The organism is Oceanobacter sp. ABM4_470 (assembly GCF_056158645.1).
In genome coordinates, this window is sequence record NZ_JBSWTR010000001.1 from 497,645 (window position 1) to 555,315 (window position 57,671).

The 57,671-nt window shown below is 52.0% G+C and carries 44 protein-coding genes and 1 riboswitch (2 of these 45 running past the window's edge); of the genes, 22 read left to right on the top strand and 22 right to left on the bottom strand.

The genetic code is table 11. The features are described 5' to 3' along the window. The 7 genes from ACXADJ_RS02230 to prmA all read right to left on the bottom strand — a co-directional run. Positions 1-1,600, bottom strand: the 5' portion of a protein-coding gene (locus ACXADJ_RS02230; protein ID WP_475062585.1) for a response regulator. Its footprint begins 818 nt before the window's first position; the window shows 1,600 of its 2,418 coding nt (coding positions 1-1,600); the start codon lies at positions 1,598-1,600; its stop codon lies off the left edge, out of view. 152 nt (positions 1,601-1,752) lie between these two features. Further along, on the bottom strand, positions 1,753-3,054 hold the full coding sequence (gene purD / locus ACXADJ_RS02235) for a phosphoribosylamine--glycine ligase (RefSeq protein WP_475062588.1): 1,302 nt from the start codon (positions 3,052-3,054) through the stop codon (positions 1,753-1,755). 91 nt (positions 3,055-3,145) lie between these two features. Beyond that, complete coding sequence (gene purH, locus ACXADJ_RS02240; protein WP_475062590.1) at positions 3,146-4,777, bottom strand: bifunctional phosphoribosylaminoimidazolecarboxamide formyltransferase/IMP cyclohydrolase; 1,632 nt, start codon at positions 4,775-4,777, stop codon at positions 3,146-3,148. Positions 4,778-4,861: 84 nt separating this feature from the next. Next, on the bottom strand, positions 4,862-5,176 hold the full coding sequence (fis, locus tag ACXADJ_RS02245; RefSeq protein WP_036535542.1) for a DNA-binding transcriptional regulator Fis: 315 nt from the start codon (positions 5,174-5,176) through the stop codon (positions 4,862-4,864). Next, complete coding sequence (gene dusB / locus ACXADJ_RS02250; RefSeq protein ID WP_475062592.1) at positions 5,173-6,111, bottom strand: tRNA dihydrouridine synthase DusB; 939 nt, start codon at positions 6,109-6,111, stop codon at positions 5,173-5,175. Before dusB ends, fis begins: the two co-directional genes overlap by 4 nt. 329 nt (positions 6,112-6,440) lie before the next feature. After that, a complete protein-coding gene (locus ACXADJ_RS02255) occupies positions 6,441-8,018 on the bottom strand; it encodes a DUF3426 domain-containing protein (RefSeq protein WP_475062594.1) in 1,578 nt (525 codons plus the stop codon). A gap of 80 nt (positions 8,019-8,098) precedes the next feature. Then, entirely contained in the window at positions 8,099-8,992 is an 894-nt protein-coding gene (gene prmA / locus ACXADJ_RS02260; RefSeq protein WP_475062596.1) for a 50S ribosomal protein L11 methyltransferase, read from the bottom strand. Positions 8,993-9,252: 260 nt separating this feature from the next. On the opposite strand from prmA, the gene ACXADJ_RS02265 reads away from it, so the two are divergent. Then, positions 9,253-9,807 carry a copper chaperone PCu(A)C gene (locus tag ACXADJ_RS02265; RefSeq protein ID WP_475062598.1) on the top strand — a complete coding sequence of 185 codons (555 nt, stop codon included), beginning with the start codon at positions 9,253-9,255 and terminating at the stop codon, positions 9,805-9,807. A gap of 95 nt (positions 9,808-9,902) precedes the next feature. Here the strand turns inward: ACXADJ_RS02265 and yacG are convergent, their stop codons facing one another. The 12 genes from yacG to ACXADJ_RS02325 form a co-directional block, all read right to left on the bottom strand. Continuing rightward, the gene (gene yacG, locus ACXADJ_RS02270; protein ID WP_051219178.1) at positions 9,903-10,121 is read right to left on the bottom strand and encodes a DNA gyrase inhibitor YacG; all 219 of its coding nucleotides are present in this window, start codon (positions 10,119-10,121) and stop codon (positions 9,903-9,905) included. Between the two features lie 54 nt (positions 10,122-10,175). After that, complete coding sequence (gene coaE, locus ACXADJ_RS02275; protein ID WP_475062600.1) at positions 10,176-10,778, bottom strand: dephospho-CoA kinase; 603 nt, start codon at positions 10,776-10,778, stop codon at positions 10,176-10,178. A gap of 2 nt (positions 10,779-10,780) precedes the next feature. Next, the gene (locus ACXADJ_RS02280; protein ID WP_475062602.1) at positions 10,781-11,677 is read right to left on the bottom strand and encodes a prepilin peptidase; all 897 of its coding nucleotides are present in this window, start codon (positions 11,675-11,677) and stop codon (positions 10,781-10,783) included. Beyond that, positions 11,677-12,030 carry a type II secretion system F family protein gene (locus tag ACXADJ_RS02285; RefSeq protein ID WP_475068102.1) on the bottom strand — a complete coding sequence of 118 codons (354 nt, stop codon included), beginning with the start codon at positions 12,028-12,030 and terminating at the stop codon, positions 11,677-11,679. The genes ACXADJ_RS02280 and ACXADJ_RS02285 overlap by 1 nt, the downstream gene beginning before the upstream one ends. Next, the gene (locus ACXADJ_RS02290) at positions 12,024-12,908 is read right to left on the bottom strand and encodes a type II secretion system F family protein (protein ID WP_475062604.1); all 885 of its coding nucleotides are present in this window, start codon (positions 12,906-12,908) and stop codon (positions 12,024-12,026) included. Before ACXADJ_RS02290 ends, ACXADJ_RS02285 begins: the two co-directional genes overlap by 7 nt. Positions 12,909-13,014: 106 nt before the next feature. After that, positions 13,015-14,712, bottom strand: a complete 1,698-nt coding sequence (pilB, locus tag ACXADJ_RS02295; RefSeq protein WP_475062606.1) for a type IV-A pilus assembly ATPase PilB — start codon at positions 14,710-14,712, stop codon at positions 13,015-13,017. Positions 14,713-14,832: 120 nt separating this feature from the next. Next, on the bottom strand, positions 14,833-15,369 hold the full coding sequence (locus ACXADJ_RS02300) for a pilin (RefSeq protein ID WP_475062608.1): 537 nt from the start codon (positions 15,367-15,369) through the stop codon (positions 14,833-14,835). A gap of 726 nt (positions 15,370-16,095) precedes the next feature. Next, complete coding sequence (locus tag ACXADJ_RS02305; RefSeq protein WP_475062612.1) at positions 16,096-17,367, bottom strand: hypothetical protein; 1,272 nt, start codon at positions 17,365-17,367, stop codon at positions 16,096-16,098. A gap of 15 nt (positions 17,368-17,382) precedes the next feature. Then, positions 17,383-19,569, bottom strand: a complete 2,187-nt coding sequence (locus ACXADJ_RS02310; RefSeq protein ID WP_475062614.1) for a TonB-dependent receptor plug domain-containing protein — start codon at positions 19,567-19,569, stop codon at positions 17,383-17,385. A gap of 115 nt (positions 19,570-19,684) precedes the next feature. After that, positions 19,685-19,932: riboswitch (cobalamin riboswitch) on the bottom strand. A gap of 360 nt (positions 19,933-20,292) precedes the next feature. Next, on the bottom strand, positions 20,293-22,377 hold the full coding sequence (locus ACXADJ_RS02315) for a sensor histidine kinase (protein ID WP_475062616.1): 2,085 nt from the start codon (positions 22,375-22,377) through the stop codon (positions 20,293-20,295). Positions 22,378-22,517: 140 nt separating this feature from the next. Further along, positions 22,518-23,306, bottom strand: a complete 789-nt coding sequence (locus tag ACXADJ_RS02320; RefSeq protein ID WP_475062620.1) for a ketopantoate reductase family protein — start codon at positions 23,304-23,306, stop codon at positions 22,518-22,520. 338 nt (positions 23,307-23,644) lie between these two features. After that, positions 23,645-24,760: a hypothetical protein gene (locus tag ACXADJ_RS02325; RefSeq protein WP_475062622.1), complete on the bottom strand. Its 1,116-nt coding sequence runs from the start codon at positions 24,758-24,760 to the stop codon at positions 23,645-23,647. Positions 24,761-25,091: 331 nt separating this feature from the next. Here ACXADJ_RS02325 and ACXADJ_RS02330 point away from each other — a divergent pair, with 331 nt between their 5' ends. The 5 genes from ACXADJ_RS02330 to ACXADJ_RS02350 all read left to right on the top strand — a co-directional run bounded on the left by ACXADJ_RS02330 (position 25,092) and on the right by ACXADJ_RS02350 (position 31,100). Then, positions 25,092-25,577 (top strand): YajQ family cyclic di-GMP-binding protein, encoded by a 486-nt coding sequence (locus ACXADJ_RS02330; RefSeq protein ID WP_028293450.1) that lies wholly within the window; start codon positions 25,092-25,094, stop codon positions 25,575-25,577. Further along, positions 25,577-26,971, top strand: coding sequence for an AmpG family muropeptide MFS transporter (locus ACXADJ_RS02335; RefSeq protein WP_475062626.1), 1,395 nt, complete (start codon positions 25,577-25,579; stop codon positions 26,969-26,971). The genes ACXADJ_RS02330 and ACXADJ_RS02335 overlap by 1 nt, the downstream gene beginning before the upstream one ends. Positions 26,972-27,517: 546 nt before the next feature. Next, positions 27,518-28,225 (top strand): transglutaminase-like cysteine peptidase, encoded by a 708-nt coding sequence (locus ACXADJ_RS02340; protein ID WP_475062629.1) that lies wholly within the window; start codon positions 27,518-27,520, stop codon positions 28,223-28,225. Between the two features lie 78 nt (positions 28,226-28,303). Next, positions 28,304-30,292, top strand: a complete 1,989-nt coding sequence (locus ACXADJ_RS02345) for a bifunctional diguanylate cyclase/phosphodiesterase (protein ID WP_475062632.1) — start codon at positions 28,304-28,306, stop codon at positions 30,290-30,292. Between the two features lie 346 nt (positions 30,293-30,638). Beyond that, the gene (locus ACXADJ_RS02350; protein WP_475062634.1) at positions 30,639-31,100 is read left to right on the top strand and encodes a transposase; all 462 of its coding nucleotides are present in this window, start codon (positions 30,639-30,641) and stop codon (positions 31,098-31,100) included. Positions 31,101-32,079: 979 nt separating this feature from the next. Here the strand turns inward: ACXADJ_RS02350 and ACXADJ_RS02355 are convergent. The 3 genes from ACXADJ_RS02355 to ACXADJ_RS02365 all read right to left on the bottom strand — a co-directional run bounded on the left by ACXADJ_RS02355 (position 32,080) and on the right by ACXADJ_RS02365 (position 34,800). Beyond that, complete coding sequence (locus ACXADJ_RS02355; protein ID WP_475062636.1) at positions 32,080-32,745, bottom strand: metallophosphoesterase; 666 nt, start codon at positions 32,743-32,745, stop codon at positions 32,080-32,082. Positions 32,746-32,766: 21 nt separating this feature from the next. Beyond that, positions 32,767-33,783 (bottom strand): O-antigen ligase family protein, encoded by a 1,017-nt coding sequence (locus ACXADJ_RS02360; protein ID WP_475062638.1) that lies wholly within the window; start codon positions 33,781-33,783, stop codon positions 32,767-32,769. Positions 33,784-34,221: 438 nt separating this feature from the next. After that, the gene (locus ACXADJ_RS02365; RefSeq protein ID WP_475062639.1) at positions 34,222-34,800 is read right to left on the bottom strand and encodes a hypothetical protein; all 579 of its coding nucleotides are present in this window, start codon (positions 34,798-34,800) and stop codon (positions 34,222-34,224) included. 1,523 nt (positions 34,801-36,323) lie between these two features. Between ACXADJ_RS02365 and ACXADJ_RS02370 the strand changes: the two genes are divergently transcribed. From ACXADJ_RS02370 to ACXADJ_RS02445, 16 genes are all read left to right on the top strand, one after another. Further along, entirely contained in the window at positions 36,324-38,111 is a 1,788-nt protein-coding gene (locus ACXADJ_RS02370; protein ID WP_475062641.1) for a sodium:proton antiporter, read from the top strand. A 17-nt stretch (positions 38,112-38,128) separates the two neighbouring features. Then, positions 38,129-38,761 (top strand): adenylyl-sulfate kinase, encoded by a 633-nt coding sequence (gene cysC / locus ACXADJ_RS02375; protein WP_475062645.1) that lies wholly within the window; start codon positions 38,129-38,131, stop codon positions 38,759-38,761. After that, positions 38,745-39,566 carry a 3'(2'),5'-bisphosphate nucleotidase CysQ gene (cysQ, locus tag ACXADJ_RS02380; protein ID WP_475062647.1) on the top strand — a complete coding sequence of 274 codons (822 nt, stop codon included), beginning with the start codon at positions 38,745-38,747 and terminating at the stop codon, positions 39,564-39,566. Before cysC ends, cysQ begins: the two co-directional genes overlap by 17 nt. Before the next feature lie 986 nt (positions 39,567-40,552). Continuing rightward, positions 40,553-41,467, top strand: a complete 915-nt coding sequence (cysD, locus tag ACXADJ_RS02385; RefSeq protein WP_475062649.1) for a sulfate adenylyltransferase subunit CysD — start codon at positions 40,553-40,555, stop codon at positions 41,465-41,467. Positions 41,468-42,254: 787 nt separating this feature from the next. Beyond that, complete coding sequence (cysN, locus tag ACXADJ_RS02390; RefSeq protein ID WP_475062651.1) at positions 42,255-43,661, top strand: sulfate adenylyltransferase subunit CysN; 1,407 nt, start codon at positions 42,255-42,257, stop codon at positions 43,659-43,661. Continuing rightward, positions 43,661-44,443 carry a sulfotransferase family protein gene (locus ACXADJ_RS02395; protein ID WP_475062653.1) on the top strand — a complete coding sequence of 261 codons (783 nt, stop codon included), beginning with the start codon at positions 43,661-43,663 and terminating at the stop codon, positions 44,441-44,443. The genes cysN and ACXADJ_RS02395 overlap by 1 nt, the downstream gene beginning before the upstream one ends. After that, positions 44,430-45,680 carry a hypothetical protein gene (locus tag ACXADJ_RS02400; RefSeq protein ID WP_475062655.1) on the top strand — a complete coding sequence of 417 codons (1,251 nt, stop codon included), beginning with the start codon at positions 44,430-44,432 and terminating at the stop codon, positions 45,678-45,680. The genes ACXADJ_RS02395 and ACXADJ_RS02400 overlap by 14 nt, the downstream gene beginning before the upstream one ends. Further along, positions 45,661-46,776: a glycosyltransferase family 4 protein gene (locus tag ACXADJ_RS02405; protein WP_475062657.1), complete on the top strand. Its 1,116-nt coding sequence runs from the start codon at positions 45,661-45,663 to the stop codon at positions 46,774-46,776. The genes ACXADJ_RS02400 and ACXADJ_RS02405 overlap by 20 nt, the downstream gene beginning before the upstream one ends. Beyond that, a complete protein-coding gene (locus ACXADJ_RS02410; RefSeq protein WP_475062659.1) occupies positions 46,769-47,779 on the top strand; it encodes a glycosyltransferase in 1,011 nt (336 codons plus the stop codon). The genes ACXADJ_RS02405 and ACXADJ_RS02410 overlap by 8 nt, the downstream gene beginning before the upstream one ends. Then, on the top strand, positions 47,766-48,512 hold the full coding sequence (locus ACXADJ_RS02415; protein ID WP_475062661.1) for a polysaccharide lyase: 747 nt from the start codon (positions 47,766-47,768) through the stop codon (positions 48,510-48,512). The genes ACXADJ_RS02410 and ACXADJ_RS02415 overlap by 14 nt, the downstream gene beginning before the upstream one ends. Positions 48,513-48,551: 39 nt before the next feature. Then, a complete protein-coding gene (locus ACXADJ_RS02420; RefSeq protein WP_475062663.1) occupies positions 48,552-49,820 on the top strand; it encodes an oligosaccharide flippase family protein in 1,269 nt (422 codons plus the stop codon). Positions 49,821-49,934: 114 nt separating this feature from the next. Continuing rightward, positions 49,935-51,374: a mannose-1-phosphate guanylyltransferase/mannose-6-phosphate isomerase gene (locus ACXADJ_RS02425; RefSeq protein WP_475062665.1), complete on the top strand. Its 1,440-nt coding sequence runs from the start codon at positions 49,935-49,937 to the stop codon at positions 51,372-51,374. A 119-nt stretch (positions 51,375-51,493) separates the two neighbouring features. Further along, positions 51,494-52,915, top strand: a complete 1,422-nt coding sequence (locus ACXADJ_RS02430) for a phosphomannomutase (protein ID WP_475062667.1) — start codon at positions 51,494-51,496, stop codon at positions 52,913-52,915. 212 nt (positions 52,916-53,127) lie between these two features. Then, positions 53,128-54,294, top strand: a complete 1,167-nt coding sequence (locus ACXADJ_RS02435; RefSeq protein ID WP_475062669.1) for a nucleotide sugar dehydrogenase — start codon at positions 53,128-53,130, stop codon at positions 54,292-54,294. A 744-nt stretch (positions 54,295-55,038) separates the two neighbouring features. After that, entirely contained in the window at positions 55,039-56,514 is a 1,476-nt protein-coding gene (locus ACXADJ_RS02440; protein WP_475062671.1) for an MBL fold metallo-hydrolase, read from the top strand. A 474-nt stretch (positions 56,515-56,988) separates the two neighbouring features. Beyond that, positions 56,989-57,671, top strand: partial view of an undecaprenyl-phosphate glucose phosphotransferase gene (locus ACXADJ_RS02445; RefSeq protein ID WP_475062673.1) — the 5' portion only. 721 nt of this gene lie beyond the right edge of the window; only the first 683 of its 1,404 coding nucleotides appear in the window; the start codon lies at positions 56,989-56,991; its stop codon lies beyond the right edge, outside the window.

The window sequence follows — 57,671 nt, forward strand, 5'->3', positions numbered from 1 at the left end:
GGTCTTCGGAGTGGTCGACAACCAGCTCAATTTGCTTACGGTTGGCTTCCAGCTGGAAATGCGACAGGCATTTGTTCAGCAGGTTGACCAGGTCGAAGGAGCGGGTATCCAGTTCCAGGTGATCGTCCTGAATCTTCGCCAATACTGAAATCTCGTTGGCGACGTGAAGCATCTCACGGCCAGCGTGGGCAATGGTTTCGGTGAAGTCGCGCTGGCTTTCGCTCAATGGGGTGTCGGCCAGCAGTTCGTTCATACCCAGTACGCCGTTGATCGGGGTGCGCAGTTCGTGGCCAATTTGCGACAGCATGGCCGGCGATACCGTGATGCCACGGTTGATGGATTCCAGTGGGCGGTTGCGGCCGCTATCCAGTTCAAAACTCACCAGCACCAGGGTACAGGCAATGATCAGGGGCAGCAGAACACAGAGCAGGTAGCTCCAACTGATCATGTCGATGACGTTCAGTTGGGTCAGTAGCAGGGCGGTGATACCAAACGATGCCAGACAGGTACCGGCCAGGAACCAATAACGTGGGCGTTGTTCCCGGGTGCTGCCAAAGGTCAGTAGCGCAGTCAGGCTGTAAAGGCAACCCAGGGTGAAAATCAGGTGGTAGAAGTTGGATGTTCCCATGCAAAAGATCGAGAACACCAGATTGACCAACAGCACCAGAGCGGCGCTCCAGCTCAATACCTGACGCATCAGGTTGGCGCGCTCGCCAGACCAATCCAGAGTACGGGCGGCGGCGAACAGTGAAGCAATGGATATTCCGACCAGCAAACCGGAGGTCATTTCCTTGGTGATCGGCGACATGCTCAGCATTTGCGCCAGCATTCCGGATTCGTTGGCGACAAAGGCGGCGCCCATGACCGAGTGCAAGGCTGAAAAGCCGGCAAAGCGCGAAGCGCGGCTGATGAACAGGTACAAAAAATACGCCGACGTTGCCAGCAGCCAGCCGATAATCAGGCCATTGCGGGTAAAGCGCCATTTTTCTTCAGCGCGAAATTCTTCTGAATTCGAGAGGGTAATGCTGCTGCTCTGGAAGCCTGAAGGCGTGATTTTCAGCAGGTAGGTATTGGTGGTCAGTCCGGCCACGTTAATCAATAAGGCGTGTTGGCGGTCGTAGATGTTGGGATCGGATAGCAGTGTTAGTGAATCGTTGCTGTGACCGTTACGCGAGTGCTGGTAATGGGACGGCTGATCGTTTGAGCGGCGGTCGTTGCTGACATTGCCGAACAGCACCGCTTCGAGCAAGCGGGCATTTTCCAGTGTCACCACGCCGGAGTGGGCTTCCCGGAACGGGTTGTGAATCGACAGGCGCAGCCAGTATTCGCTGGTTTTGTCGCCCAGTCTGAGGTCGTCGCTGTGGTTGGGTTCAAACCGCAGTTGCACATCACGGGACTGAAGATCTACTGGCGCGTCGTCCGCTGCAACTTTCAGAACCGCAATGTACTCGCCCAGTTTGTGGCGGTAGTTGCCATCGGACAGCATCACTGGGCCAATGGCCAGTGCGGCGGGGACGAACAGGATGTTCAGTAGCAGGCACAGCGACCATTGTCTGTGGCGCTTCAAGGCATTCTTCAACATACCCATCAACACAGCCATGACTACACATTCTCCCTGTTTATCGCCCAATGCTCTCCAGCGGTAAATCTTGACCGGCTGGTTTAAGAACCCCGGAGCATACCAGAAGTCCGGTTGCTCCGGTGGGACAGTCTGTCAGACAGCTGTCCCGGCGCGGTCAGATTCCGGCAGGATCAGGACTTTTGCTCACGCGCGATGGCGCGGTAACCGATGTCCTTACGGTAGAACATGCCATCCCAGCTGACTTTGGCAGCCAGTTCGTAAGCCGCTTGCTGAGCTTCGCTGACGCTGTTGCCCAGTGCGGTTGCGCACAATACACGACCGCCAGCGGTCAGAACGTCGCTGCCGCTATCGGTGTTGTCAGCCAGTTTGGTACCGGCGTGGAACACCTTGCGGTTGTCACCGTCGTTCTCTGGCAGGGAGATCACATCGCCCTTGCGGTAGTCGGCCGGGTAGCCTCCAGCAGCCAGCACCACGCCCATGGAGGCACGGGAATCCCAGTCAGCCACTTCGCTGTCCAGTTTGCCTTCCAGCGCTGCCAGGCAGTGCGCAACCATGTCGGACTTCATGCGCATCATGATGGGCTGGGTTTCCGGATCACCGAAACGGCAGTTGTATTCGATCACTTTGGGCGCGCCAGAAGCGTCGATCATCAGACCGGCGTAAAGGAAGCCAGTGTAGTCGTTGCCTTCCGCAGCCATGCCGTTAACGGTTGGGTAGATCACTTCTTCCATGATGCGGTCATGGATTTCCTGAGTCACAACCGGAGCTGGGGAATAAGCGCCCATGCCGCCAGTGTTCGGGCCGGTGTCGCCGTCGCCAACACGCTTGTGATCCTGGCTGGTGGCCATGGTCAGCACGTTTTTGCCATCGACCATAACGATGAAAGAGGCTTCTTCACCGGTCAGGAATTCTTCGATAACAACACGACAGCCTGCATCACCAAAGGCGTTGCCAGATAGCATGTCTTTTACGGCTTCTTCAGCTTGTTGCAGTGTTTCGGCAACGATTACGCCTTTACCAGCGGCCAGACCGTCGGCTTTCACGACGATTGGCGCGCCCTTTTCACTCAGGTAAGCCAGTGCTGGCTCAACTTCGGTGAAGTTCTGGTACTCAGCGGTCGGGATTTGCTGGCGCGCCAGGAAGTCCTTGGTGAAGGCCTTGGAGCCTTCCAACTGGGCTGCACCTTCGGATGGGCCAAAGATTTTCAAGCCAGCAGCCTGAAACTGGTTAACCACACCACCTACAAGTGGCGCTTCTGGGCCAACGATGGTCAGGCCAACGCTATTTTCTTCGGCAAACTTCTGCAGGCCGTCGAAGTCCATCACGTCGATGGCAACGTTTTCCATGTTGTCTTCACGGGCGGTACCGGCGTTGCCCGGAGCAACAAAAACCTTCTCTACCAGTGGGGATTGCAGAGCTTTCCAGGCCAGCGCGTGTTCGCGACCGCCGGAGCCGATGACTAGTACTTTCATAATACTTTCTCCATTGGGTCGGACGTCTGAAGTCGGACGTCCGACGCAAAATTTAGCTTCAGACGTCCAGCGTCAGACGTCTGGCCCTGTCTTAGTGGCGGAAGTGACGCATACCGGTGAACACCATCGCAATGCCCGCTTCGTCGGCGGCAGCGATGACTTCTTCGTCACGCATGGAGCCACCTGGCTGGATGATGGCCTTGATACCGGCTTTGGCAGCGTTGTCGATGCCATCACGGAACGGGAAGAACGCATCGGATGCCATTACGGCACCTTCAACCTGCAAACCGGCGTGTTCTGCCTTGATGCCAGCGATACGGGCGGAGTTCACGCGGCTCATCTGGCCTGCGCCCACACCCACGGTTTGACGGTTTTTACCGTAAACGATGGCGTTGGATTTCACGAACTTGGCCACTTTCCAGCTGAAGATCAGGTCGTTCAGTTCCGCTTCGGTTGGTGCGCGTTTGGTAACCACTTTCAGGTCATCAACGGTGATCATGCCGTTGTCACGGGACTGCACCAGCAGACCGCCGTTCACGCGTTTGAAGTCGAGGTCTGCAGCGCGTTCGGCAGACCATTGGCCACATTCCAGCAGACGCACGTTCTTCTTGGCTTCAACGATTTCAGCGGCTTCAGCGGATACTTTTGGCGCAATGATCACTTCAACGAACTGACGATCAACGATGGCTTTGGCCGTTTCGGCATCCAGTTCGCGGTTGAAGGCGATGATGCCACCAAAGGCAGATTCGGTGTCGGTTTCGAAGGCAAGGTCGTAGGCTTTGCGGATGCCGCCGTCTTCTTCAGGAACAACCGCAACGCCACATGGGTTGGCGTGCTTGACGATCACACAGGCTGGCTTGGTGAAGGATTTCACACATTCCAGAGCAGCGTCGGTGTCGGCGACGTTGTTGTAGGACAGCTCTTTGCCTTGCAGCTGCTTGGCAGTGGCAATAGACGCTTCGGCCGGGTTAGCTTCCACATAGAAAGCCGCTTTCTGGTGTGGGTTTTCACCGTAGCGCATGTCCTGCGCCTTGATGAACTGGCTGTTGAAGGTTTGCGGGAAGTCCGCACGGCCGTCAGTGCTCAGTTCGTCAGCGGTCTGGTCGATGGTGCCGAGGTAGTTGGCGATCATGCCGTCGTAAGCGGCAGTGTGCTCGAAGGCTTTCAGCATCAGGCCAAAACGGGTCTTGTAGCTCAGACCGTTGTCGGCTTTCAGCTCGGCAATCAGGGAACCGTAGTCGGAAGCCTTTACCACGATGGCAACATGAGCGTGGTTCTTGGCGGCAGAGCGAACCATGGTCGGACCACCGATGTCGATGTTTTCGATTGCCAGCGGCAGGTCACAATCCGGACGGGCAACGGTTTCAGCGAACGGGTACAGGTTCACTACCACCATGTCGATCGGGTTGATGCCGTGCTCGGCCATCACGTCGTCGTCCTGACCACGACGGCCCAGAATGCCACCGTGAACCTTTGGATGCAGAGTCTTGACGCGACCGTCCATCATTTCCGGGAACTGGGTGTAATCAGATACTTCCACCGCTGGAATCTTGTTGTCGCACAGCAGTTTGTAGGTACCGCCAGTGGACAGGATCTCTACGCCCAGCTCGTTCAGCTGTTGGGCGAATTCAACGATGCCGGTTTTGTCGGAAACACTGATCAGGGCGCGGCGAACCGGAGCCTTGACGGATTGATCGGGAGCGGAAGAAGCGCTGATGCTCATATTGGGCCTTTTTGAGAATCGGATTCAGAAAAAACAAAAGCGGCCAAAATAGCCGCTAAAGAGTTAAAAAGGGTGCTTGCTGTTTTACAGCATGCCGTACTGTTTCAGCTTCTTGCGAAGGGTGCCACGGTTCAGGCCCAGTACGATGGACGCTTTGGTCTGGTTGTCGCGGGTGTACTTCATTACGGTTTCCAGCAACGGCACTTCAACTTCGGACAACACCATGTCGTAAATACCAGCCACGTCCTGGCCGTCGAGTTGATCAAAGTAGTTTTGCAGGGCTTTTTCTACGCTGTCACGCAGGGTTTGGCTGGATTCAGCCGGAGTTACCAATGGGATGTGCTGTTCTGCGGGTTCGGTCACTGTATCAACCTTCTTGATGTAAGCTTGGGTGTTCATGCTGCAATTTCCTTCGAATTCCTGAGTTTCAGGAAAAACTGACGAACGGATGCTCCTTGTTCGTCGGTCGATTCCAACTGGTTAAACTGGCGCCGGAACTCGGTTGCTCCCGGCTGTGTGGCCAGATACCAGCCAACGTGCTTGCGGGCGATGCGCAATCCAGCGTAGTCGCCATAGAAGTCATACAAGGCAGTCAGATGCTGCAACAGGGTGGCTTGAATATCCGCCAGTAACGGTTGTGCCGGTTCCTTGCCTGTTGCCAGAAATTCATTGATCTGACGGAAAATCCAGGGGTTACCCTGGGCTGCCCGTCCAATCAGTACACCGTCGGCTCCCGTGAATTCCATTACTTCGACCGCCTTCTGGGGCGTGGTAATGTCGCCGTTGGCAAACACCGGTATGGATACCGATTGTTTCACGGTGCGGATGGTGTCGTATTCAACCGTATTACGATACGCACATGCGCGGGTTCGGCCATGAACCGCCAGTGATTGAATGCCAGCGTCTTGCGCCAGCGCGGCAATGATCGGGGCGTTCTTGTGTTCAACGTCCCAGCCGGTACGCATTTTCAGCGTGACCGGTACATTCACGGCTTCAACCACTGCGTGCAGAATTTCTTTCACCAGCCCTTCGTCTTTCATCAACGCCGAGCCAGCTGCCTTGTTGCATACTTTTTTGGCAGGGCAACCCATGTTGATATCAACAATGTGAGCGCCTTGTTCCACCGTAAAGCGCGCACATTCGGCCAACGCTTCGGGTTCACTGCCTGCAATCTGAATGGCGACCGGTTCCGGTTCGCCTGTGTGATCCAGGCGCTGCATGGACTTGCGGGTATTTCGCAGGTCCGCATTGGCAGCGATCATCTCACCAACCACCAGACCGGCACCCAGCTTGCGGCACAGGCGTCGAAACGGAAGGTCAGTGACCCCCGCCATAGGAGCCAGAACTGCAGGGCTACTGAGCGTGTAAGGTCCGATTATTGGCATGGATTCAGGTTGATCAAAAAGTGTGCGGAAAAAGTCGCGGTATAATACTCGTATGGATTGGCTGAATAAAGACCAACCAGCGGTTTATATGGCAATTTTTTTACAGCAATAAGGGTCTTCAGTGGGGCGGGATTGTGGTTGGCTGGAATTGCGCTGACGCTGCGAAAAACAGCGGTTTTGTCAATACGAATCTGTAGAAAATTGTGGGTGTGGTCTTACGCTTGTTGGACTTTTGCTCCAGTTCCAAGTGGCCGGAGCGGTTTGCTCTTGAAGCTGTTTTATTCCTGATTCGCAAGCAGGTTCACTGCGTAGCTGACCGCTTCCTGACCGGGGTCGATGATTTCCAGAGCAACATGAATCGGCGTCTTGCTGGGCATTAGTTGCTGCCCGGCGGCTTCACCTGACAGGTATTCATCCGGGTGGAATACCCGGCTGGCGACGGTGTTTTCGTTAAGGTCGGTAAACTGCAACGACAAGTCCGGGAACGGCTGCGAGAAGTCTTTGTTGTTCACCAGCAATACATCCACCACCAGCGCGTTGGCCAGTTCAGGGTGAGAGCGTACGACCAGATTACGGGTGGTCATGGCATTGACGTCCTGAACACTCGGTAGAACGCAACCTGACAACTGACAGACAACCTGATACACCGGTCTCCACTGTGGGTCTTTGGCCCAGCTCTGGAAGTTGAAAAACAACACCTGACCGGCAAACAGCACCAACAAAGCCACTGTTGCCAGAGTAAACAGCGTGTTGTTCTTGTTGGCTCGTTGGCGGGTTTTTAACGCCAACGGCGTTGGCTGCAAATTGCCGGTTAACGCTTGATGACGAACCGAAGAGGCGGACTCTTTTTCATCATCGGGCTGATCTTCAGCCAATTCAAAATTGATACGAGATGAATCTATCCGCTTTGGTTTGGCATTCAATGGCAGGGTTTTCGATTCATCAACCAGCGAGTCGGATGTCATGGCATCTGCCGTTTGAGTATCGCGAGACCTGGCGTTGAGACTTGAGCTTGCTGCGGCCTGCCCCAGGCCTGTACTACTGGTGTTACCGGCGTTGATGTTGCCTGCGTTGATGTTACTAGCGGCACTGCTGTCTGATTTCGACGGACTGCCGGAACCGGACGACTCTGACGCTGACTCCAGCCCAAGTTCTCTTTCAATATGGGCCGGTGTATCGTCATCCAGCAGTGCTTTGGCCCAGGCTTCGTCGTCTTCATCCTGATCGTCTTCAATATCATCAAGACTGTAGGCGTTACCATCGACGATGGTGGACGACAGTGAGCTGTCGTCCGCTACGCGATCAATCAGGTTATCTTCCAGATCAATCACGGAAGATGGCTTCGGGCGCTTTAACTGGTCCGGTGTTCTCAGGTTGTTGTCGGAATAGGGGTCGTCAGCAATTTCGTCGTCTTCCAGATCCATGTCGTCGTGGATCAGAAAGTCGTCGTCGTCGATGGACGGTTTGCTGGCCGCAGCGCTACCACGTTGTTTCTGTTCCTTTTTGCGCAAGGCTTCGCGGGTAACTGGCTCGTCAGCAATGAACTCGCCCGGGTCAAGTTCGTCGCTGAGGTCGGCTTTGCTGTCTGGCTCATCATCGGCGGCAGCACCAAACATGCTGTCGAACAGCTGGTTGGCGTCCACCTCTTGTTGGCCTGCAATATCAAAACTGGTGTCGTCGGAGGTTTCGGCTGTGGTTTTACGTGTCAGGCTGTCTGCGCTGACCAAATGCTCGGTGCAATTGAACACCTGCAAACAAGAGCCGCAACGAACCTTGCCGCCAGCGCGGCTAAGGTGCTCGTCACGAACGCGAAAACTGGTTTGGCAATGTGGACAGCGCGTAACGTGCGTGGCCATGCAAATTCCCCTGAAACAACCGATTCAATAAATATTTGGATAGTGAGCAGCGAGCGTTCAACCCCGAAGGGTCAAAGCCGCTACTTTCTGATGCCAGATAGCATAACCCAATCTTCCATTTGCTTGGGGGCATTCATCACAAACCATTCGCTATAGGTAGCAATTACTTCGTCGGCCTGGTGTGCGAGCAAGCCGGAAAGCGCCAGTTTACCGCCGGAACGTGTCAGTTCTGCGAGGGTTGGGGCCAATTGTTGCAGTGGGCCTGCGAGAATATTGGCCACCGTCATATCGGCTTTTACCGCAGGTGTGTCTTGTGGCAGGTAAACATCAAACAGCTCGTGGCTCAGGCCATTGCGGTCGGCATTGTCGCGGGTGGCGATCAACGCCTGAGGGTCAATGTCTACACCAATCATCTTGCTGGAACCCAGCAACAGGGCAGCCATACCCAGAATGCCGCTGCCACAGCCGTAGTCCATGACCAGTTCATCACCTTCGACGGCCTGATCCAGGTACTGCAAGCACAGGGCGGTGGTTGGATGGGTGCCGGTGCCAAATGCCAGACCGGGGTCGAGCATCAAATTGGTGGCGTCGGGTTGTGGTGGCTTGCACCAGCTTGGGCAAATCCAGAGGCGCTCGCCAAACTGCATGGGCTTGTAGCTGTCCATCCAGGCGCGTACCCAATCCTTGTCTTCAACCTGCTCCCATTTTAGTTCCGGCTGTCCCTGGCCACCTTCGACCGCAAACATCAGTGGAAATTGCTCCAGGGTTTGTTCAGTGTCTGTATCGGCGGTAAACAGACCAATGATCAGGGTGTTATCCCAAATCGGGGTGGTGCCCAGTTCCGGTTCCAGAATGGGTTGATCGGCATCGTCCTGCAAGGTAACCGAGACAGCACCCAGTGCCAGTAGTGCATTTTCGGCCGCTTCGACCTGGTGTGCTTGTGCCTTGATCCGCAGTTGAACCCATTGACTCATTGATATGCCTGATACGTTGGAAGGATTGATGGGCGGCGAGTTTGCCGAAAAAGCCCGAAAGCGTCCAGTTTGTGGTGGTGTGAGCCTATCTGCGACAACTGGACGCACCCGTTTTCTCCACAGCCTTGACCGCGATGGAACACTTTTTCGCCATTACCGTTAATAATAGCCAAAACGAACCGTATGTATTGCTCGCCTCTTAACCAAGTGAAAGCAGTTGAATAACTGCAGAACAAGTGGCGAAACCAAGGAGAAACAGGATGATGAGATTGAAACCGGTGGGTTCCATGGCAGCCATATTACAGGGGCTAGTACTGGGGCTGTGCTGCATGGGCAGCGCCAGCGTGATGGCACAGAACACAGCGTCTGCTGGCGATGTGGTGTCTCACGGAGGCCGGGCGATCTCGGCAGAAAGCCCGATGGTACGACAGCCTATTCCGGGCAAGACCATGACCGCGGCTTTTATGGTGCTGAAGAATCACACCGATTCAAATGAAACACTGACGTCAGCCAGCGCCCGCTGGGCTGGGCGCATTGAACTGCATACCCACAAACATGAAAACGGTGTGATGAAAATGCGGCAGGTCGACAGCATCAAGGTACCGGCCAATGGCTCTGTGACCCTAGAGCCCGGTGGATTGCACCTGATGATCTTCGATGTGCAACAGCCGTTGCCAGCAACCGTTGGCGGTGAGTTGCCGCTGGAACTGTGTTTCAGTAAATCCGGTTGCCTTTCGTATCAGGCAAAGCTGGTCGATTTGCGCAACATGGTGATGCCGGGCAAAGAGGGTCATCATCAGCCGATGGCGATGTAACAGACAGGCGAAGCGCTACGGTCGAGAGAGAAATATCGATAGTGGCATGGGCACAATCGCGTTTGGTCCAGCCGCTATCTGCCACTTATGAACGGTTAGAAGTTATCAAGATCGCCGGACATCACATCGTTTTCCATCGATGAACCGGGAATTTTATGGCCTTCGCTGGCCCACTCACCCAGGTCGATCAATTTGCAGCGTTCCGAGCAAAAGGGGCGGTCTTTATTTTCAGACTTCCACTCAACTTTTTTCTGGCAGGTTGGGCAATCGACCAGAGTGACGGCGTCGTTAGCAGGTTTGGATAAATCGGTCATGATGAATAGATACTTTAACGGTTGATCTGACAAAGCCTACCGCTGATTGGCGTTTCAGTCAGCCGCTTGTTGAAGGTAGTACTGGTGGAGTGGCAAAAGCCGCTGGTGTAATTGTGCTAATGTACCGGTGTTCTCAATTACGTCATGGGCGTTGGCACAGCGTTGCTCGCGGGGCAATTGAGAAGCGATGATTTTACGTATTTGATCTTCGCTGTTGTTGTCTCGGCTTGCAGCCCGTTGCAATTGAACGTCTTCGGGAACATCAATCACCAGGGTGCGGGTGGTTAGCGCGTGTTGGTTGGTTTCAAATAGCAGAGGAGAAGCCAGCACCACATAAGGGCTATTAGCCGCCTCCAACTGGTCAATAATGCGTTGGCGAATGGCAGGATGAGTAATGCTTTCCAGTGCCTTGCGTTGTTCCACATGATCGAACACCTGCTGACGCAGCCAGGGGCGATTCAGGCTGCCATTTTCCAGCAGGCTCTCCGGGCCAAAGTAGTCCGCAATGGCTGTTAACGCCGGTGATCCAGGTTCAACCACCTCTCGGGCGACGAGGTCGGCATCAACAATCACGACGCCCAGACTGGCCAGATAATCCGATGCTGCGGTTTTTCCGGAACCAATGCCGCCTGTTAGCCCAAGCACCCAATTTGCCATGGTCAGAACTGACCCAAATAGGCGGCCATGATCTGGTCGCCCCACAGAGCGGCAATCCAGCCTGCCGCCGCCAGGTATGGGCCAAATGGGATTGGCAGGTTTTTATCGCGTCCCAGAATCAGAATGCCAGCGATGCCAACCACTGCACCGACTGCGGACGACAACAAAATAATCAGCAGCAGCTTTTGAAAACCCAGCCAGGCACCAAGGGCCGCCAGTAATTTGAAATCGCCAAAGCCCATGCCTTCTTTGCCGGTGACCAGCTTGAAAATCCAGAACACCGACCACAGGCTCAAATAGCCGGCAACGGCACCCCATACGGCAGAGTTTAAATCGGTAAACAAACCAAAGCTGTTGGCAATCAGCCCCAGCCATAGCAGCCCCAGTGTCATGGAGTCGGGTAAAATCTGGTGGTCGATATCAATGACCGACATCGACACCAGCAGCCAGGTAAACAGCAGCATGGCTGCCAGCTGCCAGCCCCACGGAAACATAAACACCAATACGGCACTCATAAGAGCCGTGACCAGCTCGACTGCAGGGTAGCGCCATCCAATCCGGGTGCCGCAGCCAGCGCATTGGCCTTTTAACATCAAAAAGCTGAGCAGCGGAATATTCTGCCAGGCCTTTACCGGTGCTTGGCACTTGGGGCAGTGAGAGTCCGGCTTGACCAAATTGTAGGGGGTACTCAGGTCGTCCAGTGCAGGGTGCTTCGGCAGGTTGTCGACATCTGCACATTCCTGCTTCCAGCTACGAAACATCATGATTGGCAGACGCAAAATCACCACGTTCAAAAAGCTGCCAACCAGTAAAGACAAAACAGCAACGGAAACCAGCTGCAACGCCCAGTGAGAGCCGAGCCACTGGATCAGGGTGGAAAAGGGAGCCAGAAAATCCATTACATTGCCGATCCCATTTGGAAAATCGGCAGGTACATGGCGATGATCATGCCACCAACAACGACACCCAAAAAGGCCATGATCAGGGGTTCCATCATGGCAGTCAGGCCATCGACCGCGTCGTCCACTTCGGTTTCGTAATAACTGGCAGCTTTATCCAGCATGGCGTCCAATGCTCCGGACTCTTCGCCAATACTGGTCATCTGAATCACCATATTGGGAAATACACCGGTGGCGCGCATGGCAAAATGCATCTGCTGGCCGGTGGATACTTCGTTTTTAACTTCCAATACCGCATCTTTGTATACCTTGTTACCAACGGCTCCGGCAACCGAGTCTAGGGCTTCTACCAGGGCACACCGGCGGCAAAGGTGGTGGAAAGAACCCGTGAAAAACGAGCAATGGCGGCCTTATTCTGAATATTGCCCATTACGGGCAGCTTCAGCGAAATACGATCCACCTGATCGCGGAATGCCTGTGAGGTCTTCATAGCGTATTTGAAGGCCACTACCAAAGCGGCAACAGATCCAAAAATAATAAACCAGTAGGCCTGCATAAATTCGGAAATATTGACCACCATTTGGGTTGGCGCAGGCAGCTCCTTGCCAAAGCTCTGGAACATACCTTCGAAGGTGGGAACCACCTTGATCAGCAAAATCGCGGTTACGATGGCTGCAACCACAAGTACCGTGATTGGGTAGCCCATGGCTTTTTTGATTTTGGATCTGAGTGCTTCAGACTTCTCTTTATAAATCGCCACCTTGTCGAGCATGGTTTCCAGTGCACCGGACTGTTCACCGGACTCCACCAGATTACAGGTGAGTTCGTCAAAGTGTTCCGGGTGCTCTTTCAGTGCAGAAGCAAAATCATTACCGGCTGCTACGGTATCGCGCAGTTTAAAGATCAGGTCCTTCATGGCCGGGTTGTCGACCCCGTCAGCAACAATTTCAAATGACTGCACCAGTGGCACGCCAGCTTTGATCATGGTGGCCATCTGGCGGGTAAAAAAGCTGATGTCGGCCGATTTGATTTTTTTGCTTTTAGCGGCGCCACTACCGATACCAAACAATGGCTGCGGTGCACGTTTTACTTTGTCCGGCTGAATACCTTGCTTGCGCAGTTGAGCTTTAACCATGGCCATGTTGTTGCCAGACATGGTGCCATTCATCTTCTGGCCGCGTTTGTTAACGCCAGTCCAGGTAAATTCAATGCTTTTGGCTTGCTTGGCCATGATGAAAACTGCCTCTACCGCTTATCCAGGTGAGCTGGCTGCCCACCTGAAGGTTGATTCGTCAGATATTTCAAATTTTGAAGAGGGTAATCATACCCTGTTCTGATTAATCCGTTGTGACTCGATTCGCTTCTTCTATGCTGGTAACACCTTGGGCCACTTTCATCAGTGCCGAAGTGCGCAAGTCGTTAAAACCTTCGCTACGGGCCACATCGGCGATTTCAATGGAGTTGCCGCCTTCCATGATAATACGTGAGAGGGCATCGGTGATTTTGACCACCTCGTAAATACCCACTCGGCCCTTATATCCGCCCTTGCATTGATCGCAGCCAACAGGCTGATAAATTTCTGCGCCTTCCAGCATGTCTTTGGTAAAACCAAGGTCCAGCAGGGCTTGTTCTGGAATATCCGCGGGTTGTTTGCAGCTTTTGCATAAACGACGCGCCAGACGCTGGGCAATGATTAAAGAAACCGAGGTAGCAATATTGAACGCGGGTACGCCCATATTGGCCAAGCGGGTAATGGTTTCCGGGGCGCTGTTGGTGTGCAGGGTAGATAACACCAGGTGGCCGGTTTGTGCGGCCTTGATGGCAATGGATGCAGTTTCCAGGTCTCGAATTTCACCCACCATGATCACATCCGGGTCCTGACGCAGGAAAGAACGCAGGGCCGCCGCAAAGTCGAGGCCGACCTTGGCGTTAACGTTCACCTGGTTAATGCCTTCCAGGTTAATTTCTGCCGGGTCTTCGGCGGTGGAAATATTGGTGCCTTCCTCATTAAGAATATTCAAACCGGTATACAGAGACACGGTTTTACCGGACCCCGTGGGCCCTGTTACCAGAATCATGCCCTGCGGCTTCGACAGCGCATGCATATACAGGTCTTTCTGGGCAGGTTCATAACCCAGCATATCAATGCCCAGCTGTGCAGAAGACGGGTCGAGAATACGCAGAACGATCTTTTCGCCAAACAAAGTTGGCAAGGTGTTAACCCGGAAGTCGATGGCTTTGGATTTGGATATCCGCATCTTGATACGGCCATCCTGAGGAATACGGCGTTCAGAGATGTCCATCTGCGACATGACTTTCAAGCGGGCAGCAATTTTACCGGTAAGAGAGGCCGGCGGATTGGCCACTTCGTGCAGTACACCGTCGGTACGGTAACGTACCCGGTAGCGCTTTTCATACGGCTCAAAATGGATATCCGATGAGCCCATCTTGATGGCATCCAGCAGCATTTTGTTCACAAAACGCACGATCGGCGCATCGTCGCCGCTGTTGGCATTGGTCGCTGTTTCTGCTTCCTTGTCAGCGGCATCCGGGTCTTCCAGGTCGACATCGTCCAACTCTGAGCCCAGATCATCCATACCAGAGTCCTGGGCATTAATCAGCTTTTCTACCAGGGCCTCGAGTTTATTGTGTTCAACAATAACGGGCTCGACGTTCAGGCCGGTGCTGAATTTAAAATCGTCCAGCGGCTGAATCTGGGTAGGATCGGCTTGGGCAACATACAGACGCGAGCCGCGAGCCATCAAAGGCACCAGACGGTGCTTTTCGATTAATTCTATGTTGTTTAATTCTTCCGGAATGGCTTCAGTATCAAAGGCGCTCAGGTCCAGTAGCGGCAGGCCAAACTCTTCAGAAGCCGCAAAGGCTATTTGGGCAGAGGGTATTTGGCCGGATTCCGCGGCAAGTTTGACGAACGGAATACGCTTGTCATTGGATTCTGTCAGTAAGCTTTGCAGCACCTGCTCATCAATACCCGTTGCAACAAGTCGCTTGGGAATACCCGTTAGTACAGCCATGTCAGAAATTCCAAAAGATCAAACCAGAAAAGAAAAATAGCAAAATTGAGTTATATCTGCAGGCTTTTCCTGCAGGCAAAAAAAAGCCCCGCCGAAGCGGGGCCTTACGCACATCTCAGATTACAGACGTGGTTCGAATTCGATGCTCAGGTTAGAAGAGCTGGTCAGGCCCCACTCCAGAGGAGAAGTTGTACCCGCAGTGAATGCTGCAGTACAAGCGGTAGCCCAAGAACCGGCACCAGATGCTGCTGCTTCAGTCAGCGCAGTGTACTGGCCACAGCCAGACAGAACGTAGCTACCAGCGTCAGAGCCATCGTTCAACAGGGCAGAAGCTTCGGTTGTGAAGGTAACTGTAATAGTCGGAACGGTCAGGTCGTATGCAACGGTGTAACCTTTGCCAGCAGTGTAAGCTGCATTGGTCAGGTCTGTGCCGTTGTAGTCTTCCAGGATAGTTGTGCTTGCTGGCAACCGAGCGTAACGCTGAACGTAGTCGTCAATCGCGTTTTGGCCACCGCGAACACTGCCCAAGGAAGTCTGTACTTCAGAACGAGCGATGTAGGACTGGTACTGAGGAATAGCAACAGCAGCCAGAATACCGATGATCGCGATTACGATCATCAATTCAATAAGGGTAAAACCTTTTTGAGCTGATTTCATGGGAAGTCTCCACTCTCTAAAAATTGGCGGCCATTTGGCTGGCTACCGTTTAATTTGTGTCGGCGCAGTAGGGTGGTTTGTCTTGGTGACAAAGCCGTTAAAGCGGCATGAGAATTTGGATTCTATTGAGGGGGGAATCCAAATTCGCCTGCTCTGCTTGGTATAAGCCAGAGTCGTGCCAATTTTTTGATATTGCTAAAAAGCCCGGTTTTTGTGATGGCGTTGGCATTTTGACGCCGTTATTCATTCGTATATTACTTGAGCAAAACGATTGGGTTAGACGGCAACTGAGCCAAAGTGACAAATTTTGTCACCCGTTTTGGGTTGGGATGGTGGTGGTGTCCAAAAGTGTCATCGCAGGTGGTTTGGAGTTATTTCCGGTCTGTCTGGCAACGTCGGGTCTTCGCAGGTAACAGAATCACTTTGTGCAGGTTGAATAAACTCGGATAGCGAGTGCCATTTATTATGGCGGGCGAGCCGCCCGCGCTCCCGGATGCTAAGCCATGTAGGGTTTTTACAGGTTACCGCTGTATCGGCAGTAAGCTACCTCCCACAGCCAAGTCAGCCTATATGGGGAATTACGCGTTTAAACGGAATGTAGGGAAGGGGCATGCCCCTTCCTGGCGGCGTAGTCGGAGTGAAAAAGCGAAAGAATCAGAAAATGCGCCATCGGGCGATGGCGCGGGGAAGAGCCAGGCTAGGGGCTCGGTAAGAGCCCTGAAGCGCTTATTCAGCGTTGAGGATTACAACTTTACGTGGCAGCAGGTTCAGCTCTACGTATTCGTTGTTTTGGCTGTTGGTGTCGGTGTCCAGTACCAGCAGGCCCGGGTTGTCGCTGTTGGCAACGCCAACCCACAGGCGGTCTTCGCTGTCGCTTTCCAGGTCGGTCAGGGTCAGTTCGTCGTTGCTGCCCAGTGTGGTGTCGCTGTTCAGACCAGCGGTGATATCAACAAGAGTGGCTGCGTCGTCAGACGTTGGGTCGATCTGGTACAGGTAATTGTTGAGAGTGGTGCCGTATCCCTGCTCTAGCGCAACAGTGAAGTACACCAGGTTGTCGCTCACCGGTTCTACGTCGCCAATGTGATATTGAATGACTCCAGCTTCGCTTTCTGCGTTGTATTCAGACAGGTTGCTGTCTTCGTCACTGATCAGGTTGGTTACGGCGTAGGTTGTGGCGTCTACCATGTCCAACCCGGTACCTGTGTTGCTGCCGTATGGGCCGTGGCCTGAAACGAACAGAATGCCGTTTTCAATTTCCAGCGTGCTTGGGTTGGTGATGTTCAACTCAATGCCGTTCAGGCCGTCGGTGCTGGTGTCGGTATCGATTTCTTCCATACTGGTCAGGTCGATGGCGGCAATGTAGGCCGTCATTGGTGTCCAGTAGGCGTCCAGACGCTGCATTACGACAAACAGGGTGTTGTTGTAGATCACCGCATCGGCCATGCGTGGGTAGGTTGCGCCTTCTACGGTGTAGGCAGACAGATCAACTTCTGCCAGCTGGAATTCTTCAGCGGTTGTGGCATTCGGGTTGATCTTCAGAACGGAGCTGCTGCCGTAACGAACGACCCAGGCTGCGTCGTCAGATTCGTGTACCACTGTGTATGGGTTAGAGGTGCTGTCTGACTCGGTTTCGTTGACGGAATATTGCCAATCGTAGTCGCTGCCACCAGGTGTGCTACTGATATCGAAGTTGCTTACCAGACCATTGGTTCGATCCAGGTAGTACAAGCTGGAGCGATTGCCTTCACCAGCGATACCAAAGTTAGTTTCAGTGGTGTTCAGGACGGTGTTGGTTGATGTGCGCAGATCGGTAACGTTGCCATACACCAGTTCAGAGCCGCTATAGTCTGAGGCCGTCGTAAAAGCGGCAAAGGCTTCGCCAGTAATCGCAGTACGTTTGTTGTCATCATCATCACTACCACAGGCAGTCAGCAGCATGGAGCTGGCGACGGCGCTGGCCAGCATCAGCTTTTTGGTAAACAGAGCATCATAAGACATGAGGGATTCCTTGGTTTAGTAATGACAGGTCAGGTACAGATTCCACTCCCGGGCGGGTGCGGGTCTGCTGCTGAAGTCGGTAAATTCGTGGTTAAAGAGATTTTTTACCCGCAGGCCAACACTGGACTGGCTAACCCGGTTGCCCAGCGTGCCGGTATCGCGGTGGATATTCAGGTTCCAGAGGTTGCGGTCTTCGCCGCTGACGGTATTGCTGCGGTCGAGATAAATATCGCCGGCCAGCTCGTTTTCGAGGCTGACACGGGTCGCCTGATTCACGCTTTGCCACTGCAGCTTGCTGAGCAAACGTTGGTGATAAATGGAAGGCAGTTGTTTATCGTCGTACGACTTGGTGTCGCTGCTGCTGGTGCTGGAATAGTGGCTGCCAGCCAGCGATAACTGCCAGCTTCCAAAGGCGGATTGAGAGCTGCCAAAACGGCTTTTCAACTGCCACTCCAGGCCTTTCATGACGGCATCGGCGCTGTTTTCGTAACGACCTGACCCGGTTGATGGGTCGTATACCACGACGATGGTGTTCTGCAATTGACGCCGAAATACGGTGACTGCCAACGACGGCTGCGCGAATACATCGGCTTCAATATCAAAGCCTGCGGTCAGGGTGCGGCCCAGCTCCGGGGTCAGATCGGCGTTGCCACGGGTCATGCCCTGGTCGCCGAAGCGCTCGTACAGGCTGGGGATGCGCAAGGCGCGCTTCCAGTTCAAATGCACGCTGCCGAAGCTGTGTTCCGATACAAACGCCTGCTTGATGGATGCGGTAGTAGAAGGCCATTTGATGGTGGATTCGCCATCGCTGCTGGAGGTGCCGTGCAGGGTTCTGGCCATCGAGGTTTGCTGGTGATGGGTCGATGCCAGCGATAGCGTCAGATCGTTGTTCTGCCATTCTACCTGTCCGCCGGCTTGCCACTCTTGCAGCCAGGAAAACTGATCACACTGGCTTCCGAGGCCGTTGCAGTTGTCGCTGTTGCTGAGCGGGCTGCTGTAGCGGCTGGCGTAGGTCTGTTCTTTGCCCTGGGCTTGTAAGGTGAACAGCCAGTGCTCCCAACCTGTTGCCGCTTCGCCAAACTGACTGCTGAGCGAGGCTTCGGTGTTCTGGTAACGGTAGTGGTCGTCGTTGGTGGTGTAAGAGAAGATCGCCAACGGGTCTTTGTAGGCCTGACGCTCAAGTGAGTGGCTCAATGACCAGCTTTGGTACCAGTCGTTGCCCCAATGGCCAGACAAGCGCAGGCCATGCTGTTTGCTGGTTAACAAGGCGCGGTTGCGTGTGGAGTTGCGCGCATATTGCGGCAGCTGTTTTTCGCGGTCTTGCCACCAGGCTTGCACTTGAGTGCTGCTGAGGCTGGCGGAGACGTCGATGCGGTCTTTGCGGAACGCGGCGTTGTTGAGGTCTTGCTTAACGTACAGCTGGCTGGAGTTTTGTGGATTGGGGACCGCGTAGGAGTAGTTGTTATCGCTTTGCTGATGGTCGATGCTCACCGCGATAGGTGTGCCCAGCACTTCCGCAGAGGTGTTCAGGTTAGCCGACAAGGTGCCGTAACTGCCTGCGCCCAGTTGCAGCTGTTGGCTGGCTTGGTCGGCGTTGCGGGTAATGATGTTAATCGTGCCGCCAATAGCCTGATCGTTGGTCACCGAGCCGTCGCTGCTGTCACTGGCGCTGGTGATGACGTCGATACGTTCAATATTGCCTAGCGGTATATCAGCCAAATCGTAGTGGCCAAATTGACCGCTGTTTTGCAGAACGCCGTTTACCAGCACGCGGGTCTGGTTGGTGCTTGCCCCCTGGATCGACACCAGCACCGGGTCGCCCATGCCGCCGAGTGCCTGCACCTGAACGCCGTTCAAAGACGACAGAAATTCCCCCAGATTGCGGTAACCGTCGGCCAGTTGGCTGGCATCAAAGCTGCGCAGCTGCTGGTTTTCTGTGACGGTGTGGCCGTAGACCACTATTTGGTCATTGGTGATTTGTTCATCTGTGGTTTGTTCATTAAGGGGTTGTTCATCAAGGGGTTGTTCATCGCTGGTACCGGACTGCGCCCCTGAGGTGTTGTTCGACAGAGTTTCACCACGGGAAGAATGCGGCAGTACCGCCAGCATCAGGCCGACGACCCACAAGGCGGAAACCAGCATATTCTTGATGATAAATACCAGACTGGAGTGTCGGGAGGTTGGGGCCGTGGGTGAATTCAATCCGGTGTCCTTGCATGGGAGTTACTGCGGACGGGATTGTGGGAAAGGGACGACGAAGCACCAGAGCGCAGACGGGCTCCGGCAGGCTTGACTACTTTCCCGTCGCCCTCCGCAACGTCAGTATTGCAATCAGGCCGGTATCCGGGCTTACGACCAGAGCCAATGGGCTCGGCAACAACGCCTTCCCGCTCGTCAGAGCAGTGGCTGCAAATGCGGCTGGCATTGCGGTTGTTGCTTGGGTCGATCACCGTTGCGGGGGCAGCGTCGGAATGTCTGGCAGTTGCCAGAGGAACCGAACTTCCCGTTTAACCCTGAAAAACTGGTTGTGTTTTGTACAAGGGCACCTGATCAAGCGCGGAAGAGTATAGGGAAGGGGAAAATTGGTCAAGAAGTGGCGGCTGAGTGGTAGAAATGGCCGCAGTGCGTCGGTGTTTGATGATGTTGTAGGGATGGGGCATGCCCCATCCGCTCGGCGAAGCCGGATAATCGCAGGCAAGTAGAGGCATGCCTCTACCCTACAAGTGCCATAACCTAATGTGTAGGGATGGGACATGTCCCATCCGTCCGGCGAAGCCGGATAAACGCAGGCAAGCTACCTCCCACGTATGTGGTGGGGGATTCAACATGGCTGCGTCAGATGGCAGTCGCTGCGCGTCTTTATCTGACCTACGTTTATCTGACCTACATCTGTTCTAAACCTGCTCTACAAAAGATGGCCAGTGCTTATTTACTGATTGGCAATTTGACGATAAACCGCGCACCGTGGGGTTCGGCGTGGCGGTAGAGCATTTGGCCTTTGTGGTGGTTGGTGACGATAAAATACGACACCGATAGCCCCAGGCCGGTGCCTTCGCCGACTTCTTTGGTGGTGAAAAAGGGTTCAAACACGTGGGCGACTTTGTCGGCCGGTACGCCGCTGCCGTTATCTTCAACGCTGATGCTAACGAGGTCGCCATTGCGCCAGGCGTGCAGGCGAATCACGGGTTTCCATTCCGGTTCGTCGTCGGTGTGGTATTGCGACAGCGCTTGCAGGCCATTTTTGATCAGGTTCACCAGCACTTGTTCGATTTCGCCGGGAATGGCGTTTACCGCAGGTAGGTGATCCATTGGGCTGTGTTGCAGCTCAACGTGGCGGAAGTTGAGGTCGGATCGGGCGATATTGATGGCGTTATCGATCAGGTCGCTGACGCTTTGGCTCTCCAGCATGGCGTCGTTCTGGCGGGAGAAATTGAGCATACTTTCAATAATCGCAGCGGCCCGTTCTCCGGCGTCTTTTATATGGTCCATCATCTGGATCACATCGCGTTGTTGCAGGTACTGCTCCAGTGCCAGCAAATCCAGCCCAAGGGATTCCGCGGTGCGTCGATTGGCGGGCAGTTGGCCCAGCAGACGGCGTCGAATATTTTGCAGGTTTTGCAAAATAGCCCCCAGCGGATTGTTGATTTCATGTGCCATGCCAGCGGCCAGTCCACCGACGGTGAGCATTTTTTCCGACTGCACCATCATTTCTTCCATTTTCAGGCGCTGGCGAATGTCTTCCAGACGAATCACCGCAACGGCCTCGTCACTGTTATCGAGAGCGTAGGCGGTGACTTCGGTTTTTAACTCTTGCTCAATGCTGTTCAGCGTCAGGTGCTGCTGTGTTAGCGGCTTACGGTCGGTTGGATGATCCGAGCTGTTTTGAGCGTCGTTTGACGCGTTGCCATCATGCTGGGCATGAACTTGCTGGATATGGGCTCGTCTGGCAATCGTGCCCAGCACCGTCCGAATAATGTTATCCAGTTCGGGAATAAAGCCATTCAGTGGCTGACCCAGTTGCACACCGGGATGACCGGTTTCAGTGGCAGGATGCTCGGATTTCAGCAGCGCGGTTTTAAGCAGTTCCTGGCCGCGGCGGTTGTACTGCAACAGATTACCGTGTTGGTCGACCGAAAACAGCGCAAAGGGAATGGCGTTCAGAATGGCGTCCAGCAAACTTTTGGTGTGACCCAGCTGCCGTTCCATGGTGGAACGTACGCGAATTTCTTTCTCCAGGTCGTCGTTCATACGAGCGCTTTCCTGGGCCAGCAGGGTGGCCCGCTGGCGAGCGCTTTCTGCCTGCTGGTGGGCGCGGGCGAGGTCGAAGTTGCGTCGATGCAGGTGCCAGTAAAATTCGTTCAGGCTTTCGACCAGCGGTTGAAGGTCCGGGTCTTCGGCCCGAAACTGGAACGAGGCGTCTTGCTCCAGTAGTTGAATCCGGTCGAGCTGTTTTTTCAGATCGTGATACGGGTACTGCTGCCAGCGCCGGATCAGCACATACAGCAAAAACATCAGCAGCGAGCTGATCGAGCCAATGATCAGTAGAGTGCTGATGGTTTCCGTCAGAAAGTACAGCGGCAAGGCACGGGCGTTGGCGATAACAATTTCGTAGTCGTGGCCAATAGTGGTGAACGCGTGACGGTGTATTTGCAGCCGTTCTGTGTTGATGTTTGGCCCTTGAATAGCCGGTATTTGAATCAGCAACTGGTCGGTGTTGTCGTGCAGTTGTATTGAGGCAATGCGCGGGTGCTTGATGAAGTCTTCCATTAGCTGCCGCACGGCCATCAGGTCGGGAGGAGAGATGACCAGCTCTTTTTCCATTGCATTCAGCAACAGGCGGTTGAGCTCGGGTTCCAGATGGTTGCGGCTGACCCGGTCAGCGGTCATCAGGAACGCCACCGCCGACATCGCCAGAACAATCACCACGGCAACGATAATGGCGATCATGGTTTTGCGGCGCGGCAAAATCTCGGAACGCAAATCGTCTGCAGCGGGCAAGCTGTGCGACATAGTGATGGTCTCGCTCCTTTCGGTTTTGCTTTGCTCGGTTGTATTCGGTATCGGCTCTTTTTGTTCCTCATTTGGGCCCCGTGAAGCAGAAGGTACTTTGCGTGTATCGGGCGTTGAGGTTGAGTCAGAGCGGCGACGATTCATTGAGGCCATACCGTCAGTCCCCTGCCTTGCAGTTGCTCGGCCAGCTTGCGGGTTTCCGGAATAGCAGGCTGCTGTTCCTTCGGCAAGTGCGACACCTGAACCAGCAAATAGCCCAGAATATACGCCAGCTCGGTAGGGCGACCGGCGAGAATGTCTTGCAGGGTGGATGAACGGTTAGCCGCGGTTTTTTGCGCAACCAGCGTGACCCGTTGAACGAAGTCGCCCGGTAGCTGCCAGTTCAGCACCTTGCTGGCTTGCAGCACTTCGTTCGCCAGAGCGAGAAAGTGCTGGTGGTAAGCCGTATTGCTAACCAACTCGCCGTTAAGACATTGATAAAGCGCGGTCAGTGGGTTGATCACAATGTTCACCGCCAGCTTGTTGATTAACCGCTGTTGGATATCGGGCACCATGTCAAGGTGAGGAGGCAGCGGTGTGTTTGCAACTGGTGATTGTTGTTCTGGCTCTGGTGTTTGAAGGGCTCGGCCAACCAATACTTCGCCAAGCCCGGCATAGCAGTAAGTTCGGACTGGATTGTCCTCATCAGGCATCAAAAAAGCACCATCTGTTGAGGTGCCCAGCCACAACTCCGTTGCCAGATTTTGCTGTTGCAGCCATTGCTGTACCGCTTGTTGTTGGCCCATGCCGTTTTGCAGCAGCAGAATGCGCTGAACCTTGTTCAGGGCTTCAGAATGTTGATGCAGCGTCTGTAACGCCGTCAGCGTATGCGCTGCCTTGGTGGTGACAACCAGCCAGTTGAGAGCTTGCTGACCATTCCAATAAGGCAACTCGAGCTCAAGTTCTGGTTCTGATTGTGGGCGTGAGTGTGGTTCTGGGTGTAGCTCTGAAGCACAGGATCTTGTGTCAGGGCCAATCGCAGAATCGCTGAAAGCAGAGCGGGTTGCGTCCGACAGCTGTAAGCGCCGCTGAACGTTGTAGGGGGGGCGGGCTTCGCCAGATAGGCTATTCGCAGCCTGTTTGGGGACGCAATAAACATCCAGACCGCGCCAATGTGCAGCCATTACCGTGCCGATGGCACCCAAACCGAGAATCGCAATGGAAGTTGTCATGATGGCTGATTATAGAGCTGCTTAAAGGAATTAACAGCGCGGATGGGGAGGGGCGTTCAGCCAGTGGGCTGAACCAGTTTCAGCAGTTTGTCGGCGTTACTGTCTGCTTCGGTATTGTCTGCTTCGGTGTTGTTTGTTTCGGGAAGGCTCAAAGACCCTGGATCGGTTTCTTGTGCGGGATCTTTGGCTGTAATCGCTGGCTTGGTGATTTGCCCGACTGCTAACGCACTCTCTGGATTATCCAGAGCATCGGTAAAGCTGGCCAACAGTTGCTTGCACAAGGAGGCTGGATGATCTGCCTTGGCACGACCCACCCAGTGCTGCAGGATATCGACGTCTTCACGGCAACAGCTTTCAATGGCTTTTAATGAATAGTGCTGTTTACTCAGCAACCAGGCGGCTAATGGCATCAGGCGCTGGTAAACGCGACGGTTTTTGCTGTCGGTCATGTCTTCGACCGTTACACCAAAACGGCTGGCCACAATATTGACGGCAATCACCCATGCGTTTTCTGGTGGGATCGAGGCAGAAGTCGCGGCTGTTTGACTCGCGGCGTGGCTACCGACGTGTCTTTCCATCCAACGATCACGAGCCAGCGCAAGATGCATTGGCTGATTACCGTCGTTCAGGTTCAAATCTGTCTTTGCGGGTTGCTCCATCACATTGATGTAATGCTGCTCACGGCGGTGGCGACTGTGACTCAAGCGGTTCAGAACCGCTTCGCAATCCAGCCACGCGGGTGGTTCGTGCAACCGGTAAAAGCGGTCGCTGCTCCACGGATACAGCTCTGCACTGGGCACCTTGCCTTCAAACACCGGCTGGCGGTGAAGTTGCAGCACGGTGTCCATTAAAAACGCCGATTCATCAATCGCCAGTACATCAACCTGCTCGGACAAAAGCTGCTGCTTCTGCCCCCAAACCGCCTCATGGGATTCCGACAATTGCTGCTGCAAAGCTTCCACCACCGCAGGCCAATCCTGCGCGCAACGCAACACACAGCGAATGCTATTGGCATCCAGCAGCCAGGCAATGAGCTTGCAGTCAGGCAAGTTGGCCAGCAGGCGCGGCGCAGCCTCCAACTCAAATACCGAGCGGAAAATGGCTTGCTTGCGAGCGCCTCGGAATGTCAGTAAGTAAACACCCGGGCCATGTAACGGAAGTTTGCTGTTCATAACAAACAGAGTAGACAGTGCTTACACAAATGCCAGTGACATTTTGTGATAAATCATTTCTGGCCAATAACGGGCAATAATGATCGCTACGCGCTCGAGGTTGAGGCATGCCTCAACCCTACGGGTGCAAAAGCGTTTTAATGAAATGTAGGGATGGGACATGTCCCATCCATCCTGCACCGCCGATTTTTGATTTTCTGGCCGTACACAGGTATACAGTCCGGCTTCATCTTTAATAACGCCGCCGGTTTTATTACCTGAACATCATCCGTTTTATGTTCGCTTGCGGCGACCTCTACACACAGAGCCAATACCGAATCTGGAGCCGAATATGCCATCTTTTGACGTTGTATCCGAAGTCGATAAACACGAAGCCCAAAACGCCGTTGACCAAGCCAACCGCGAGCTCAGCACTCGCTTCGATTTTCGCGGTGTCGACGCCAGTTTTGAACTGAAAGAGTTCATCGTGACTCTGACTGCCAACGAAGAATTCCAGATCGAACAAATGAAGCCGATGCTCGAGGGCGCAATGATCAAGCGCAGCATCAAAGTGTCCTGTCTGGAATACAGCGACCCGAAAGGCGCAGGCAAGCAGGTAAAGGTTCAGGCTACCATGCGCCAGGGCATTGATAAGGAACTGGGCAAAAAGATGGTCAAACTGGTGAAAGACAGCAAGCTGAAAGTACAGGCGTCTATTCAGGGCGAGACGGTACGCGTGCAGGGCAAGTCCCGAGACGACCTGCAAAACGTCATGTCCCTGTTCCGCAATGACGAATCCATCACCATGCCGTTGGCCTTCAAAAACTTCAAAGACTGATGAATCAACCCAATGAGGCAGGCCAGCAAGGCGCTGCCTCCAACTCCCTTGGCGACTGGCTGCGTGACGCCTGGCAAATTTACACCCGCAAACCCGTGATGGTCATCGCCCTGTTGGGCTTTGGCGCCGGACTGCCGTATTTGCTGGTATTCACCACCCTGACAGCGTGGCTGCGGGACGCAGAAGTCGAGCGTACTACCATTGGTTTTTTTGCCTGGATTGGCATTACCTATTCCATCAAAGTGTTCTGGGCACCGGTGATCGACCGCCTCAACCTGCCTGTGTTAAGCCGTTGGCTAGGGCCAAGGCGAAGCTGGATCTTGGTAGGGCAGCTTGGCATCTTTGCCGGGCTTCTATGGATGGGCCTGCTCGACCCTCAGCAAGACCTCTGGGGCATCGCCGTTGCCGCCCTGATTGTCGCTTTTGCTTCCTCAACCCAGGACGTCGCGCTGGACGCCTACCGTATTGAAATCGTCGAAGACGATTATCAGGGGGCGATGTCGGCCAGCTACATCTTTGGTTATCGGGTCGCGGTGCTGTTCTCGAGCGCCGGAGCGCTCTATCTGGCAGACTGGTACAGCTGGACCTTCGCCTACACCTGCATGGCGTTTTTGATGGTGGTGGGGGTTATCGCCACACTCTGGAGTGATGAACCCAAACATCTCGACGCCGAGCAGCGCGGACGGGTAGATGCTGAACTGATCGACAAACTTATGGGACGGCCCATGCACCTGGCACAACGGCCCCCATGGCAGCGCTGGCTGCTGGGCGCGGTTATCTGCCCCTTGCTGGAATTTTTCCAACGCAACGGCATGCTGGCGTTGCTGATTCTGGGTTTTATCGCCGTATTCCGTCTCAGCGACATCACCATGGGCGTGATGGCCAACCCCTTCTATCTGGACCTTGGATACAGCAAATCGGACATAGCCCGCATTGCCAAAATGTTCGGCCTCATAATGACGTTGGCTGGCTCCGCTATTTGTGGCGTGCTGGTGGTCAAATGGGGACTGTATCGGCCTCTGTTGCTGGGGGCGATACTGGTAGCGGGTACTAACTTACTGTTTGCCCTGCTGGCGCTTCCCTGGGACGGCAGTCGGCCGCCGCTGAGCTGGCTGGTGCTGGTGATCAGCGCGGATAACCTCAGTGGCGGTATTGCCAGTACCGCGTTTATTGCCTACCTGTCGAGTTTGGCTAACAAGAGCTACACCGCCACGCAATACGCCTTGTTCAGCTCGTTGATGACCCTTCCGGGTAAATTCATCAGCGGGTTTTCGGGCTGGGTGGTCGACGGCTGGGGCTACACCGAGTTTTTCGTCATCGCCGCCGTGTTGGGCCTACCAGCGATTTTGCTGGTGATGGTGTTGATGCGGTACCACCGAATGGGGCGGTTGTAGGGGGGGGCGCTTCACCATGCTCCCGGTTGAGGCATGCCTCAACCCTACAACGGTAAAAAACGTAACGTGTAGGGATGGGATATATCCCATCCGTCCGGTGTAGCCGGATAATGGCGAAATGACCGCCACGCGCTCCCGGTTGAGGCATGCCTCAACCCTACAACGGTTAAAAACGTAACGTGTAGGGATGGGATATATCCCATCCGTCCGGTGTAGCCGGATAATGGCGAAATGACCGCCACGCGCTCCCGGTTGAGGCATGCCTCAACCCTACAACGGTTAAAAACGTAACGTGTAGGGATGGGGTATATCCCATCCGTCCGGTGTAGCCGGATAATGGCGAAATGACCGCCACGCGCTCCCGGTTGAGGCATGCCTCAACCCTACAACGGTTAAAAACGTAACGTGTAGGGATGGGATATATCCCATCCGCCCGGCGCAGCCGGGCAAGCCAGCAAGCTCCAAAATTCCGTCTATATTTAATGCATCTCCAACGATTCGTGGTGGCGTGCCGCTGCGTTGCATACACGGGATGTATTGCTGTTCATGTCGACTCCTTCCGCTTCCAGATTTCCGCAGTTCCCGGTGTTGTGGCGTCAGATCGCCATAGGCCCGCTGCTGCTGGGTCTGGCGACACCTTTGCTGCTGGTGGCGGATGCCAATAACGCGGTGCCGGATTTACTGATTGAATCCGCTGAAAGCGAGTACGGCCGCAAGGCGATGTTTCGGATGGAACGCTGGCGCGACCTGATGTTGGACTTGGCCGACGAGCAGGACGAAAGCGAGGTCATTGAGCGCGTTAACGACTTCTTCAATGCCGAAATCCCCTATATCAGCGACATCAAGCACTGGAAAGTAAACGACTACTGGGCCACTCCGTACGAGTCATTGGGCACCTACGGTGGCGACTGCGAAGACTATGTGATCGCCAAGTTCTATTCCTTGCTGAAGCTTGGTATCGATCCTCAAAAGCTCAGGTTCAATTACGTAAAAGCACTGGATTACAACCTGGCGCATATGGTTTTAACTTATTACCCGCAGCCGGATGCCATGCCGCTGGTGCTGGATAACCTCAAAAAGTCCATAGAACCCGCCGATCAGCGCACGGATTTGAAGCCGGTTTACAGCTTCAATGCCATTGGTTTATGGCTGGATCAGGAAAAGGGCCGCAGCAAGAATATTGGCACGGCCAACAAGCTGTCGCGCTGGACCAACCTGCGCGTGCGTATGTCGCGGTTGGGTATGGATATATAGGTTGGATATATAGGCTTGGATAGATAGAAATGGATATTTGGGTACGGATATTTAGCTCATGAAACAAGGATTCACGTCATGACCCTCAGACAACAATTTTCAATGCTGACCACCGTACTGGTGATCGTGCTGCTGATGGGAAGTCTGGTGTTGTCCATCATCAATGGCCGCGATGCCTTTGAGCAGCAGCTGAATGCGCGGGCCTACGACGCCGCAACCTCGTTGGCGCTGGCAATGTCGCAGGTGCCGAATCAGGACGAGGTCGAGCTGTCGCGCCAGATTGATGTGCTGTTCGACCGCGGTTTCTTCTCGGACATCACCTTCACCGACGTGCATGGCAACCAGCTGTATCGCCGCGAGCATCAGGCGTTGGCCCATCAGCCTGCGCCGGGGTGGTTTCGCAGTATGGTGTCGTTTAACTTGCTGCCAGCTGAAACCGACGTTACCACCGGCTGGACCCGCATGGGCACTGTGTCTGTAAGCAGCCACACCGACTTCGCCTACCGTGACCTCTGGAACATGATTCAGGATCAGGCCATCTGGTTTATGGCGGTGCTGGTGGTGTCATTGGTGGCGTTGCAACTGTTACTGCGCTGGTTGTTCAAGCCGGTGGCCGAAGTGGAAGACCAGGCGCTGGCCATCTGTGACCGCCAGTGGCGCGTGCTTGACAACATTCCCAACGTGATTGAACTGAAAAACATGGTGTTGGCGATGAACAAAATGGTCATCAAGCTGCAAACCATGTTCAACGAACAGTCAGAAACCACCGAGCGGTTGCGACAGGAATCGTTTGCCGACGAGCTGTCAGGCATGCAGAACCGACGCGGGTTCGACCAGCGGTTGGAATACCTGCTGCGTTCCAATGAAGAACATTGCGGCCTGCTGATGCTGATGCAAATAGAAGACTTCGCTGACTACAACCAGCGCGAAGGCCGCAAAGCGGGCGATGAAGTGATTGTGCTTACCGCCGACAGCGTGCAGCAGTGGCAACAGGACTACGGCAACAGCTTTAGCGGCCGTCACGCCGGGGCGGATTTCACGGTATACGTGCCGGTGGCCAATCGTGCCCATGCCGATGAACTGATACAGCACTTCTATTCGCATATGGCGTCCACCGCGCTGAGCCAGCGAATTGGATTGGCATTTCATGTCGGTGGGGTTTTCCTGCAAGGTCAGCAAGATACTCTGAGCAGTGCGTTAATGCGTGCCGACGAAGCCCTTCGCCAAGCCCAGCGTCACCCGCGTGGCAGGGCTCTGCTGTACTACCAGGACTACGGCAACACGGCAGAACTGAGTGCCACCGAATGGTCAGAACTGCTGAAAAACATCTTGCGGGAAGAAGAGCTGGAACTGCAATACATGCCAGTGGTGCGATCCACCCAAGGGCAATTTGAACTACAGCAGCTGGAGGTTTACAGCCGGGTAAGGCATCGGGGCGAACTGATTTCCGCAGCACGATTCTGGCCCATGGTCGAACAACACCAAATGGCAGCGGCGTTTGATATCACCGTGGTACGCAAAGTCATGGAAGCGCTGGACAGCGGCGAACTGTGCAAAGCGGGGCGAGTGTGTATCAACCTGTCGCCCGCGTCCGTGCTGGATCGGGCTTTCCATGAAGACGTTATGCACCTGCTGAAACAACACCCGGAAGCAGGCCGCAAACTGGCGTTTGAACTGCCGGAATACAGCATTGGCGATGTTGAAACCCAACTGCAAGACCTGGCCCATGAAATCCTGCCAGCGGGCGTGGTGTTTGGTGTCGACCAGGTAGGCACCGGGACCGCGGCGTTCTCCTACATGCAACGGCTGCCGATTGAATACGTACGCATCGACGGCAGCCTGAACCGTGGATTGTTCGACGCCCAGGACCAACGGTTCTTCACCCAATCCATGGTGCACATTGGCCACAGCCTCGATTTGATGGTATTCGGCGAAGGGCTGGAACAGGGCGTGGATGTAGACGAACTGTACCGCAGCGGCATTGACGGTGTGAGCGGTTACTTCTATTGCAAACCGCAGCCATCCATCACTGCCGTGGCAGAATGGAGCGGAGGATTTGGGGTTTAATGCGTATCGGTTGAGGCATGCCTCAACCCTACAAGTGCTAAAAACGTAAGGTGTAGGGATGGGACATGTCCCATCCGTCCGGAGTAGCCGGATAATGATGTAGCGACCGCTACGCGCTCGTGGTTGAGGCATGCCTCAACCCTACAAGTGTTAAAAACGTAAGGTGTAGGGATGGGACATGTCCCATCCGTCCGGAGTAGTCGGATAATGATGTAGCGACCGCTACGTGCTCATGGTTGAGGCATGCCTCAACCCTACAAGTGTTAAAAACGTAAGGTGTAGGGATGGGACATGTCCCATCCGTCGGCGATGCGGGATAGGTTTAACGAATATCAAGGACGATGTTATGAAAAGCCGCAAATCTCCTCGTTTGGAGGGCTATGACTACCGCAGTGCCGGGTATTACTTCATCACATTTTGCACTCATGAAAAGCAATCGACTCTGGGATACATAATTAACCAAACAATGTACCGGAGTGACTTGGGAAACATACTGGAACGATGTTGGTTAGAGATTTCGAAACACTATGAAGGAATTCAGTTAGACCAATATGTCGTTATGCCGAACCATTTTCATGGCATTTTGGTCATTGATTCGGACAAAAATAAAGCCAACATTTCAGCAGTCGTTGGAAGTGTTAAGGCAGCAGCAAGCCGAGAGTTTCGGCGGCTATCGGGGTATCGAGGCACGATTTGGCAAAGCAGTTTTCATGATCACATCATTCGGGATTTAAGAGGGCTGGATAAGATTCGGGAGTATATTCAGACCAATCCGGCAAAGTGGGGAGAAGACCGGTTTTATCGATGATGGCTTTGCCATCACGGTTGAGGCATGCCTCAACCCTACAAGTGTCAAAAACGTAACGTGTAGGGATGGGACATGTCCCATCCGTCCGGTGTAGCCGGATAATGGCGAAATGACCGCTACGTGCTCATGGTTGAGGCATGCCTCAACCCTACAAGTGTTAAAAACGTAAGGTGTAGGGATGGGACATGTCCCATCCGTCCGGTGTAGCCGGATAATGGCGAAACGACCGCTACGTGCTCATGGTTGAGGCATGCCTCAACCCTACAACGGTTAAAAGCGTCATGTGTAGGGATGGGACATGTCCCATCCATCCGGAGTAGCCGGATAATGGCGAAACGACCGCTACGCGCTCGTGGTTGAGGCATGCCTCAACCCTACAACGGTTAAAAGCGTCATGTGTAGGGATGGGACATGTCCCATCCGTCCGGAGTAGCCGGATAATGGCGAAATGACCGCTACGCGCTCGTGGTTGAGGCATGCCTCAACCCTACAACGGTTAAAAGCGTCATGTGTAGGGATGGGACATGTCCCATCCGTCCGGTGTAGCCGGATAATGGCGAAATGACCGCTACGCGCTCGTGGTTGAGGCATGCCTCAACCCTACAAGTGTCAAAAACGTAACGTGTAGGGATGGGACATGTCCCATCCGTCCGGTGTAGCCGGATAACGGCATAATGACCGCTACGTGCTCATGGTTGAGGCATGCCTCAACCCTACAAGTGTTAAAAACGTAACGTGTAGGGATGGGACATGTCCCATCCATCCGGTGTAGCCGGATAAGGGTGTAACGACCGCTACGTGCTCATGGTTGAGGCATGCCTCAACCCTACAAGTGCTAAAAACGTAAGGCGTAGGGATGGGACATGTCCCATCCGTCCGGCGTAGCCGGATAGTGATGCAATGAATGTAGTAAGGACGGCCACGCGCTCACGGTTGAGGCATGCCTCAACCCTACAAGTGTTAACAACGTAATCTGGGCTTACACCAATTCCTTGATGATAAAATCGTTGCCCTTGTACGCGCCGCGGTCGATGTAAATACGGTTGCCCAGCACCAGCTCGCCTTCTTCGTACACATTGTGGCCGTGCAAAATCCAGTCGATGTCTTTCACCACGTATTCTGCGCGTTTCTGAAAACTGGCCCGCGACCAAATGGTGCGCATGGCTTCGTCTTCGTCCAGGTCTTCCACATCATTCCAGCTTTCGTATGGGTAGTCGGCGTGAATAATGCCGTAGCGGGTACCTGATTGGGCCGTTACCTCAATGGCCAACGGCAGGCTTTCTATCTTCTCGAACCATTCCGGCCACTGAGCAGGCGAAGTGCTGGCGATCCAGTCGCCGCCGTGATTCAGCCAGGTCATGCGATGTTCGCTGTGCTTGTACTTCATGGCGCTAACCATCAACTGCTCATGGTTGCCTACCACAGAATAAAACCAGGGCTCGTCCAGCAGTGCCAGCGCCTGGGCCGATTCCGGGCCACGGTCGATCAGGTCGCCAACGCAAATCAAACGGTCTTTGCTGCGGTCGAACGCCAACTGCTCGAGCTGCTGATGCAGCTTGGCAACGTTGCCGTGAATATCACCAACGGCAAAGTCACGGCCTTCGGTGTTGATAGGGAGCTTCTGTAAAACGGCCTTGATCTTCATACAACGTCACACATCAAATTACTAAACCATCGCCTTGCGGCGTGAAGAACGCTTCTTGCCCGAACGGGAAGATTCGTGCGGCAACCAGCGGGCAATATTGGCCATTGCAAGCAGGAACACAAACAAATACGCATTGGCAGGCACCTGCAAGTTGAAGTCCACCACGGAATGAATACCGATGGAAATCAGCCCCATAGTGGCCGCAAACCCCATGCCTTTCATCAGGTCACTGCGGCGGCTGCGCATTGCCATAATGGCATTCCACAAACAGGCCAGCACCACCGCCAGCATGGCCAAAAACGCCGGAGCCCCAAACTCTGCCAGGAACTGCAAATAGTCGTTGTGGGCGTGCTCGTACAAATTTTCGAGTGTCACATCCGCCGATTTAAACTCAGGGATGCGGTACTTATACGATCCAGCACCGATGCCTTCGATGGCATTGGCTTCCCACATATAAAACGTATCACGAGAAATCTCATCACGGCTTTCGGTGTCGGAGCTGGTTTTTTGCAGTCGTTCGGCAACTTTATCAACTCCGAAAAACGTACCGACAATGGCAATATCAATAATCAACAAGCTGGCCAGCAACACGGTGGTCGACTTGCTTTTATTACGCATCAGCAACAAAGCCAGTGCACCGGCAATCATCATGCTGGCAAAAAATGCGGTATTGCCCATACGAGAGCGGGTCATCACCAGAGCAATCACCATAATGGCCAGCATTAAACGCAAAATCACTTTGCTGCTTAGCAGCATCTGCACCATCTGCCGCAAACGTTGGCGCAAGCTACCGTGGTAGGCAGTGGACTGAGCCATCAAGAAGCCAATGCCCAAGGCCAGTGCCATTTCCAGATAGCCGGCAACGTGGTTACGGTTAACAAACGTCCCGGTCACGAGTCCTTGATAAGCGTATTTTTCAGAGAAAAAGCCATACTCAAGCTTGGTCATTACCATCATGGCGCCGTAAAACGCCTGAAAGGCTGCGGCAAAAGCAATGGTCCATACTGCTCGACGAATCCGTTCCTTATTCGTCAGCATCAGTAGCGTCACCATCATAAAGGCGGTGTAGCCAAGGCCTTTCAACAAGTATGTAAAGGTGTCGTAGGGTGTTTTCGATACAAGGAATATCTGCAGTGCAACCCAACTCTGAACCAAAAGCAGTAGGGACCACATCCAGCTGCTTTTCAGGAAAGCCACTGGAGCATGTGTTCTGTCAGGAGTAGAAGAGGTTCTTAGCGACAGAGACTCTGCCAGTAACAGAGCGAGGCTAGCTGCTGTGTACAATGGCCAAGCCCATGTGGTGTAGCCACCAAACGGCAGCGGCATTACGAATAAAAGGGTCAGATATAAGGACCAGCGAGACATAAGTCCATTTCTCTATCGGGTCAGGAGGGAAGGGGTAATTAAAAGAGCAGACAAAAAAGCCCGGCGATGCCGGGCTTTTTTGTGCAGTAAATAGCTTGCTTTTGCCAGCTATTAACCTTCTACAGCACTCGCAGCAGGTGCCGTGATGGTGCCGTTTTCTGCCAATTCTGCCAGTTCTTCAGCATCGAACTCAGAGTAAGAAGCAGTGCTGGTGTTGTTGTTGCTTCCAGAAGTGATGGAAGACAGAACACCAGTGTTGCCAGTAGTAGTTGATTCACCGGCGGCAGCAGCTTCGGTGTTGATAGCTTCGTTAGCAGCTTCAGCCAGGTCATCGCTGGAGTCAGTGCTTGGGGTGTTAGAAGCAGTGTCTTGCGCTTCGTTGGAGGCAGCTTTCACAGTAGCCAGGGCATTAGTGACCATGGCTGCTACGCTACCGGTAGCACCCGCGGAGTCAGCGATTTGGCTAATTGCATCTGTGGACAAGCCAGCTTCAGAAGCGGCGGTGATTGCATCCTGGATAGCTGCTTCATCGCCAGAAGCGATCGCGGCTTTAATGGCGGTTTCTGCAGCGGCAGAACATTCCGCATCACAAACAATTGCAGCTGCATCGGTAGCTTCAACAGTTTCGTCAGCGGCATAGGCAGAAACGGAGGCGAGTGCGATAGCTGCACCCAACAGAATCTTGCGCATGGTCGTAATCCTTAAGAAATATGAGAACACTGATAGTGTACCCCCTATGCAACAATCAGAAAACTGGAGTTACAAAATATTTGGTGAATTTGCTGTGACATTTTTACGACTTTTGGCGTGAATTCATTACCAAGCAGGCGATTGTCGGACAAAGTGTGGCCTCTGCCATCATCGCATGATTGAAGTTTGGGCCACGACCAACAAATCGCAGGCAAGCCGGTTCCTGCGGCCAGTGGTATTTCAAATGTGGGAGCGAGCTTGCTCGCGATGAATCCATCGGCAGCAAACAGCCTCCCACAGACAGGTAACAGGTAGAGGCATGCCTCTACCCTACAAATGCCAAAAACGTAATGTGTAGGGATGGGACATGTCCCATCCGTCCGGCGCAGCCGGATTGTAGGTTAAGCCTCTGCCAGCAAATCACAGGCAAGCCGGTTCCTACGGCCAGTGGTATTTCAAATGTGGGAGCGAGCTTGCTCGCGAAGAATCCATCGGCAGCAAGCTACCTTCCACATACAGGTAACAGGTAGAGGCATGCCTCTACCCTACAAATGCCAAAAACGTAATGTGTAGGGATGGGACATGTCCCATCCGTCCGGCGCAGCCGGATTGTAGGTTGGGCCACGCCCAACAAATCACAGGCAAGCCGGTTCCTGCGGCCCGATGGTTTTTCAAATGTGGGAGCGAGCTTGCTCGCGAAGAATCCATCGGCAGCAAACAGCCTCCCACAGACAGGTAACAGGTAGAGGCATGCCTCTACCCTACAAATGCCAAAAACGTAATGTGTAGGGATGGGATATATCCCATCCGCCCGGCGCAGCCGGATTGTAGGTTGGGCCACGCCCAACAAATCGCAGGCAAGCCAGCTCCTGCGGCCCGATGGTTTTTCAAATGTGGGAGCGAGCTTGCTCGCGAAGAATCCATCGGCAGCGAGCTGCCTCTCACAGACAGGTAGAGGCATGCCTCTACCCTACAAATGCCAAAAACGTAATGTGTAGGGATGGGATATATCCCATCCGCCCGGCGCAGCCGGATTGTAGGTTGGGCCACGACCAACAAATCGCAGGCAAGCCGGTTCCTACGGCCAGTGGCATTTCAAATGTGGGAGCGAGCTTGCTCGCGAAGAATCCATCGGCAGCAAGCTACCTCCCACATACAGGTAGAGGCATGCCTCTACCCTACAAACGATAAAAGCATAATGTGTAGGGATGGGATATATCCCATCCGCCCGGCGCAGCCGGATTGTAGGTTGGGCCGTGCCCATCAAATCGCAGGCAAGCCGGTTCCTACGGCCCGATAGGCTTTCAAATGTATCGGAGTTCTGCACTAAAGATCCCTGTCACCAAGTATTTAATGAATCAGAAAATAGCCATTAGCCCTGTATGCAATGTCTGGCAGGTTTAAGTTTGGTTACAAAGCCTTACAGCCGTGGAGGTTTGCGCTCTATTCAGGCAGAATTGCGCTCTTGTTTGATGGTGAAGCGGTGTGTTCCATCAGGGCCGCTTGAAAATGGAAATGTGTCAATGGAAATGGATGCGTCAGCAGCGTTTTCTTACTACATCGTTGCTTTAACGCTGGTCAGTGTTCTGGGTGCCTTGGCTCTGAACCTGTATTCCGCAGAAAAACTCTTTGTGGCTGGTTTGGCCGTGATTCTTGTGGCCGGTGTACTGGATGCCAATACGCTGTTCACAGGCTTTGCCAATCCGGGCATTTTCACCATTGCCGCCCTGTTTGTGGTGGTAGGTGGCCTGCGTGAATCCGGTGCCACGCAGCTTCTGCGTCGTTATCTGGTGGGGTCGCCTAAAAGCCAACGCGCTGCGGCGGCTCGTGTCTTGCCAGTTACCACCTTGCTGAGCGCAGTGGTCAACAACACCCCTGTTGTCGCCATGTTCGTTACTTTGCTGCAAAGCCAAAGTAAACGCTTCAATATCCGGCTGTCTGGCATACTGCTGCCGGTGAGTTATGCCTCTGTTATCGGCGGTACCTGTACTCTGATCGGCACCAGCACCAACCTGGTGGTGGATGGCATGGTTCAGCAGCGTGGCCTACCGGGGCTGGGGTTGTTCGATATCGCTTGGGTAGGCGTTCCCATTGCTTGCGCAGGCTTGCTGTACATATTCCTGTTTTCCAAATGGCTGTTGCCGCATCGTGAAGGCTCTTCTGAGCAATTCGACCAGGTTCGTGAATACCTGGTGGAAATGATTATTCAGCCGGGCAGCGAACTGGTGCGGAAATCCATCCATGATGCCGGTTTACGTAATTTGCCGGGGTTGTTCCTGGTTGAAATTGAACGTGAAGGTCAAATCATTTCAGCCGTGCGCCCCCGGACTGTTATGGAAGAAGGGGATCGACTGGTGTTTGCCGGCAGCCCGGAATCCGTTATGGAGTTACGCAACATCCATGGCCTTGCACTGGCTAACGACCAGCGCTTTAAATTGGACGGCAGTCGTTCAGACCGGCGCTTGTTTGAAGCGGTGTTGTCGCCGTCAAACCCGATGGTTGGTCAGACCATTCGCGAATCCCGTTTTCGTCATCGTTACAGCGCGGTTGTGTTGAGTGTGTCTCGTCATGGTCAGCGTTTGCGCGGTAAGTTGGGCGACCTTGTTCTTAAAGAAGGCGATACCTTGCTGGTGGAAGCTCAAAAAGGCTTCCTGATGCGTCACCGTAACAGCCGGGACTTCTTGCTGGTTAGTAAACTTGGCAACCCAGCGGTGATGGACGAAAAACAGGCCAAGGTGTCGTTGGCTATTTTCGCCCTTATGCTGCTTGCATCTGGTTCCGGCTTGGTGGGTATTCTGGAAAGCTCAGTCGTGGCTGCCATCAGCATGCTTATTTGCCGTTGCATTAGCTACGAAGACGCTGGTAAATCCATCGATTACCCCGTCCTGCTGGTCGTTGCGTGTGCCTATGGTGTTGGCCTGGCCGTTCAAAAAGTAGGTTTGGCTGATCAAATCGCAACGGGCTTGCTCACCCTGGCAGATTCACCACTGACGGCATTAATAGCCGTATACGTGGCCACGGTGGCGTTAACAGAGTTGATGACAAACAACGCCGCAGCCATCGTTATGTTTCCTATTGCCATGAGTGTCAGCAGCAGCCTTGGCGTGAACTATGAAGCCTTCGTCATAGCAATTATGGTAGCGGCATCTGCCAGTTTTATGACCCCAACCGGATACCAAACCAACCTTATGGTAATGGGGCCGGGTGGGTACAAATTTGCCGATTATCTTAAATTTGGAGCGCCACTCAGTTTGACGGTCGCACTGATCAGTTGGTTAGTGATTCCAGCCGTTTGGCCGTTCACAGGATGAACCTTTAAGGAGTTATCGTGAGAAACGACAATATCGTTTGGCACAATCACGAAGTGGATAAATCCATCCGCTCATTTATGAAAAAGCAACGTCCTTGTTTGCTGTGGTTTACCGGCCTAAGTGGCTCTGGCAAATCGACCATTGCCGGTGCAGTGGAGAGCATTCTGGCAGAGCGGTTGCACCACACTTACCTGATGGATGGCGACAATGTACGCCATCGCTTGTGTGGTGATCTGGGCTTTTCAGAAGACGACCGCATCGAAAACATCCGTCGGGTTGGCGAAGTCGCAAACCTGATGGTCGACGCTGGCCTGATTGTGCTTACGGCGTTTATTTCTCCGTTCCGCAGCAACCGCGAAATGGTACGTGAAATGCTGGGTGATGGTGAATTCATCGAGGTTCATATCGACACCCCAATTGAAGTATGCGAAGGCCGCGACCCTAAAGGGCTATACCAAAAGGCCCGTGCCGGTTTGATCAAAGACTTCACTGGTATCGACTCGCCCTACGAAGCGCCGGATAATGCCGAAATTCGTATTGTTAACCATAACATCAGCGTAAAAGAAGCCGCTCAGCAGGTTATTGACTACCTGGATCGCCACGGCTATCTGAAACCAACAAAAGGAGCTTCTGATGCCGTCATTGGTTGATCAGGTTGTCGCCATCGCACGCCAGGCAGGTGATGCGATCATGGAAATTTATGAGACTGACTTCGAGAAGTATGAAAAGAGCGACGCCAGCCCTTTGACCGAAGCAGACCTGGCAGCGCACAAACTGATTTGCGCAGAACTGGCCAAGATCAGCGAGTTTCCAATACTGTCGGAAGAGTCATCCAAAGACGAAATTGAATGGGAAAACCGCAAAAACTGGAGCACCTTCTGGATTGTAGACCCACTGGACGGCACCAAGGAATTCATCAAAAAAAGTGGTGAATTTACCGTTAACATCGCCTTGGTGAGCGAAGGTAAAGCAAAACTTGGCGTGGTGTACTGCCCACCATTGAATCGCATGTACTTCGCCACAGAAGAACAGGGCGCGTTCCGTCAGGACGCAGATGCAGAACCGGTGAAACTGCAAGTAGCAGCGGAACCACAAGGCGATGCCAACTGGAACGTCGTTGGCTCCAAAAGCCACGGTGCCGAAGCACTGGCAGCCTTTAGCGAGCAGTTGGGCAATGTGAATCTGGTATCCATGGGCAGCTCCTTGAAGCTGTGCATGGTGGCCGACGGTCAGGCACACCTGTACCCACGCCTTGCACCTACTTGTGAATGGGATACCGCCGCAGCACAAGCCATTGTTGAACATGCGGGTGGTAAAGTACTTACCCCGTCGTTAGAGCCACTATTGTACGGCCAAAAAGAAGATTTGCTGAACCCCTTCTTTATTGTATGTGCCACTCTAAATGAACGCTGGGGCAAGGTGTTTACCGAATTGGCAACGCCAGCAAACGCATAAAGACGCTTGTGGGGATGGGGCATGTCCCATCCGCCCGGCGCAGCCGGATACGGCACAATGACCGCTATGCGCTCACGGTTGAGGCATGCCTCAACCCTACAACGATTAAAAACTTAACGTGTAGGGATGGGGCATGTCCCATCCGCCCGGCGCAGCCGGATACGGCACAATGACCGCTATGCGCTCACGGTTGAGGCATGCCTCAACCCTACAACGATTAAAAACGTAACGTGTAGGGATGGGACATGTCCCATCCGCCCGGCGCAGCCGGATACGGCACAATGACCGCTACGCGCTCACGGTTGAGGCGTGCCTCAACCCTACAACGATCAAAAACGTAACGTGTAGGGATGGGACATGTCCCATCCGTCCGGCGTAGCCGGATACGGCACAATGACCGCTACGCGCTCACGGTTGAGGCGTGCCTCAACCCTACAACGATTAAAAACGTAACGTGTAGGGATGGGACATGTCCCATCCGTCCGGCGTAGCCGGATAGCGGCATAATGACCGCTACGCGCTCACGGTTGAGGCATGCCTCAACCCTACAACGGTTAAAAACGTAACGTGTAGGGATGGGACATGTCCCATCCGTCCGGCGTAGCCGGATACGGCACAATGACCGCTACGCGCTCACGGTTGAGGCGTGCCTCAACCCTACAACGGTTAAAAACGTAATGTGTAGGGATGGGACATGTCCCATCCGTCCGGCGTAGCCGGATAGCGGCATAATGACCGCTACGCGCTCACGGTTGAGGCATGCCTCAACCCTACAACGGTTAAAAACGTAACGTGTAGGGATGGGACATGTCCCATCCGCCCGGCGCAGCCGGATAGAACGGTAGTTGCCCGTTGGGCCTAACCGAATGGCACGGCCAAAAAATTACTTACGTTGTGCGGCTATGTGCGCACAAACGTACAAAAGCATTTGAATTGAAACAAACGCGCTGGACACTGGTTCAACACCACCAGCAAGGGAATTGATCATGAACATCAGCAAAAAACGCCTGACGCACCTGAAACAGCTGGAAGCTGAAAGCATCCACATCATTCGTGAAGTCGCCGCAGAATTCGATAACCCGGTAATGCTCTACTCCGTAGGTAAAGACTCCGCGGTAATGCTGCACCTGGCCGCCAAAGCTTTTTACCCAGGCACACCACCATTCCCGCTGATGCACGTGGATACCACCTGGAAATTCCGCGAAATGATTGAATTCCGTGACCGCAAAGCCAAAGAGCTGGGCATGGAACTGCTGGTACATATCAACGAAGAAGGCGTGAAGCAGGGCATTGGTCCGTTTACTCACGGCTCTTCGGTACACACCGACGTAATGAAAACCCAAGGCCTGAAGCAAGCACTCGACAAATACCAGTTCGATGCTGCTTTTGGTGGCGCACGCCGCGACGAAGAAAAATCCCGCGCCAAAGAGCGTGTTTACTCCTTCCGCGACAAAAACCACCGTTGGGACCCTAAAAACCAGCGTCCAGAACTGTGGAACACCTACAACGGCCGCATTAACAAAGGCGAAAGCATCCGCGTATTCCCGCTTTCCAACTGGACCGAACTGGACATCTGGCAGTACATCTACCTTGAAAACATCGAAATTGTACCGCTGTACTACGCCGCCGAACGCCCTGTAGTTGAACGCGACGGCATGCTGATCATGGTCGACGACGACCGCATGCCAATCGACGACCCAAGCGAAATTCAGCACAAAATGGTCCGCTTCCGCACGTTGGGCTGCTACCCATTGACTGGTGCGGTTGAATCTGAAGCGGCAACCCTGCCAGAAATTATTCAGGAAATGCTGCTGACCACCACATCCGAACGCCAAGGCCGTGCGATTGACCACGACTCTGCTGGCTCAATGGAAAAGAAAAAAATGGAAGGCTACTTCTAACAAACAAGCAGCAAGCTTGCTTTGCATACAAACGGTTGTAGGAGCGGGTTTGTAGCCAACGAGCTATGCAGGGTGTACAAAACGTTGGAGCTGGCTAGCCTGCGATGGGCTGGTAACTGTGCAAGATCGGCAATTGATGGGCACCAGTGCCCATCCTATCGGTATGCCTGTGGAGGTAGCTTGCTGCCTATGATGTAACCTGCTTCCGTTAAACCCTGTAGAAGCAGGCTTGGCATTGCGGTAAAGGCATCGGTGCGCAAAAAACATAACCGTTCGGCACAATGCCCGTAGGTTGGATAAGCGAGCGCAGCGAGTGCCATCCAACACGATAGCATTGGTTTGTAGGTTGGGCCCCGCCCAACAACAGCCTTAACGTAGGATGTATTAGCGGAACGCGTAATACATCAGAAGCAAACGAATGTACCGGTGCGCATTACGCACCCTGCAAGCGCTAGAACATAACCGTAGGGATGGGACATGTCCCATCCGCAGAGCGAAGCCGGATTGGTGTGGCGTAATGACCGCTGCGCGCTCACGGTTGAGGCATGCCTCAACCCTACGAGAGACATAAACGTAACGTGTAGGGATGGGACATGTCCCATCCGCCCGGCGCAGCCGGATAACGACGGCGATTGAACGAACAAATTTAAATGGGCCGGCCCAGGCACAACAAAGCCAAACCGCCGACCCAAACGAAACAACACCGGTTTGCCCCACATTGGCCAAACCGACACAATTTAAATGTATGGATACTCCAGCCCCGCTGGAATGGACAGAAGGTAAAACAATGGCTCACGCATCAGACATGATCGCCGACGACATCCTCGGCTACCTGAAACAACACGAAGAAAAAGACATCCTGCGTTTCCTCACCTGCGGCAACGTAGACGACGGTAAGTCCACCCTGATCGGCCGTTTGTTGCACGACTCCAAACTTATCTTCGAAGACCAGCTGGCCGCCATCAAAAAGGACTCGCAGAAATTCAACACCACCGATGAAGAATTCGACCTGGCGCTGCTGGTAGACGGCCTTCAATCCGAGCGTGAGCAAGGCATTACCATCGACGTAGCCTACCGCTACTTCAGCACCGACAAGCGCAAGTTCATCATTGCCGACTGCCCGGGGCACGAACAATACACCCGTAACATGGCTACCGGTGCCTCTAGCTGCGACGTAGCAGTGATCCTGATTGATGCCCGTAAAGGCATTCAGACTCAAACCCGTCGCCATAGCTACATCGTATCTTTGCTGGGCATTAAAAACGTCATCGTTGCCGTCAACAAAATGGACCTGGTGGACTTCAGCGAAGACGTATTCAACCAAATCAGCGCCGACTACCAGGCCTTTGCTGCAAACCTGGGCTTCAAAAACATCTATCCGGTTCCGCTGTCTGCCTTGAAAGGCGACAACGTAGTAGACCGTAGCACCAAATCTGATTGGTACACCGGCCCAACCATGATCGAACTGCTGGAAAGCGTACAAGCCAGCAACGAACTGGCTGAACAGTTCGATGGTTTCCGCATGCCAGTGCAATACGTAAACCGCCCAAACCTCGACTTCCGTGGTTTCTGCGGCACCGTAGCAGCAGGTGAACTTCAGCCGGGCGACACCATCACCACACTGCCATCTGGCAAGCAATCCAAAGTTGCGCGTATAGTAACCGCCGACGGCGATCTGGATCTGGCCGTAGCAGGCGAAGCTATCACCATCACCCTGGAAGACGAAATCGACATTTCCCGTGGCGATATCATCTATACCGGCAAAGCGCCATTGTTTGGCGATATCTTTACCGCCGAGCTGGTTTGGATGCACGAAGACGCATTGCAAACCGGAAAGGAATACCTGTTCAAGGCGGGCACCAAAAGTGTATTTGGCAAAGTAACCGCCATTCAGCACCGTGTTGATGTAAACACCATGGAACACATCACAGCAGAACAACTGCAACTGAACGAAGTGGGTCAAGTGACTGTAGACTTCAACAGCGCATTGGCACTGGATGAATACAACCAGGTTGCTGGTACTGGCAGCTTTGTAGTCATCGACCGCATCAGCAATGTCACCATTGGTGCCGGTATGGTACGTAGCCTGGAAGAGCAAGGTGCTCAGAAAGCCATTGCCGATATGAGCTACGAAGAACGCTTGGCGGCGTTTAATCGTGAAGTTGAAGTGCTGGTGAGGAAGTATTTAAAGTAATGGAAAATATATTTATTGTGTCCACTCCCCGTGCAGGGAGTACGATGTTACAGACTATTGTTATGAATGCTGAAAATTGCGTTTCCGTACCGGAAACGCATTTCTATAGCGAGCTTAAGACGAAAAATTTCCTAAAGAGAAAATTTTATACTCGTTCTCGAATTAATAATTCTTTTGAGATTCTCGGAAGCTCTAAAAAAATATCCTTCATTGATTGCTTGGTTAGACCGAGGTACTGCAGGAGGTTGTTTAGAAAAGCCGTTTCTGATTTTTCTGTTTTTAATGATGCTGGATACTTTTTAGAAAAGACACCAAAACACCTTCATTATATTGATGATATAGGTGAGGATTTTCCAAACGCTGTTTTTATACATATAATTCGGTCTCCTTATGAAAATGTTAGGTCATTGTATGATGCTACCAGTAAATATTCGAGAGAATGGTCCGGAGGGAGATCTATTTCTGACTGCGTGAAGCGTTGGTTGCTAGATTTTGAAATACATCGTAAGTACAAAGGCTGCGATAAGCATCACTTTTTCAAGTATGAAGATATTGTTGAATCGCCGGAAGTGCTTTTGAGCTTCCTAAGAAATGATCTTGGGATGCGGGTTTCGGATGATATTGATATGGGACTTGGAGAGAAAGTTATAGAAAAAGGTGAGTATTGGAAGTCGAATAATACTAAGGCTCTTGGTGTTGTTAGTGAATACGAAGGGTTTGTTGCTGAAGATGAGTTCTATTCATTGTACCCAGGCTTGAAGTATAGCTATGAAAATTTCTGAGTTTTATCGGTATGAAGAGCTATTGTTGGCTTTGCTGTTGGTTTTTGGGGTTTGGCTGAACTTTGATTTGAATATTGCTGGTGCTCGTGTGCAGGGGCTGCTGTCAATATGCGTTCTATTTCTGGTGTCTCTAATATACTTTCTAAAATCTGGCGGTAAGGGTCTTGTATCTATATGTGGATTTCTGATAGCTGTGATTGTTTTTTCTTGGCTTTCAGCTGGTGGTTTGGAAGGGTCCCCTGAGTTGGTGAAGGGGGTTGTTCAGTATGGGGTTTATTTTTCGCTATCCGCTTGTTTTGTTCATGTTGTATTGGGAAAAGTTAGTTGGCAGTTTGGTTTGAAGCTTGTCTACTTTGTTATGTCTCTTGTTATTGCTCTAATTTTCATTGAAACAATGTTTTCTGGGGTTTTTGATAGCATCAAATCTAGTATGTATTCGTTGAGTTTATATGAAAGTTTTGATAGGGATGAAAGGGTTTATGGTTTTGCAAGGCCGACAGCGTTGAATCGGGAGCCAGCTCATTTAGGCGTTTTATGTTGCTTTTTGTCTGTACTACTGGTTAAAGTCAATAGAAACCTCTCTTCTTTATTTGTATCTGCGGCATTTTTGCTATTTTGCCTTTTTATGGTTCGGACTCCAATCGCAGTAATGGGATTTTTTCTTATTTTTTATGAGTATTATAAAGATCGTATTGGCCTTTTTACCGTTTTATTAACTGTTCTTTGTGGTGTTTTAGGTGTTTTCTTGGTGGAAGCGTTTTTTGCAGAACGAGTTGCTAATATTTTGTCTGGTGATGATTTTAGCTTTCTTGCACGGATCATGGGGCCTGTTTTAGTTCTAATAGATGTTATCAGAGAATACCCGTTTTTTGGGTTGGGTATTGGAGCTGATGATGTTCTTTACGGTTTTGTATTTGATATGTTTGTAGAGTATGGGTTTTATAGTAGGCTTTTGGATATGGATTTTTTTCAAATATCTAAAATGGTTACTAGCTATTTTTGGATGCATTTCATTGCATTTGGTTTGCTTGGTGGTTTTGGAATCTTCTATGCTTATGTGTTTTTCTTGAAGAATATTTTTAAAATTAATTCTTCCTGGTCAGTTATGGTTCCATTTCTTTTAATGGGGCTTTTGATTGGAGGCCTTGTGACGATGAAGGTCTGGATTATGTGGGCTTTCTTAACGATTTATCAAAAGATGCAAGAGGAAAAAGAAAGTGAAAGTAGATATCGTTGATCCCTCACTGTTTACAGCTCCTTATGATGCTGAGCTGGTTAATGCTCTTAAGCTTTCAGGAATTGATGTAAAGCTTGTTGGACGTAAAGCTCGTGTTGACGAAGATGAGGTCAGATGTGATGTTTTTAAATTTTTCTATTTTCCATTTGGTGATGGGATAATCAGAAAATATCCTCTCCTGAAGGCAGCGGTTCACGCTTTTTACCTTGTTTCTTATTTGATTTTTGCTATTTGCTTTCGCCGCGTCGATGTTATTCACTTTCAATGGCTGCCGATCCCTGTTGTTGATTCAAAAATAATAATGTTTTTTAAATTATTTTCAAATGTGAGGCTTGTTTTTACTGCTCATAATACGAATGCTTTTCATGGTACGGCGACAAGCTCCTTACAAAGTATCGGTTGGCGTAAATCTTTAGAAGTTTTTGATTATATACAGGTGCATACCAAGGATGTAAAAGGTAAATTGCTTGGTATGGGAGTGGACGCAAGTAAGGTAATTGTGGCACCTCATGGTCTTTTGCCAGTGGAGCAGCCGAGTGAGTCTAGCTTTATCAGTGGTAAATATATTCTGATGTATGGTAATTTTAAACCTTACAAGGGGGCGGATCTGTTGGTTGATGCTTATAGTGAGCTTTGTAATAGGGGAGGCGATATTGATGAATATAATTTGGTCTTGGCTGGGAGGTTCTCCTATCCTGTTTCAAGTTTGCTGGAAGGGAAAAAGATCGATCGGATTATAGTTAAAAATGAATATTTGTCAGACTTTTATTTGAGCTCTTTGGTATATCATTCAGAGGTATGTGTCTTCCCTTATAGAGATATCGATGCAAGTGGGGCGTTGACGCTAGCTGTCCAACACGAAAAACCTTTAGTATTGTCTGACCTCCATGGGTTGACTGAAGTTGTGGGTGGTGAAAAGGGATCTTTTATATTCGAAAATGGTAGTGTAGACGCTTTGGCGAAATGCCTTGAAGAGGCTGTTGAACGTAAAACTGTTGCATCCGAAAAAGCAAGGGAATCCAAGGTATATTATGAGAGGAATTACTCTTGGGGAACGGCGGTTGATATCTTGAAAGAGGTTTATTCTGGTGAGTAGGAAAGTTACTTTTATTATTCCTTGTTACAATGAAGAGGAATACATATACCCGTGTTTGAAATCTATCTTACAGTGTGGTCTTGGCAAAGATGATTACTGGATTTTTTTGTCTGACGGTGGAAGTTCTGATGCAACGTTAGATCAGATAAAAAAGTTTTCGGACAAAAATCCTGGAATCGTTCGCCTGTTTGAAAATACAAAAAGGAAACAGGTTTATGCATTGAATCAAATGATTGAAAACGTTGAAACGGATTATATTATTCGTTGTGATGCTCATGCAATCTATCCAGCAGGGTTTGCAATCCCATTGATTGAAAAACTTGGAGATATAAATATTGGTAACGTGGGTATACCTGTTAGATCAGTCCCGGGAGATTCATCAAGTAAAGCTAAGGCGATTTCAATAAACCTTCGTTCCAAGATTGGCGTAGGCGCCTCTCATAGAAATGCTTCAATGCCTAAATATGAAGAAAGAGATGTCGATACTGTTCTCTTTGGAGCATGGAGGACTGAGGTCTTTAAAGAAGTGGGTCTTTTTGACGAGAACTTTATTAGGGGGCAGGATTATGAACATAATTTCAGGCTTCTTAAAAGTGGGTATCGAATTGTTCAAATTGGTTATGACCCAATTGAGTATTTCACTCGTCGCAATTACAAAGATTTTTCTAAGATGATGATGCAATATGCATCCGTAAAACCTTTTATTTACAAAAAATATGGTGTGTTTCCCAACTTCCGGTCTTTGGTTCCATTTCTGTTTTATGTTTTTTTAATTGCTTGGTTGCTTACTATTCCCGTGGTGTCTTTAGGGGTGTTTTTAACTTACTCAATATTGATGGCATTTGGAGCGATTTATGAAACGGCCAGAGAGGGGGATGTTTCTATTTGTTGTTTGGTTTTTTGGGGTTTTATATTACAACACAGTTCCCATGCTTGGGGAGTTGGGGTTGGCTTACTTGGGGTTTTAAAGGGAGGCAGGATTGACTGGGGTGGCTCTCGTTAATGCCTTTGTCTTGGGTGCTGTTTTGATAGCGCCCTTTTCACATGGTTATCAGGTCTCTGTTAAAGATATAGTCTCTGGTTTCTCTCAGCAATCGTTAGGTGAAGATGTTGTCATAGAAGACTCCTATTTGTTTTTGGGGGTTCTTGGAACTGGGTATGGTTCAAATCGTTTCATATCAAACGTTTCGATGGACTTTGAATCCAATTTTGCAGCCTTGAATTATAATATATATTTTTCTGATGGCTATAGTTGGGGTAAAGGGGGGAAGCTACCTGGCTTGGGTAATAAAGACTTTGTTACAGGAGGACGGGTAGCCAAGGAGCGTTATAGTTGGAGCGTTCGTCCAATGTTTCGGCCCGGTGGTCGACTATCTCTTTATATCTATGACTCGCTCAGGGATGCTCAGTATGGGAGGGTTTTATATTGCTCTAGGTCTACGCCACTGGTTGTTGGGGCATGGAATACAGTCACTCTCTATATTGGTGTTAATTCTCCAGGTGAATATAACGGTAGCGTTATTCTTGATGTTAATGGGTATCAAGCGTGTTCAACAGAAAGGTTTTATGTTGAATATAATGAAGATCAGCGGCAGGATGCTAATGTTTCAATGTTGTTGTTTAACTTTTTTCATGGTGGTCACGACCCGTCTTGGGCGCCAGGAAGTCGAGGAGAAAACTATGTCGTATTTAAAGATATTTCATTGATTGATCTCTCTTTGGATGTAAATGATTGATTTTTTATTGGACTGTTGTTAAACGGTTTAAATGGTTTTATGCGTCGATTGATTTTAAGTACGTTGGCTTCTGCTATGGTTCGGTTGGCCGCCGTTTTTGTCGCTTTTATTGTGACAGCCTTGGTTAGTCGTGTGCTGGGTGCTGAACAGGCCGGATATTTTTTACTAGGTTTCACTTTAGTAACGGCACTTTCTACGTTTTTACGGCTCGGGTTGGATAACGTGCTGGTGCGTGCATTTGGCGCAGACGGTATGTCCAAGGAGCCGTTAAACACCTTTGCTTATGCTTTGCGTTGGGCGGCTGTAGTGGCGTGTGTAGCGGGGGGGCTGGGGTGTGTATTTTCCAATGCCATCGCCCTGCATGTGTTTGGTAAGCCGGAGTTTGCCGATGCCTTGTTCTGGATGATGCTGGCATTACCTCTGGTGGTGTTGTTTAACCTATCTTCCTTTGCTTTTCAGGGACTGCATAGGGTTGTGGCGGCTACCTGGTTTCAGCAGTTGGGTGCGGGTTTTGTGTTCTTGCTTATTTTTGGTTTGGTTTGGTGGCAGCAACCATCATGGTTGAGCTCTGGCAATGCTGCATCGCTGTTTTTTGTGGCTGCCTTGCTGGTTAGCGTTATGGCGGTTGTTTTGTGGGTGCGCCAAAAAGAATCCAGCATCCCCGCATTAGGCGGAAAATTGAAAAACGCGGAGCTGTGGGAGTCCAGTTCTAATCTATGGGCGGCTTCAAGCATGAGCCTTTTAGTGCAGTGGTCTGGGGTTTTGATTGCGGGTGCAATGATCGCTTCAACTGAGTTGGCATACCTGTCAGCAGCTCAGCGAACAGCAACTGTAACCTCATTTGTACTTATGGTTGTGAATATGGCTGTTGCACCTCGTTATGCTCGGCTTTGGAAAGAGCAAAAGCTGGATGAACTGCGTCGGTTGGCGCGTATTTCTACCCGCGCCATGATCGCCATGGTGTTGCCTGTTGTGGCCATGATGCTGATCTTCCCTGATTTTATTCTTGGCTTGTTCGGTGAAGGGTTCGAGCAAGGGGCTTTGCTGCTGAGTATTATGGCTGTAGGTCAATTTATTAACGTAGCGACCGGTTCAGTGGGCTACTTGTTGAATATGAGCGGCCATGAAAAAGACATGCGCCGGGTAACCATGTTCGCAGGCCCTTTGACAATTGTTTTGGCGTTTGTGTTAACCCGTGAATTCGGTGCCATGGGTGCTGCTGCCGCTACTGCGATTGGTGTGTCTGTTCAGAATTTGGGCGCACTGGCGATGGTAAAACGACGTTTGGGGTTCTGGCCCATTGGATAATAGTTATCACCTTTGAATTTGCGGCTGCTTGTCAGTACAGTAGCCGCAATACGATGTTAATCGCATTTATTAATGATCATCTAAAATTGAATTCTGGTTTGAAGGACTCTTACCATGATCCCTGTAATTATGGCCGGTGGCTCCGGCACTCGGCTTTGGCCGCTTTCTCGTAAGGCATTCCCGAAGCAGTTCCTGACTCTGAGTGGCGATCTGACCATGCTTCAGCAAACGGCTGCTCGCCTGGATGGTTTGTCTTCAATTGATCCTGTAGTCATCTGTAATGAAGACCATCGCTTTCTGGTTGCAGAGCAATTGCGCGCTTCTGGAAAGCAAGGAGCTATCATTCTGGAACCTGCTGGCCGCAATACCGCTCCTGCTATTGCTCTGGCGGCAATGCAGGTGATGAAGCAGGTTGCAGATGGTGAGCAGGCTCCAGTGATGCTGGTATTGGCCGCAGACCATGTCATTAAAGATACTGAAGCGTTTCAGAAGGCTGCTGAAAAGCTCCTGCCAGAAGTAGAAGCAGGAAAGTTTGGTACCTTGGGTATTGTTCCTACCGAACCGGCCACGGGTTACGGTTACATTCAGGCAGGCGAAGCTTTAGCAACCGGTAATCAGCCAGTGCAGCAGTTTGTAGAAAAGCCGGATGCCGAAACTGCCATGGGGTATTTGGAAGCCGGTAACTATTACTGGAACAGCGGCATGTTTATGGTTCGTGCCGATCGTTACCTGGAAGAATTGAATAAGTATCGCCCGGATATTTTTAAGGCCTGTGAAAAAGCCATGGCAGACGTTACCGAAGACATGGATTTTGTTCGTGTGAACAAGGAAGCGTTTGAAGCCTGTGCCGATGAGTCCATCGACTATGCCATTATGGAGCCACTTTCCAGCGCTGATGCTGCAGAGCCTCAAGTGGTGGTTGCACCGTTGGATGCTGGCTGGAGCGATGTGGGTAGCTGGTCTGCACTGTGGGAAATTGCCGATAAGTGCGAAAACGGCAATGCCACACTGGGTGGTGGCGATACCATGCTGGAAAACACCCGCAACAGCTTTGTGTACAGCAACGATCGTCTGGTGACCACATTAGGAGTAGACGAACTGGTGGTAGTGGATACTCCGGATGCTTTGTTAGTGGCTCACAAAGACAAGGTTCAGGATGTTAAAAGCATCGTGAACCGCATTAAAGCCGAAGGTCGTAACGAGCACGAAAACCATCGTGAAGTGTATCGTCCATGGGGCAAGTACGATTCCATCGACAATGGCGAGCGTTACCAGGTGAAGTGCATTACGGTGAAGCCGGGTGCCAAGTTGAGTGTGCAAATGCACCATCATCGCGCCGAGCACTGGATTGTGGTATCGGGTACTGCCAAGGTGACCAATGGTGAAGAGACTTACCTGGTGACCGAGAACGAGTCGACTTACATTCCAATTGGTCAGGTCCATGCTCTGGAAAACCCGGGTGTGATTGAGCTGGAGATGATTGAGGTTCAGTCTGGCTCATATTTGGGTGAAGACGATATTGTTCGCTTTAAGGATTTGTACGGCCGAGCTTGATCGTTAGGTTACGTTTTAAAAAGCCCTGAATGTTCAGGGCTTTTGTTTTTCCGGGCTGTATTTATTATGGCGGCCTGGTTTGGTACTTCGGTTTTTAGAATATGGGTTCAGAGGTTGGTATGGCTACCAGTAAGGACATTTTGGCATCCAGTGGCATCAAGTTTGGTACCAGTGGTGCTCGGGGCTTGGTAGGGCAGTTTACAAATTCGGCTTGTGCTGCGTTTACCCTGGCGTTTGTTAAGGTAATGAAGCAAGGCTTTGAATTCGGGCGTGTAGCTATTGCTGTGGACCGTCGTCCAAGCAGTCCTGCGATGGCGGCTGCTTGTGCCGGGGCTCTCAAGCAAGTTGGCCTGGAAGTAGATTATTATGGTGTGATTCCAACGCCAGCATTGGCATTGAAGGCGATGCAGGATGGCATTCCTTCGATAATGATTACCGGCAGCCATATTCCTTTTGATCGTAATGGCATCAAGTTTTACCGGCCAGATGGTGAAATTGAGAAAGCCGATGAATTGGCTATTTTGGCAGCTGAGGCCGACGTTTCAGATATTACTCCTGCTGTGTTGGAGGAGTCCGATGCAGCACGCCTGCTGTATGTTCAGCGTTATACGAGCTTGTTTGCAGAAGATACATTGGCTGGCAAAAAAGTCGGGGTTTACGAGCATTCGGCTGCGGGCCGGGAAATCAATATTGAAATATTGCAGGCTTTGGGGGCTGATGTTGTATCTCTTGGACGCACTGAAACCTTCGTTCCTATCGATACCGAAGCGGTTTCTGCTGAAGATCAACAACAGGCGAAAGAATGGTCTGCTCAGTATGGATTTGATGCCATCATTTCTACCGATGGAGACGGTGATCGTCCTTTAATTGCAGATGAAACAGGAACCTGGTTACGCGGAGATGTATTGGGTTTGTTATGTGCCAAGCATCTTGAGGTGCAGGCCTTGGCTGTGCCTGTGAGCTGCAATACGGCAATTGATAAGAGTGGCGCCTTTGAATCGGTGATGCGTACTCGTATTGGTTCTCCATATGTTATTGAAGGAATGCAAGCTCTGGCTGGCAAATACGAACGTGTTGCCGGTTTTGAAGCCAATGGCGGATTTTTATTGCAAACAGATTTGCAGGTAAACGGCGTACCCGTAAAGGCATTGCCTACGCGTGATGCTGTACTGCCTGCATTGCTTGTTTTGGCGGCGGCTTCAAAACAGGGTGTTGGTCTTTCGGCGTTGGTAGGCGAGTTGCCAGCGCGTTATACCGGAAGCGACCGTTTGAAGGAGTTTCCGACGGAACGCAGCAAGGCCTTGCTGGCGGATTGGGAGGCTGACGTAAAGGGTGTTAAAGACACTCTGGAGTTGGCTTCGGATGTTATGGCGCCAAATACCACTGACGGTTTGAGGCTGACGTTGGAAAATGGCGATATTGTTCATCTTCGCCCTTCAGGTAATGCACCTGAATTCCGTTGTTATGCGGAGTCTGATAGTGCGGAGAAGGCTGATCAGTTGGTGGTGTCTGTACTGAACAAGTTGGCAGCTTATCGGTAATACTGCGTTGTTTGTAGCGATGGAGCTTGTCACCGTCGCTAAACGTTAACTGTGCTATCGGGATCGTTGATTGGCCGGGCATTGCGGTGTTTTACAAGTTTTAAAAGTGCGTTGGCGAAAGAGTTCCAGGTTTGATTTTCACTGGCGGCTCATTCGTCAGTATAAAGATGCTGCCTCATCAAAGGGCAAGTATGTAGACGGAATTAGAGTTTATGAAAATTGCAGTTGCAGGGACGGGTTATGTTGGTTTGTCCAATGCGGTCTTGTTGGCTCAACATAACGAAGTAGTGGCACTGGATATTGTTCCAGAGAAAGTGGACATGCTGAATCGACGCGAGTCGCCGATTGTGGATGCGGAAATCGAAGAATACTTCGCAAACCACGATCTCAACTTGCGTGCCACCTTGAACAAGGAAGAAGCGTACGTTGGTGCTGAGTTTGTGGTTATTGCCACGCCGACCGACTACGACACGGTTAACAATTATTTCAATACGCGTTCTGTTGAAGCGGTAATTAAAGACGTGATGGCCATCAATCCGGATGCGGTGATGATTGTTAAGTCGACCATTCCGGTTGGTTACACTCAACGTATTAAAGAAGAGTTTGGCAGTAGCAATATTATTTTCTCGCCTGAGTTTTTGCGTGAAGGTAAGGCGTTGTACGACAACTTGTATCCTTCTCGTATCATTATTGGTGAGCAGAGTGAGCGTGCCGAGCGTTTTGCGGGTTTGCTGTTGCAAGGTGCTATCAAGAAGGAAGTCGATACGCTGTTTATCGACTCTACGGAGGCGGAGGCCGTTAAGCTGTTCTCCAACACGTATCTGGCGATGCGCGTAGCTTACTTCAACGAGTTGGATACTTATGCTCAAACTCACGGTTTGAACACCCGCCAGATTATTGAAGGCGTGGGTCTGGACCCTCGTATTGGTAGCCACTACAACAATCCGTCGTTTGGTTACGGTGGTTACTGCTTGCCTAAAGACACCAAGCAGTTGCTGGCTAACTTCAATGAAGTGCCGAACAACCTGATTCGTGCGATTGTGGACTCCAACAGCACGCGTAAAGACTTTATTGCCGACAGTGTGTTGGCCCGTAAGCCTCAGGTTGTGGGTATTTACCGCCTGGTGATGAAGTCTGGTTCTGATAATTTCCGAGCCTCGGCGATCCAGGGCGTTATGAAGCGCATCAAGGCCAAAGGTGTTGAGGTTGTGGTGTATGAGCCGGTGTTGGAAGAAGACGATTTCTTTAATTCTCGGGTTATTCGTGATCTGGAAGAGTTCAAGAAGGTTTCTGATGTGATCATCGCCAACCGTCAGGATGAGGCGTTGGCTGATGTAGCTGAGAAGATCTATACCCGCGATTTGTTTGGTAAGGATTGAGTGTGTAGGGATGGGACATGTCCCATCCTTTCAGCAAGCCGATATGCGGATGGTCCGTCCCGCAATAATATGATCGCTATGCGCTCCCGGTTGAGGCATGCCTCAACCCTACAAATAATGCGCAAACGTCGCGTTTCTATCGGCAGCAAGCTTCTGGGAGCGCGGTGGTGCGGCACTCCGACGGCTCGCCCGCAATGATATGATCGCTACGCGCTGACGGTTGAGGCATGCCTCAACCCTACAAATAATGCGCAAACCTCGCGTTTCTATCGGCAGCAAGCTGCCTCCCACTGTGTATCTGTTTGGTAGGTTGGGCCACGCCCAACTTTCGCAGGCAAACCAACTCCTACGTTGCGAAATATGATCGCTACTCGCTCACGGTTGAGGCATGCCTCAACCGTACAAATAATGCGCAAACGTCGCGTTTCTATCGGCAGTAAGCTTCTGGGAGCGCGGTGGTGCGGCACTCCGACGGCTCGCCCGCAATAACATGATCGCTACACCTTTCGGTTGAGGCATGCCTCAACCCTACAAATACTGCGCAAACGTCGCGTTTCTGTCGGCAGCAAGCTTCTGGGAGCGCGGTGGTGCGGCCCCCGACGGCTCGTCCGCGTGTTTCTTGTAAGCCTGACATTTGTATGAATTGGTCATTTTGCGGGGCAGCTCTCGTCGTGTGAATCCTGTTAGGATTTTTGTCATCAATCTAATGCACAATTCATTCATCGTTTTCATGGAAGAAAACTTATGTTCTCGCTTGCTCATCATGGGGCTGTTACGGGGGTAACGGGTTCCTGTCATCAGCTGTTGCTGGATAACGGCCATTCCTTGTTGGTTGATTGCGGTATGTTCCAGGGGGCGGAAGCCACTCCAGGCGCGGATGCGGATTCGTTGGAGCGTCGTACGCAAATCACGTTTGATATTTCGTCTGTGCGGGCGTTGTTGGTTACTCATTGCCATATCGATCATGTGGGTCGTTTGCCGTGGTTGTTAGCCGCTGGCTTTGATGGGCCGGTGTATGCCAGTCGTGCTACCTGTGAGTTATTGCCGTTGGTGATCGAGGATGCCTTGAAGGTGGGGGTAACCCGCGATGCCGGTTTAATTAATCAGGTGGTTGGGCGGCTGAAAACCATGTTACGCCCGGTGGATTATGGTGCTGCTGTGCCATTGCCGGAGTTGGAGCAAGATGGGCAGTCGGTGACGGCGTGTTTTAAGCCAGCAGGTCATATTCTGGGTTCTGCCTATATCGAGTTGACGATTACGGCATCTGGTTCAGACGCTACTGAGCAGTCTTTGCAAAAGGTGGTGTTTTCCGGGGATTTGGGGGCACGTGATACACCGTTGCTGCCTGATCCTGAGCCATTGTTGTCGGCCGATGTGTTGGTGTTGGAAAGCACCTATGGCGACAAAAACCACGGTGACCGACGTAATCGGCGGGCGCGTTTGGAGTCTGCGTTAAAGCGCTGTTTGGCGAATGCTGGCACTGTGTTGATTCCAGCGTTTTCCATAGGACGCACTCAGGAGCTGCTGTACGAGCTTGAGGACATTTTTCATCACTTGCCGGAATCATCGGGTGGGCGCTCCGGTTTAACGGATGCGGTTGATGTGGTGGTGGATTCGCCACTGGCGGCCCGGTTTACGGGGCATTACCGGCGCTTGAGTGAGTATTGGGATGCCGAAGCCAGGCAGCGTTTGGTCGCCGGTCGGCATCCGTTGAATTTCGATCAGCTACTGACGATTGAATCACATCAGGACCATATGAATGCGGTGGGATATCTGCGTCGCACCGGGCGTCCTGCCATTGTGATTGCTGCCAGTGGTATGTGTGCTGGTGGGCGCATTGTGAATTATTTGAAGGCGCTGCTGGCCGATGAGCGAACGGATGTGTTGTTCGTCGGTTATCAGGCCCGCGGAACGCTGGGGCGAGACATCCAGCACTGGGGTCCTAAAGGCGGTTATGTGTTTGTTGATGGTAAAAAGGTCAATATCGCTGCCAACGTTGAGACATTGTCCGGTTACAGCGCTCACGCAGATCAGGATGATTTGCTGGCCTTCGCCAAAGGACCGTCTGGCCGTGGTTCACCCATTCGGCATGTAGTGCTGGTGCACGGCGATGATGACGCCAAGCAGCAACTGAAGTTGGTATTGGAACGCGAAATGCCCGGTGTTGATGTTGTGGTGCCTTTCACGCCCCATGAAAGTTACCGCTTGCCATTGGTGTGATGTTCCATCGATTCACCCATTTGGGTGAATTATTCAGCGCGGGTGTGTGATTAGCTCCACTCCGTGGTGCCGGTGCCAAATCAAGACACGGAAAGCTAGTACAGTGACTCATCAGCATGATGTCTGGCTATTAATGTCGGGCTAAGGGGTAAGGATCGTTGGGCTAGTGGGCTAGTGGGCTAGTGGGCTAGTGGGCAAGAGTGCTGGGTATCTTGTTACATTCAGTACCCGGGGAAATCGGCACAAAAGTGCCGAATAGGCACTGTTTATGACAAATAGCTGAACAGTAAGAAGAATTTATGGAATCTCGGCCAGTATGTCGCATTTGGTCGTGTTAATATTTGTGAATCGTTAGACAAACTTTTCGCATATCGGGATAATTGCTGACCTATCTTTACCCGCGGTAACGTGTTAAGGCTCAACTTTGGGCTTTAAAGGAATCTCAGCATCCAGGGACGCTGAAGGAATAGTGAAATGACCTCTCAAAAAATGATCCGACCCAACCCTAATAGCTTCAGTGCGGTGTTTCGCCTCATTGACTTGGCGATTATCTTCGGGTTGTTCCCCTTGTGTGCCATTGTCTATGGCATTGCCATGGCGCCTATTTATTTCGCCACTGCGGCAATTGCGGCAGTGGGTTACTTGCTGGTGGCTGAGTCCTTCAATGTGTATCGCTCCTGGCGTGGCACCTCTCAGCTCAAGATGATGCTGATTCCACTGGCGGCCTGGGTGTCGGTGTGTTTTGCCGTTATGTTGTTTGTGTTCTTTGCCAAGATGGGCTCTGACTTCTCTCGTGTGGCAACCGGTGGTTGGATGCTCTGCGTGATGGTGTTGCTGGTGGGCTGGCGCTTGGCCTTCGGCGCGCTACTGAAGCACTTCCGCAAGAAAGGTTACAACACGCGTAAAGTGGCGATTGTTGGTGTGAACGACATGGCCGTTGCCATGCGCAAGGAGCTGGCAGATAACCCGGAAATGGGATACCAGTTTGTGGGCTACTACGACGATCGCAGCCTGCCTCGTGTGCAAGAGCAATTTCCCGGCGCATGCCTGGAAGGTACCATTGCCGATCTGATTGATAAAACCCGTCGTGGTGAGATCGAGACCATTTTTATTGCACTGCCGCTGAAGGCTCAAAAGCGCATCGACGAAATTTTGAA

Excerpts from the sequence above, each read along its gene's own strand:
- purD (WP_475062588.1), bottom strand. The coding sequence starts at position 3,054 with ATGAAAGTACTAGTCATCGGCTCCGGCGGTCGCGAACACGCGCTGGCC.
- purH (WP_475062590.1), bottom strand. The coding sequence starts at position 4,777 with ATGAGCATCAGCGCTTCTTCCGCTCCCGATCAATCCGTCAAGGCTCCG.
- fis (WP_036535542.1), bottom strand. The coding sequence starts at position 5,176 with ATGAACACCCAAGCTTACATCAAGAAGGTTGATACAGTGACCGAACCC.
- dusB (WP_475062592.1), bottom strand. The coding sequence starts at position 6,111 with ATGGCGGGGGTCACTGACCTTCCGTTTCGACGCCTGTGCCGCAAGCTG.
- ACXADJ_RS02255 (WP_475062594.1), bottom strand. The coding sequence starts at position 8,018 with ATGGCCACGCACGTTACGCGCTGTCCACATTGCCAAACCAGTTTTCGC.
- prmA (WP_475062596.1), bottom strand. The coding sequence starts at position 8,992 with ATGAGTCAATGGGTTCAACTGCGGATCAAGGCACAAGCACACCAGGTC.
- ACXADJ_RS02265 (WP_475062598.1), top strand. The coding sequence starts at position 9,253 with ATGATGAGATTGAAACCGGTGGGTTCCATGGCAGCCATATTACAGGGG.
- yacG (WP_051219178.1), bottom strand. The coding sequence starts at position 10,121 with ATGACCGATTTATCCAAACCTGCTAACGACGCCGTCACTCTGGTCGAT.
- coaE (WP_475062600.1), bottom strand. The coding sequence starts at position 10,778 with ATGGCAAATTGGGTGCTTGGGCTAACAGGCGGCATTGGTTCCGGAAAA.
- ACXADJ_RS02280 (WP_475062602.1), bottom strand. The coding sequence starts at position 11,677 with ATGGATTTTCTGGCTCCCTTTTCCACCCTGATCCAGTGGCTCGGCTCT.
- ACXADJ_RS02290 (WP_475062604.1), bottom strand. The coding sequence starts at position 12,908 with ATGGCCAAGCAAGCCAAAAGCATTGAATTTACCTGGACTGGCGTTAAC.
- pilB (WP_475062606.1), bottom strand. The coding sequence starts at position 14,712 with ATGGCTGTACTAACGGGTATTCCCAAGCGACTTGTTGCAACGGGTATT.
- ACXADJ_RS02300 (WP_475062608.1), bottom strand. The coding sequence starts at position 15,369 with ATGAAATCAGCTCAAAAAGGTTTTACCCTTATTGAATTGATGATCGTA.
- ACXADJ_RS02305 (WP_475062612.1), bottom strand. The coding sequence starts at position 17,367 with ATGTCTTATGATGCTCTGTTTACCAAAAAGCTGATGCTGGCCAGCGCC.
- ACXADJ_RS02315 (WP_475062616.1), bottom strand. The coding sequence starts at position 22,377 with ATGTCGCACAGCTTGCCCGCTGCAGACGATTTGCGTTCCGAGATTTTG.
- ACXADJ_RS02325 (WP_475062622.1), bottom strand. The coding sequence starts at position 24,760 with ATGAACAGCAAACTTCCGTTACATGGCCCGGGTGTTTACTTACTGACA.
- ACXADJ_RS02330 (WP_028293450.1), top strand. The coding sequence starts at position 25,092 with ATGCCATCTTTTGACGTTGTATCCGAAGTCGATAAACACGAAGCCCAA.
- ACXADJ_RS02335 (WP_475062626.1), top strand. The coding sequence starts at position 25,577 with ATGAATCAACCCAATGAGGCAGGCCAGCAAGGCGCTGCCTCCAACTCC.
- ACXADJ_RS02340 (WP_475062629.1), top strand. The coding sequence starts at position 27,518 with ATGTCGACTCCTTCCGCTTCCAGATTTCCGCAGTTCCCGGTGTTGTGG.
- ACXADJ_RS02345 (WP_475062632.1), top strand. The coding sequence starts at position 28,304 with ATGACCCTCAGACAACAATTTTCAATGCTGACCACCGTACTGGTGATC.
- ACXADJ_RS02350 (WP_475062634.1), top strand. The coding sequence starts at position 30,639 with ATGAAAAGCCGCAAATCTCCTCGTTTGGAGGGCTATGACTACCGCAGT.
- ACXADJ_RS02355 (WP_475062636.1), bottom strand. The coding sequence starts at position 32,745 with ATGAAGATCAAGGCCGTTTTACAGAAGCTCCCTATCAACACCGAAGGC.
- ACXADJ_RS02360 (WP_475062638.1), bottom strand. The coding sequence starts at position 33,783 with ATGCTGACGAATAAGGAACGGATTCGTCGAGCAGTATGGACCATTGCT.
- ACXADJ_RS02365 (WP_475062639.1), bottom strand. The coding sequence starts at position 34,800 with ATGCGCAAGATTCTGTTGGGTGCAGCTATCGCACTCGCCTCCGTTTCT.
- ACXADJ_RS02370 (WP_475062641.1), top strand. The coding sequence starts at position 36,324 with ATGGAAATGGATGCGTCAGCAGCGTTTTCTTACTACATCGTTGCTTTA.
- cysQ (WP_475062647.1), top strand. The coding sequence starts at position 38,745 with ATGCCGTCATTGGTTGATCAGGTTGTCGCCATCGCACGCCAGGCAGGT.
- cysD (WP_475062649.1), top strand. The coding sequence starts at position 40,553 with ATGAACATCAGCAAAAAACGCCTGACGCACCTGAAACAGCTGGAAGCT.
- cysN (WP_475062651.1), top strand. The coding sequence starts at position 42,255 with ATGGCTCACGCATCAGACATGATCGCCGACGACATCCTCGGCTACCTG.
- ACXADJ_RS02395 (WP_475062653.1), top strand. The coding sequence starts at position 43,661 with ATGGAAAATATATTTATTGTGTCCACTCCCCGTGCAGGGAGTACGATG.
- ACXADJ_RS02400 (WP_475062655.1), top strand. The coding sequence starts at position 44,430 with ATGAAAATTTCTGAGTTTTATCGGTATGAAGAGCTATTGTTGGCTTTG.
- ACXADJ_RS02420 (WP_475062663.1), top strand. The coding sequence starts at position 48,552 with ATGCGTCGATTGATTTTAAGTACGTTGGCTTCTGCTATGGTTCGGTTG.
- ACXADJ_RS02425 (WP_475062665.1), top strand. The coding sequence starts at position 49,935 with ATGATCCCTGTAATTATGGCCGGTGGCTCCGGCACTCGGCTTTGGCCG.
- ACXADJ_RS02430 (WP_475062667.1), top strand. The coding sequence starts at position 51,494 with ATGGCTACCAGTAAGGACATTTTGGCATCCAGTGGCATCAAGTTTGGT.
- ACXADJ_RS02435 (WP_475062669.1), top strand. The coding sequence starts at position 53,128 with ATGAAAATTGCAGTTGCAGGGACGGGTTATGTTGGTTTGTCCAATGCG.
- ACXADJ_RS02440 (WP_475062671.1), top strand. The coding sequence starts at position 55,039 with ATGTTCTCGCTTGCTCATCATGGGGCTGTTACGGGGGTAACGGGTTCC.